This is a genomic window from Streptomyces sp. NPDC042638, from assembly GCF_040647235.1.
Lineage (GTDB): Bacteria > Actinomycetota > Actinomycetes > Streptomycetales > Streptomycetaceae > Streptomyces > Streptomyces rameus.
The window spans coordinates 1-54,539 of sequence record NZ_JBEZBT010000016.1 but is presented as its reverse complement, the minus strand read 5'-3'; the positions used below and the strand labels follow the sequence as shown (position 1 = coordinate 54,539).

Annotated in this window: 54 protein-coding genes and 4 pseudogenes (1 of these 58 running past the window's edge); 37 read left to right on the top strand and 21 right to left on the bottom strand. The window is 72.6% G+C overall.

What is annotated here, in order from left to right; all coding sequences use genetic code 11:
* Together AB0B40_RS15815 and AB0B40_RS15810 are read left to right on the top strand one after the other, a co-directional pair.
* Positions 1-1,166 carry the 3' portion of a DUF3516 domain-containing protein gene (locus AB0B40_RS15815; RefSeq protein ID WP_345054655.1) on the top strand. Its footprint begins 1,348 nt before the window's first position, so the window shows 1,166 of its 2,514 coding nt (coding positions 1,349-2,514); its start codon lies off the left edge, out of view; it ends in the stop codon at positions 1,164-1,166.
* Between the two features lie 40 nt (positions 1,167-1,206).
* Positions 1,207-2,073, top strand: a complete 867-nt coding sequence (locus AB0B40_RS15810; protein WP_345054653.1) for an acyl-CoA thioesterase II — start codon at positions 1,207-1,209, stop codon at positions 2,071-2,073.
* Between the two features lie 484 nt (positions 2,074-2,557).
* Here the strand turns inward: AB0B40_RS15810 and AB0B40_RS15805 are convergent.
* Both AB0B40_RS15805 and AB0B40_RS15800 read right to left on the bottom strand, forming a co-directional pair.
* Positions 2,558-3,343: pseudogene (locus tag AB0B40_RS15805) on the bottom strand (DUF6397 family protein); the annotation flags it as partial.
* A gap of 126 nt (positions 3,344-3,469) precedes the next feature.
* On the bottom strand, positions 3,470-3,883 hold the full coding sequence (locus AB0B40_RS15800; protein WP_345054650.1) for a roadblock/LC7 domain-containing protein: 414 nt from the start codon (positions 3,881-3,883) through the stop codon (positions 3,470-3,472).
* 90 nt (positions 3,884-3,973) lie between these two features.
* Here AB0B40_RS15800 and AB0B40_RS15795 point away from each other — a divergent pair, with 90 nt between their 5' ends.
* A complete protein-coding gene (locus AB0B40_RS15795) occupies positions 3,974-4,402 on the top strand; it encodes a PPOX class F420-dependent oxidoreductase (RefSeq protein ID WP_345054647.1) in 429 nt (142 codons plus the stop codon).
* A 9-nt stretch (positions 4,403-4,411) separates the two neighbouring features.
* On the opposite strand, the gene AB0B40_RS15790 is transcribed toward AB0B40_RS15795, so the two are convergent.
* From AB0B40_RS15790 to AB0B40_RS15770, 5 genes are all read right to left on the bottom strand, one after another.
* Complete coding sequence (locus AB0B40_RS15790) at positions 4,412-5,014, bottom strand: ATP/GTP-binding protein (RefSeq protein ID WP_345054805.1); 603 nt, start codon at positions 5,012-5,014, stop codon at positions 4,412-4,414.
* A 101-nt stretch (positions 5,015-5,115) separates the two neighbouring features.
* Entirely contained in the window at positions 5,116-5,529 is a 414-nt protein-coding gene (locus AB0B40_RS15785) for a DUF742 domain-containing protein (protein ID WP_345054644.1), read from the bottom strand.
* Positions 5,530-5,547: 18 nt separating this feature from the next.
* Positions 5,548-5,985 carry a roadblock/LC7 domain-containing protein gene (locus AB0B40_RS15780; RefSeq protein WP_362264115.1) on the bottom strand — a complete coding sequence of 146 codons (438 nt, stop codon included), beginning with the start codon at positions 5,983-5,985 and terminating at the stop codon, positions 5,548-5,550.
* Positions 5,982-8,744, bottom strand: coding sequence for a nitrate- and nitrite sensing domain-containing protein (locus tag AB0B40_RS15775; protein ID WP_362264114.1), 2,763 nt, complete (start codon positions 8,742-8,744; stop codon positions 5,982-5,984). The genes AB0B40_RS15780 and AB0B40_RS15775 overlap by 4 nt, the downstream gene beginning before the upstream one ends.
* Before the next feature lie 45 nt (positions 8,745-8,789).
* Positions 8,790-9,563 carry an MHYT domain-containing protein gene (locus AB0B40_RS15770; protein WP_362264113.1) on the bottom strand — a complete coding sequence of 258 codons (774 nt, stop codon included), beginning with the start codon at positions 9,561-9,563 and terminating at the stop codon, positions 8,790-8,792.
* A gap of 151 nt (positions 9,564-9,714) precedes the next feature.
* Between AB0B40_RS15770 and AB0B40_RS15765 the strand changes: the two genes are divergently transcribed.
* The gene (locus AB0B40_RS15765) at positions 9,715-10,314 is read left to right on the top strand and encodes a class I SAM-dependent methyltransferase (protein ID WP_345054634.1); all 600 of its coding nucleotides are present in this window, start codon (positions 9,715-9,717) and stop codon (positions 10,312-10,314) included.
* A 12-nt stretch (positions 10,315-10,326) separates the two neighbouring features.
* Here the strand turns inward: AB0B40_RS15765 and AB0B40_RS15760 are convergent, their stop codons facing one another.
* Complete coding sequence (locus tag AB0B40_RS15760; RefSeq protein ID WP_345054632.1) at positions 10,327-11,082, bottom strand: alpha/beta hydrolase; 756 nt, start codon at positions 11,080-11,082, stop codon at positions 10,327-10,329.
* 116 nt (positions 11,083-11,198) lie between these two features.
* Between AB0B40_RS15760 and AB0B40_RS15755 the strand changes: the two genes are divergently transcribed.
* Entirely contained in the window at positions 11,199-11,756 is a 558-nt protein-coding gene (locus AB0B40_RS15755; RefSeq protein WP_362264112.1) for a PadR family transcriptional regulator, read from the top strand.
* A 291-nt stretch (positions 11,757-12,047) separates the two neighbouring features.
* A complete protein-coding gene (locus AB0B40_RS15750; protein WP_345054626.1) occupies positions 12,048-12,887 on the top strand; it encodes a hypothetical protein in 840 nt (279 codons plus the stop codon).
* 230 nt (positions 12,888-13,117) lie between these two features.
* Here the strand turns inward: AB0B40_RS15750 and AB0B40_RS15745 are convergent, their stop codons facing one another.
* Positions 13,118-13,300, bottom strand: a complete 183-nt coding sequence (locus tag AB0B40_RS15745) for a hypothetical protein (protein ID WP_345054623.1) — start codon at positions 13,298-13,300, stop codon at positions 13,118-13,120.
* 257 nt (positions 13,301-13,557) lie between these two features.
* Here AB0B40_RS15745 and AB0B40_RS15740 point away from each other — a divergent pair, with 257 nt between their 5' ends.
* The 3 genes and pseudogenes from AB0B40_RS15740 to AB0B40_RS15730 all read left to right on the top strand — a co-directional run.
* Complete coding sequence (locus AB0B40_RS15740; protein WP_362264111.1) at positions 13,558-16,440, top strand: DEAD/DEAH box helicase; 2,883 nt, start codon at positions 13,558-13,560, stop codon at positions 16,438-16,440.
* The gene (locus AB0B40_RS15735) at positions 16,437-17,738 is read left to right on the top strand and encodes an SWF or SNF family helicase (RefSeq protein ID WP_362264110.1); all 1,302 of its coding nucleotides are present in this window, start codon (positions 16,437-16,439) and stop codon (positions 17,736-17,738) included. Before AB0B40_RS15740 ends, AB0B40_RS15735 begins: the two co-directional genes overlap by 4 nt.
* 131 nt (positions 17,739-17,869) lie before the next feature.
* Positions 17,870-18,028, top strand: a pseudogene (locus tag AB0B40_RS15730) (esterase-like activity of phytase family protein); the annotation flags it as partial.
* A 62-nt stretch (positions 18,029-18,090) separates the two neighbouring features.
* On the opposite strand, the gene xylA reads toward AB0B40_RS15730, so the two are convergent.
* Complete coding sequence (gene xylA / locus AB0B40_RS15725) at positions 18,091-19,257, bottom strand: xylose isomerase (protein WP_345054615.1); 1,167 nt, start codon at positions 19,255-19,257, stop codon at positions 18,091-18,093.
* Between the two features lie 155 nt (positions 19,258-19,412).
* Here xylA and xylB point away from each other — a divergent pair, with 155 nt between their 5' ends.
* From xylB to AB0B40_RS15695, 6 genes and pseudogenes are all read left to right on the top strand, one after another.
* The gene (gene xylB, locus AB0B40_RS15720; RefSeq protein ID WP_345054612.1) at positions 19,413-20,858 is read left to right on the top strand and encodes a xylulokinase; all 1,446 of its coding nucleotides are present in this window, start codon (positions 19,413-19,415) and stop codon (positions 20,856-20,858) included.
* A 51-nt stretch (positions 20,859-20,909) separates the two neighbouring features.
* The gene (locus AB0B40_RS15715; protein WP_362264109.1) at positions 20,910-22,118 is read left to right on the top strand and encodes an ROK family transcriptional regulator; all 1,209 of its coding nucleotides are present in this window, start codon (positions 20,910-20,912) and stop codon (positions 22,116-22,118) included.
* 446 nt (positions 22,119-22,564) lie between these two features.
* Positions 22,565-22,765: pseudogene (locus tag AB0B40_RS15710) on the top strand (acetamidase); the annotation flags it as partial.
* A gap of 81 nt (positions 22,766-22,846) precedes the next feature.
* The gene (locus AB0B40_RS15705; RefSeq protein ID WP_345054802.1) at positions 22,847-23,449 is read left to right on the top strand and encodes an N-acetylmuramoyl-L-alanine amidase; all 603 of its coding nucleotides are present in this window, start codon (positions 22,847-22,849) and stop codon (positions 23,447-23,449) included.
* Positions 23,450-23,627: 178 nt separating this feature from the next.
* A complete protein-coding gene (locus AB0B40_RS15700) occupies positions 23,628-24,932 on the top strand; it encodes a GAF domain-containing protein (RefSeq protein ID WP_345054607.1) in 1,305 nt (434 codons plus the stop codon).
* Between the two features lie 77 nt (positions 24,933-25,009).
* A complete protein-coding gene (locus AB0B40_RS15695) occupies positions 25,010-26,533 on the top strand; it encodes an aldehyde dehydrogenase family protein (RefSeq protein ID WP_362264108.1) in 1,524 nt (507 codons plus the stop codon).
* Between the two features lie 186 nt (positions 26,534-26,719).
* Here AB0B40_RS15695 and AB0B40_RS15690 read toward each other — a convergent pair whose 3' ends face one another.
* Positions 26,720-27,244 (bottom strand): peptidylprolyl isomerase, encoded by a 525-nt coding sequence (locus tag AB0B40_RS15690; protein WP_345054560.1) that lies wholly within the window; start codon positions 27,242-27,244, stop codon positions 26,720-26,722.
* Positions 27,245-27,648: 404 nt separating this feature from the next.
* On the opposite strand from AB0B40_RS15690, the gene AB0B40_RS15685 reads away from it, so the two are divergent.
* Together AB0B40_RS15685 and AB0B40_RS15680 are read left to right on the top strand one after the other, a co-directional pair.
* Positions 27,649-27,915 (top strand): hypothetical protein, encoded by a 267-nt coding sequence (locus tag AB0B40_RS15685; protein ID WP_362264107.1) that lies wholly within the window; start codon positions 27,649-27,651, stop codon positions 27,913-27,915.
* Positions 27,912-28,550, top strand: coding sequence for a DedA family protein (locus AB0B40_RS15680; RefSeq protein WP_362264106.1), 639 nt, complete (start codon positions 27,912-27,914; stop codon positions 28,548-28,550). Before AB0B40_RS15685 ends, AB0B40_RS15680 begins: the two co-directional genes overlap by 4 nt.
* Positions 28,551-28,686: 136 nt before the next feature.
* Here the strand turns inward: AB0B40_RS15680 and AB0B40_RS15675 are convergent.
* Positions 28,687-28,860, bottom strand: a pseudogene (locus AB0B40_RS15675) (hypothetical protein); the annotation flags it as partial.
* A 426-nt stretch (positions 28,861-29,286) separates the two neighbouring features.
* On the opposite strand from AB0B40_RS15675, the gene AB0B40_RS15670 reads away from it, so the two are divergent.
* From AB0B40_RS15670 to AB0B40_RS15660, 3 genes are all read left to right on the top strand, one after another.
* The gene (locus tag AB0B40_RS15670; protein WP_345059831.1) at positions 29,287-29,634 is read left to right on the top strand and encodes a VOC family protein; all 348 of its coding nucleotides are present in this window, start codon (positions 29,287-29,289) and stop codon (positions 29,632-29,634) included.
* A 90-nt stretch (positions 29,635-29,724) separates the two neighbouring features.
* Complete coding sequence (locus AB0B40_RS15665; RefSeq protein WP_345059829.1) at positions 29,725-30,084, top strand: DUF779 domain-containing protein; 360 nt, start codon at positions 29,725-29,727, stop codon at positions 30,082-30,084.
* A 141-nt stretch (positions 30,085-30,225) separates the two neighbouring features.
* Complete coding sequence (locus AB0B40_RS15660) at positions 30,226-31,407, top strand: phosphodiester glycosidase family protein (protein ID WP_362264105.1); 1,182 nt, start codon at positions 30,226-30,228, stop codon at positions 31,405-31,407.
* Positions 31,408-31,474: 67 nt separating this feature from the next.
* Here AB0B40_RS15660 and AB0B40_RS15655 read toward each other — a convergent pair whose 3' ends face one another.
* From AB0B40_RS15655 to AB0B40_RS15630, 6 genes are all read right to left on the bottom strand, one after another.
* Positions 31,475-31,669, bottom strand: a complete 195-nt coding sequence (locus tag AB0B40_RS15655) for a hypothetical protein (RefSeq protein ID WP_345059825.1) — start codon at positions 31,667-31,669, stop codon at positions 31,475-31,477.
* A 102-nt stretch (positions 31,670-31,771) separates the two neighbouring features.
* Positions 31,772-31,894: a hypothetical protein gene (locus AB0B40_RS15650; RefSeq protein WP_345059823.1), complete on the bottom strand. Its 123-nt coding sequence runs from the start codon at positions 31,892-31,894 to the stop codon at positions 31,772-31,774.
* Positions 31,891-32,967, bottom strand: a complete 1,077-nt coding sequence (locus tag AB0B40_RS15645; RefSeq protein WP_362264104.1) for an acyl-CoA dehydrogenase family protein — start codon at positions 32,965-32,967, stop codon at positions 31,891-31,893. Before AB0B40_RS15645 ends, AB0B40_RS15650 begins: the two co-directional genes overlap by 4 nt.
* Positions 32,964-34,145 (bottom strand): acyl-CoA dehydrogenase family protein, encoded by a 1,182-nt coding sequence (locus AB0B40_RS15640; protein ID WP_345059819.1) that lies wholly within the window; start codon positions 34,143-34,145, stop codon positions 32,964-32,966. Before AB0B40_RS15640 ends, AB0B40_RS15645 begins: the two co-directional genes overlap by 4 nt.
* On the bottom strand, positions 34,142-35,107 hold the full coding sequence (locus tag AB0B40_RS15635) for an NADPH:quinone oxidoreductase family protein (RefSeq protein ID WP_362264103.1): 966 nt from the start codon (positions 35,105-35,107) through the stop codon (positions 34,142-34,144). The genes AB0B40_RS15640 and AB0B40_RS15635 overlap by 4 nt, the downstream gene beginning before the upstream one ends.
* 106 nt (positions 35,108-35,213) lie before the next feature.
* Positions 35,214-35,789 (bottom strand): XRE family transcriptional regulator, encoded by a 576-nt coding sequence (locus AB0B40_RS15630; RefSeq protein ID WP_345059815.1) that lies wholly within the window; start codon positions 35,787-35,789, stop codon positions 35,214-35,216.
* Between the two features lie 64 nt (positions 35,790-35,853).
* Here AB0B40_RS15630 and AB0B40_RS15625 point away from each other — a divergent pair, with 64 nt between their 5' ends.
* The 5 genes from AB0B40_RS15625 (at position 35,854) to AB0B40_RS15605 (ending at position 40,636) form a co-directional block, all read left to right on the top strand.
* On the top strand, positions 35,854-36,891 hold the full coding sequence (locus AB0B40_RS15625) for an NAD(P)/FAD-dependent oxidoreductase (RefSeq protein WP_362264102.1): 1,038 nt from the start codon (positions 35,854-35,856) through the stop codon (positions 36,889-36,891).
* Positions 36,892-36,905: 14 nt separating this feature from the next.
* On the top strand, positions 36,906-38,444 hold the full coding sequence (locus tag AB0B40_RS15620; protein ID WP_362264101.1) for an ATP-dependent DNA ligase: 1,539 nt from the start codon (positions 36,906-36,908) through the stop codon (positions 38,442-38,444).
* Positions 38,441-38,914 carry an NUDIX domain-containing protein gene (locus AB0B40_RS15615; RefSeq protein ID WP_362264100.1) on the top strand — a complete coding sequence of 158 codons (474 nt, stop codon included), beginning with the start codon at positions 38,441-38,443 and terminating at the stop codon, positions 38,912-38,914. Before AB0B40_RS15620 ends, AB0B40_RS15615 begins: the two co-directional genes overlap by 4 nt.
* A 76-nt stretch (positions 38,915-38,990) precedes the next feature.
* Positions 38,991-40,376: an NADP-dependent succinic semialdehyde dehydrogenase gene (locus AB0B40_RS15610; RefSeq protein WP_362264099.1), complete on the top strand. Its 1,386-nt coding sequence runs from the start codon at positions 38,991-38,993 to the stop codon at positions 40,374-40,376.
* Between the two features lie 26 nt (positions 40,377-40,402).
* On the top strand, positions 40,403-40,636 hold the full coding sequence (locus tag AB0B40_RS15605; protein ID WP_184962473.1) for a DUF6213 family protein: 234 nt from the start codon (positions 40,403-40,405) through the stop codon (positions 40,634-40,636).
* Here the strand turns inward: AB0B40_RS15605 and AB0B40_RS15600 are convergent.
* Positions 40,633-41,343, bottom strand: coding sequence for a transcriptional regulator (locus AB0B40_RS15600; RefSeq protein ID WP_362264098.1), 711 nt, complete (start codon positions 41,341-41,343; stop codon positions 40,633-40,635). The genes AB0B40_RS15605 and AB0B40_RS15600 overlap by 4 nt on opposite strands.
* A 185-nt stretch (positions 41,344-41,528) precedes the next feature.
* On the opposite strand from AB0B40_RS15600, the gene AB0B40_RS15595 reads away from it, so the two are divergent.
* The 3 genes from AB0B40_RS15595 to AB0B40_RS15585 are packed head-to-tail and all read left to right on the top strand — an operon-like array spanning position 41,529 to position 44,333.
* Complete coding sequence (locus tag AB0B40_RS15595; protein WP_345059800.1) at positions 41,529-42,593, top strand: type III polyketide synthase; 1,065 nt, start codon at positions 41,529-41,531, stop codon at positions 42,591-42,593.
* Positions 42,590-43,807: a cytochrome P450 gene (locus tag AB0B40_RS15590; protein ID WP_362264097.1), complete on the top strand. Its 1,218-nt coding sequence runs from the start codon at positions 42,590-42,592 to the stop codon at positions 43,805-43,807. Before AB0B40_RS15595 ends, AB0B40_RS15590 begins: the two co-directional genes overlap by 4 nt.
* Positions 43,808-43,814: 7 nt before the next feature.
* Positions 43,815-44,333, top strand: a complete 519-nt coding sequence (locus tag AB0B40_RS15585) for a cupin domain-containing protein (RefSeq protein ID WP_345059796.1) — start codon at positions 43,815-43,817, stop codon at positions 44,331-44,333.
* A gap of 54 nt (positions 44,334-44,387) precedes the next feature.
* Here AB0B40_RS15585 and AB0B40_RS15580 read toward each other — a convergent pair whose 3' ends face one another.
* Positions 44,388-45,617: an acyl-CoA dehydrogenase family protein gene (locus AB0B40_RS15580; RefSeq protein WP_345059794.1), complete on the bottom strand. Its 1,230-nt coding sequence runs from the start codon at positions 45,615-45,617 to the stop codon at positions 44,388-44,390.
* A gap of 167 nt (positions 45,618-45,784) precedes the next feature.
* Here AB0B40_RS15580 and AB0B40_RS15575 point away from each other — a divergent pair, with 167 nt between their 5' ends.
* Positions 45,785-46,429: a TetR family transcriptional regulator gene (locus AB0B40_RS15575; protein WP_345059792.1), complete on the top strand. Its 645-nt coding sequence runs from the start codon at positions 45,785-45,787 to the stop codon at positions 46,427-46,429.
* 43 nt (positions 46,430-46,472) lie between these two features.
* Here AB0B40_RS15575 and def read toward each other — a convergent pair whose 3' ends face one another.
* Positions 46,473-47,039 (bottom strand): peptide deformylase, encoded by a 567-nt coding sequence (gene def / locus AB0B40_RS15570; protein ID WP_345059790.1) that lies wholly within the window; start codon positions 47,037-47,039, stop codon positions 46,473-46,475.
* 153 nt (positions 47,040-47,192) lie between these two features.
* On the opposite strand from def, the gene AB0B40_RS15565 reads away from it, so the two are divergent.
* The 8 genes from AB0B40_RS15565 (at position 47,193) to rocD (ending at position 54,479) form a co-directional block, all read left to right on the top strand.
* Positions 47,193-48,431: a MurT ligase domain-containing protein gene (locus tag AB0B40_RS15565; protein ID WP_345059788.1), complete on the top strand. Its 1,239-nt coding sequence runs from the start codon at positions 47,193-47,195 to the stop codon at positions 48,429-48,431.
* Positions 48,432-48,452: 21 nt separating this feature from the next.
* The gene (locus tag AB0B40_RS15560; protein ID WP_345059786.1) at positions 48,453-49,181 is read left to right on the top strand and encodes a glutamine amidotransferase; all 729 of its coding nucleotides are present in this window, start codon (positions 48,453-48,455) and stop codon (positions 49,179-49,181) included.
* Between the two features lie 207 nt (positions 49,182-49,388).
* Positions 49,389-50,414 (top strand): 6-phosphofructokinase, encoded by a 1,026-nt coding sequence (locus AB0B40_RS15555; RefSeq protein ID WP_345059784.1) that lies wholly within the window; start codon positions 49,389-49,391, stop codon positions 50,412-50,414.
* Between the two features lie 103 nt (positions 50,415-50,517).
* A complete protein-coding gene (locus AB0B40_RS15550) occupies positions 50,518-51,468 on the top strand; it encodes a cytochrome c oxidase assembly protein (RefSeq protein ID WP_362264096.1) in 951 nt (316 codons plus the stop codon).
* 113 nt (positions 51,469-51,581) lie between these two features.
* A complete protein-coding gene (locus tag AB0B40_RS15545) occupies positions 51,582-51,749 on the top strand; it encodes a hypothetical protein (protein WP_362264095.1) in 168 nt (55 codons plus the stop codon).
* A 66-nt stretch (positions 51,750-51,815) separates the two neighbouring features.
* Positions 51,816-52,301, top strand: a complete 486-nt coding sequence (locus AB0B40_RS15540; RefSeq protein ID WP_345059778.1) for an Lrp/AsnC family transcriptional regulator — start codon at positions 51,816-51,818, stop codon at positions 52,299-52,301.
* Between the two features lie 151 nt (positions 52,302-52,452).
* Complete coding sequence (gene ddaH / locus AB0B40_RS15535; protein ID WP_345059776.1) at positions 52,453-53,262, top strand: dimethylargininase; 810 nt, start codon at positions 52,453-52,455, stop codon at positions 53,260-53,262.
* Entirely contained in the window at positions 53,262-54,479 is a 1,218-nt protein-coding gene (rocD, locus tag AB0B40_RS15530; RefSeq protein WP_362264094.1) for an ornithine--oxo-acid transaminase, read from the top strand. The genes ddaH and rocD overlap by 1 nt, the downstream gene beginning before the upstream one ends.
* The last annotated feature ends 60 nt before the right edge of the window (positions 54,480-54,539 follow it).

Below are 54,539 nucleotides of genomic sequence, written 5' to 3'. Positions count from 1 at the left end.
CGATGCGCCATCTGCTGGAGGACAACCACGAGCCGCGCAGGCAGCAGCTGCGGCACATCCGCCGGGCCATCGCGATCTACCGCTCGCTGCTGGACGGCGGCATCGTGGAGAAGCTCGACAAGCCGGACGCGGAGGGCCGCGTCGTCCGGCTCACGGTCGACCTCCAGCAGGACTTCGCGCTGAACCAGCCGCTGTCCACGTTCGCCCTGGCCTCCTTCGAACTCCTCGACCCCGAGTCGCCGTCCTACGCCCTCGACATGGTTTCCGTCGTCGAGTCCACCCTGGACGACCCGCGGCAGATCCTCGCCGCCCAGCAGAACAAGGCGCGCGGCGAGGCCGTGGCCGCGATGAAGGCGGACGGGGTCGAGTACGAGGAGCGCATGGAGCGCCTCCAGGACATCACCTACCCGAAGCCGCTGGAAGAGCTGCTCTTCCACGCCTACGACACCTACCGCAAGAGCCACCCCTGGGTCGGCGACCACCCCCTGTCGCCGAAGTCGGTGATCCGGGACATGTACGAGCGGGCGATGTCCTTCACGGAGCTGGTGTCCTTCTACGAGCTGGCCCGCACCGAGGGCATCGTGCTGCGCTACCTCGCCGGCGCCTACAAGACCCTTGACCACACCATCCCGGACGACCTGAAGTCCGAGGACCTGCAGGATCTGATCGAGTGGCTGGGCGAGATGGTGCGCCAGGTGGACTCCAGCCTGCTGGACGAGTGGGAGCAGCTCGCGAACCCGGAGGAGATGACCGCCGAGCAGGCCCGGGAGAAGGCCGACGAGGTCAAACCGGTCACCACCAACGCCCGCGCCTTCCGCGTCCTGGTCCGCAACGCCATGTTCCGCCGTGTGGAGCTGGCCGCTCTGGACCAGGTCGAGGAGCTGGGCGACATGGACGCCGAGTCCGGCTGGGACGCCGACGCGTGGGGCGAGGCGATGGACAAGTACTGGGACGAGTACGACGACCTGGGCACCGGCCCCGACGCCCGCGGCCCGAAACTCCTCGTCATCAAGGAGGAGCCGGAGAACGGCCTCTGGCGCGTCCGCCAGATCTTCGACGACCCGGGCGGCGACCACGACTGGGGCATCAGCGCGGAGATCGACCTCGCGGCCTCCGACGCCGAAGGCCGTGCGGTCGTCCGCGTCACCGACGTCGGCCAGCTGTGAGCCATTCGCGGCCCGTGGTAACCCAAGGAGAATCCCACCGATGACGAATCCGGCCGAGAGGCTGGTCGACCTGCTCGACCTGGAACAGATCGAGGTCAACATCTTCCGTGGCCGCAGCCCGCAGGAGTCCCTGCAGCGGGTCTTCGGCGGCCAGGTGGCGGGCCAGGCACTGGTCGCCGCCGGCCGCACCACGGACGGCGACCGCCCGGTGCACTCGCTGCACGCGTACTTCCTGCGGCCGGGCCTGCCGGGCGTGCCGATCGTGTACCAGGTGGAGCGGGTCCGGGACGGACGCTCCTTCACGACGCGCCGGGTCACGGCCGTGCAGCAGGGCCGCACGATCTTCAATCTGACCGCCTCCTTTCACAAGCCTGAGGAAGGACCGTTCGAGCACCAGCTGCCGCCGACCCGCGAGGTGCCCGATCCCGAGACACTGCCGACGGTCGCCGAGGAGATCCGCAAGCAGTTGGGGACGCTGCCGGAGCAGTTGGAGCGGATGGCGCGCCGCCAGCCCTTCGACATCCGCTACGTCGACCGGTTGCGCTGGAACGCCGAGGAGATAAAGGGGGCCGAGCCGCGCAGCGCCGTGTGGATGCGCGCGGTGGGACCGCTCGGTGACGACCCCCTGGTCCACACCTGCGCGCTCACCTACGCCAGCGACATGACCCTGCTGGACGCGGTCCGCATCCCGGTGGAGTCCCTGTGGGGTCCGCGGAACTTCGACATGGCCTCACTGGACCACGCCATGTGGTTCCACCGGCCGTTCCGCGCCGACGAGTGGTTCCTCTACGACCAGGAGTCCCCCATCATCACGGGTGGGCGCGGACTGGCCCGCGGACGCATCTACGACCTGCAGGGACGGCTCCTTGTCTCGGTCGTTCAGGAAGGGCTGTTCCGGGCCCTGTAGCACCTCGGCGTCAGGGGCGGCGACCGGTCGCTCCGGCCCGACCGTGCGCTCAGGCCGGGCCAGGCCCTCAGGCCCGCGCGGGCTCTGCGGGCTGTGGGCTTCTCCGCCGCAGCCAGGCCCGCAGACCGCGGGACGACCTCGGCGGTGCGGGTTGTGTCCGTCCGCGGTCCCGGCGGGCCGGTGGCACCGCCGGTCGCTCCAGCCTCCCCACCGGCGGCACACACAGGCTGGGAGGGCGGACCGACAGCTCGGGGTGCCACTGCTCCGGGATTCCTGCTGCCGACTCCGGGAGCCGGGCCGCAGCCTCCGGCAGCAGGGCCGCCGCCTCCGGAGGCCGGGCCGCCGCCTCCGGAGGCCTCGTCGCTTCTTCCAGGGGTGCGGTGACCGGCGGGGGTGCGGTGACCTGCCGAGATGCGGTGACCGTCCGGGTCATGGGCGGGATGGGGCGTACGGCGGTTCGGATCGGCGGCGTGACGCGGCGGGCGGCCGGGCGCGGGGCAGGTGAGACGTCGCGGGCCTCCCTGACCGAGCGCGCCAGGTCGCTGCGCAGCCAGCCGGTCTCGTCCGCATCCTGCGCCGTCATGATCCGCTCGGCGGTCTGCGCGGACGGCGACCCGGGCACTCCGTGGCCCGGAGGGGCGGGCCGGAACCGGTTCAGGTGAGCACGCTCGTACGGGTCCTTGACGACGTCGGCGACGTCGACGGGCGCGAGGAAGGCGGCCACGGCCCCGGCGCGGGCCCAGGGACCGTCCGCCTGCCGCAGCAGGAATCCCAGATGCCGTCCGCGCCAGTTGCGTGCCCGCAGGTCCACTCCCGCCGCCAGCTGGCCCCGCAGGGTCTCGGGCGTACGCCCCTTGAGCAGGTGGGCGTTGTCCGCGCCCGACGCGAACTGGCTGAGTTCTTCCGCCAGATAGAGCCAGACCACGGTTCGATAGCGATTGAGGTAGTACGTGACGGGCACGAGCAGGCCCAGGCGGGCGAGCCGGGTGAACCGGCCCGCCGGGATGCCCATGAGGGCGGCTCCTTCCGCCGTGCCCATCACCTGGACCCGCTCGCGGAGGGATTCGGGGAAGCCGTTCTGGGCGCGGAGGCGGTCGATCTCCGCGCATTCCACCCGCCGGGCCCCTCCCCCGCCCTCGTCCGGCACGGTCCGGATGCGGCCCAGCTGCACGGCGAGGTCGAACTCGCTTCGCTTGAGCCCCAGTTCTCGAGCGGCACGGCTCGGCGTGCAGGTGGTCGGGCGGGACGGGTCGAAGGTGCTTGCCGACATGGTCGTTCTCCCCCGTGGAGTGGTGGGCTCACGCCTTGTGCGTTCGCCGTGCACCCACCGTATCCGCTCCGTGACAAGTGGTGGCGGGCCTGTGGATAACTCCACGAAGGAGGGCAAAACAGCAGGTCAGGCGTCGGCTATGCGAGTTCGCTCGGGTTGCCTAGGATCGACACCGAGGTGTTCGCCGACCCGGTTGACGAGCAGGGTCATCTCGTAGGCGATCTGACCGATATCCGCTTCCGCCCCGCTGAGCACGCACAGACAGCTTCCGGTGCCGGCCGCGGTCACGAACAGCACGGCGTCGTCGTACTCGATCATCGTCTGGCGCACGCTGCCCGCGCCGAAGTGACGTCCCGAGCCCTTGGCCAGGCTGTGCAGCCCGGATGCCACGGCGGCGAGGTGGTCGGAGTCCTCGCGTCGTAGGCCCGTGCTCGCTGCGGTGACCAGCCCGTCGTTCGACAGGACCAGCGCGTGGCGGACGTGGTCCACCCGCTCGGTCAGATCGTCCAGGAGCCAGCCGAGGCCCTGGTTCTGCGCCATGTCCATCTCCCCGTGTGATGTCTCCCATTGCTGCAGGAACTGCCCGCCAGCCTTCCCCACGACCGGCGTACGAGCAAGCAGGATGGGCCCATGGCAGAGAAGATGACCGATGCGGAATGGCGGGCGTTCGTCTCGGACGGTACCCGCACCGGCAAGCTGTCCACCGTCCGCGCCGACGGCAGCCCGCACGTGGCTCCGATCTGGTTTCTCCTGGACGAGAACGAGGTGGTGTTCAACACCGGCAAGGACACCGTGAAGGGCCGCAATCTGGCCCGTGACGGCCGGATCGCCCTGTGCGTGGACGACGATCGTCCGCCGTTCCACTTCGTGGTGCTGAACGGTCGCGCCCGACTGTCGGAGGACCCGGCCGAGCTGCGCCTGTGGGCCACCCGGATCGCCGCCCGGTACATGGGCGCTGAGCACGCCGAGGAGTACGGCGCCCGCAACGGCGTGCCGGGCGAACTCCTCGTCCGCGTCTCCATCGACAATGTGCTGGCCATGCGCGACGTGGCGGCCTGAGCGGGGGTCTCAGCCGACCGAGTCCAGGAGCCGGGCGGTGTGCATCCGCCCGGCGTACTCGACGAGCCGGATCAGCACTTCCTTGCCGGAGTCGCGGTCGCGCGCGTCGCACAGCACCACGGGCGTGCCGCTGTCGAGGTCGAGCGCCCGGCAGACGTCGTGGGCGCCGAAGGTACGGGCTCCCGCGAAGCAGTTGACGGCGACCACGAACGGGATGCGCCGGTGCTCGAAGTAGTCGACGGCCGGGAAACAGTCCTCCAGGCGCCTGGTGTCCGCGAGGACCACCGCGCCGAGGGCTCCCTGGGCCAGTTCGTCCCAGAGGAACCAGAAGCGGTCCTGGCCCGGTGTGCCGAAGAGATAGAGCGACAGTCCGGAGCGGATCGTGATGCGGCCGAAGTCCATGGCCACGGTCGTGGTGACCTTCTGGTCCACACCGTCGGTGTCGTCCACCAGCCGGCCTGCCTGGCTCAGCAGTTCCTCGGTGCGCAGGGGCCGGATCTCGCTGACGGCCCCGACGAGGGTCGTCTTGCCGACGCCGAAGCCACCGGCGACCAGTATCTTCAGGGCCAGGGCGGAGGTGTCACCGACGGTTTCGGAGTGATCGGACACCATCATCACTTCTCTCGGGAGGGCCGGCCCGGGCCGGCCATGACGTGCTCCGGCGCGAAGCCGGCATCCTGACGACAGGGGTACGGCGGTGTCGGCGTGTTCATCTACAGCGCCCTCAATCCCTCGATGACCTCGCGCAGAATCCGTTCATCCGGCAGGTGTGCCGGAGGCACCGGGCGGCTGACGCTCACGCAGCCGAGTTCCAGGAGGTCTCCGAGGAGCACCCTGACCACGCCGACCGGAAGGTCCGCGTCCGCGGCGAGTTCCGCGACGGACTGCGTCTCCGCGCGGCACAGGTCGACCAGGGTCCGGTGCTCGGGACCGAGGGTGTTGTCGTCGCCGAGCGCCGATGCGGCGAGGTCGAGGGTGACGAGCGCGATCAGATCGAAGCGGACGCCGGTGGGCCCGGGCTGCGTGCGGCCACCGGTCATGGCGTACGGGCGGACCAGCGGCCCGGCTTCGCCGTCGTACCACTGGCTGCCCGGCTCCCGGGGTCCGCCGGTCGGGTTCTCGGTCATCGGTGGTGCCTCTCCGGCTCATCCGGCGGCGGGCGGCTGTGCCGTGACGCGCGGCGGCGTGTGGAGGTGCTCGCCGACGCGTTTGACCAGGCGGGCCATCTCGTAGGCGACCAGCCCGATGTCGGCCGTGACCGCGGTCAGCAGGGCGAGGCAGGAGCCGTCACCGGCGGCGGCCACGAAGAGGAACGCGTCGTCCATCTCGACCATGGTCTGGCGCACTCCGCCCGCTCCGAAGTGGCGTCCGGCGCCCTTGGCGAGGCTGTTGAAGCCGGAGGCCACGGCGGCGAGATGCTCAGCGTCCTCCCGCGCGAGGCCGGTGGAGGCGCCGACCGCCAGGCCGTCGTTGGACAGCACGACGGCATGCCGCACCTCGCTCACGCGCATCACCAGGTCGTCGAGCAGCCAGTCCAGCTCGCCGGACCCCCGGCCGGCCATCGGGTTCGGGTCCTGGATCATGCCGGATCTCCTTCGCTGCTGGGACTGTCCGTCTCCGGTTCCGGGGCGCTGCCGTGGCCCGGGTGCCTGCCGCCGCCGCGTACCCAGCCGTCGCGGTACGCCGTCATGCGGTCCCGTACGAGTTCGGGGGTGCGCCTGTCGTCGCCGAGCCGGTCGGGCCGCGCGGCCGGCTCCTCGGTGCGCTGGTGGCGCAGTTGGGGGGCGAGGCTCGCCTGGCGCACGCGGCGCGGCAGGCCGTCGGAGGGCTCCGAGGAGTCGCCCGGCGGGCGGTGCAGCCTCAAGGCGGTCACTCCGGGGGGTGCGGGTTCGTGGGGGGTGCGGTGGGAGCCGGACGCCGGGCCGGCGGGGTGGGCGGCGGATGCCGTTCCGCCGACGTGGGAACCGGATGCGGGTCCGAGGGCATCGACGTCGTGCGCCGGTCCTGCGGCGTCGGTGCCGGACGCCGGTCCGATGCCGTCGGTGCGGGACGCCGGTCCGGTGGTGCAGGGGTCCGGCGCCGGCGCGGTTGCGCCTGGAGCGGGCGCCGGCCGGACCGTGCGGGGACCGGGTGTCCGCGCCGTGCCGTGTGCTCCCGGCGCGGTGGCCGCCAGGGCCGGCCGGCCCGGGCGCGCGATGACGGCGGCCTCCCGGGGCGTGGCCGCGCCGGGTACGCGCGCGTAGGCACGTTCCCTGTCGGGGCGCCCGTGTCCGTCGTCCCGGGCGGAACGGTCCGCCAAGCCGTTGTGCAGCAGGGCGGTCGGCAGCAGGACCACGGCGGTGGTGCCGCCGTACGGGGAGGTCCGCAGGTGCACCTTGATCTCGTGCCGGGAGGCGAGCCTGCTGACCACGAAGAGCCCCAGCCGGTCGCTGTCGAAGAGGTCGAGCGCCTCGGACTGTTCGATGCGCCGGTTGGCCTCCGCGAGGGTGTCCGCGCCCATGCCGAGTCCCCGGTCCTCTATCTCCAGGGCGTAGCCGTTGCCGACGGGCTCGCCGGCGACCCGCACGCGCGTGTGCGGCGGGGAGAACTGGGCGGCGTTCTCCACTAGCTCGGCGAGGAGGTGCGTCAGGTCGGCGACCGCCGCGCCGACGATCTTCGCCTCGGGGAACTGGCACACCTCCACGCGCGCGTAGTCCTCGACTTCCGACACCGCGGCGCGCACGACGTTGGTCAGGGACACCGGCATCCGCCAGGCCCGGCCCGGCGCGGCACCGGAGAGGATGATCAGGCTCTCCGCGTGGCGCCGCATCCGGGTCGTGAGGTGGTCCAGACGGAACAGGTCGCTGAGCTCGTCGGGGTCGTCGGAGCGTCGCTCCATGCTGTCCAGCAGGCTGAGCTGACGGTGCACCAGGACCTGGCTGCGGCGGGCCAGGTTGACGAAGACTCCGGAGATGCCGCTGGCGAGTTCGGCGCGCTCGACGGCGGCGCTGAGCGCCGCGCGGTGGACGGTGGTCAGGGCTTCGGAGACCTGCCCGGTCTCGTCGTCGGCGGCAGGTCCGGCGGGCGCCTCGGCCTCGAGGTCGATCTCTTCACCCGCGCGGAGTCTCCGCATCGCCTGAGGGAGTTTGCGGCGGGCGATCTCCAGCGCGTCGTTACGCAGGCTCACGAGTTCGATCACGAGTGCCCGCCCGATGCGGACGGAGATGACGAGGGAGGCGGCGACGGCGGCGAGCCCGAGGAACACGACGGCGCCGGCGGAGCTGAACAGGCCGCGGGCGACGGGGTCGGCACGGCCGGCGACGACACGTCCCGTGGCGGCCGCGATGCTCCGCATACCGTCCTGCACGCGCGCGTGGTTGGCGCTCCAGGCCGCTTGCGGTGCCGCCCCGGACGGCTTGGCCCCCTGTCCGGCGGCCAGCAGCTTGTCCTCCGCCGCGCCGAGGGCCGCGTACGACCCGCTGCCCGCCAGGTCCCGCCAGGCGGCACGCTGCGCGGAGGGCAGGTCGGTGACGGCGGTCTCCGTGAGGGCACGGCGCGTGGCGACGGCGGCACCGAAGAGCCGCAGGCGCTCCGCCCGCAGGGTGCCGGCGGTTCGTGCACTGCCCAGCAGGGTGTCCTCCTGGGCCAGTGCCTCGGCGGCGCGCGAGAACTCCAGCAGCACGCGCGCGTCCGAGGCGACGTCCGCCTGCTGGACGGCGGTGAGGGCGCCGTCCACGGCGAAGGCCGCGTCGATGGTCTTCGTGTAGCGCGTGTACGACTCGTCCCAGGCTGCCGTGCGGGCCAGTACGGCCGTGCGCAGCGTGCGGAGGTGCTCGGCACCGGTGACGAAGGCTTCGAGGCGTCTGGAGATACCGGCGGGCAGTTCCTGGCTGTCGGCGACCGTGCTGTCACGCCCGAGCCGCAGCCTGGCCACGGCCCGGTCGGTGCGGGCCGCCAGGTCTTCGAGGTCACCGCCGTTCCCGGCGCCGGGGGCAGTGGCGTAGCGCACGGCGGCGGTGCGCTCGGCCTGCAGCGCTGTGACGGCCGCCGCCACCGGGGTGCGCAGTTCGGCGTCGATCCGCTGGGACTGGCGCAGCCGTGCGATGTCCTGGGCGGTGGTGACGGCGGCGTACGCCCAGAGGGCGAGCAGGGAGACGACGGGCACCATCAGGAGGCTGACCACCTTGGCCCGCACGGTCCGGGGCCGCGCGTACAGGCGGCTCCCGCGCGCGCGTGCCGGGGCGGGCGGAGTGCCGAGCGGGCGGCCGGTGCCTTCGTCGGCGGGTGGTCCGGCGTGTGCGCGGCGTCCGCGGGGACGGTGGGCCTGGGCGGCGGCGTTCTCGGGGGTACGGGGTGGGCGCATGGCCTCCTCGCTCGGGACGTGGTCGGTTCGCTCGGCCGGAGTGCGCTAGTGGGCGGCGCTCTCGACGGGGCGCTGGGCGGAGGCGGACGCCTCGCGCTCGTCGGCCGTGGGCGAGAGGGCGACGAAGGCCGAGGTGATGAACAGATAGGACCCGAGGCCCACGGCGAGGGGGAAGATGAACTGCATCGCCGTGGCCCCGGGAAGGGCGTCGCCGGAAGGACTCACCCGCACGCTCACCGCGAACATCCCGGTGTAGTGCATGCTGCTGACAGCCGCGCCCATGACGAGGGAGGCGACGGTGACCGCCAGCGGCGAGGTGATGTGGAGCGCGGCCCACAGCGCCGCGGTGGCCGCGAGCACGGCGATCAGTACGGACACGCCGACGAGGACGGGGTCGTACCCGACGTGGCCGTGCAGCCGTACCGCGGCCATGCCCAGGTAGTGCATGCTGGCGACGCCCAGTCCGGTGGTGAGCCCGCCGAGGAGGAGCGCGCGGGTGCGGTCGCGGCTGTGGCCGACGGCGAAGACGCCCGCGCAGACGACGGCCATGGCGACGAGAAGGCTGAGGAAGGTCAGCGGCACATCATAGCGGATGTCGGTGCCGCTGACGCGGAAGCCGAGCATGGCCACGAAGTGCATGGTCCAGATGCCCGTCCCGATCGCGGAGGCGGCGGTGACGAGCCAGTTGCGGCGTGAGCGGCCGGTGGTGGCGAGCGCGCGCACGGTGCAGCGGAGTCCGAGTGCGGCGCCTATGCAGGCCATCACGTACGACAGTACGGGGGTCAGCCAGCCGAAGGCGGCGTGGTCCAGGTGTCCCATGGCCCCGGGACGCTAGCGGGGGCAGGGGCGCACCATGGGGGCGCATTTCGAAAGGTGCCGGAATATGCGCACAGTTGTGGCAGAACGATCGCGTCCCGCTCGAACATGCGCACAGAGACATCCCTCGTGACGGTGAGAGATCATGCCGAGCATGAGCGACGACCACACACATGTCCAAGAGTTCTTCACCGCCCGGGCCGCCGACTGGGACAGCCGGTTCCCGGATGACGGCCCGGCCTACGCGGCCGCCGTGGCCGGCCTCGGATTGCGCGAGGGGGACCGCGTGCTCGACGCGGGCTGCGGCACCGGGCGGGCCCTGGCGCCTCTGCGGGCGGCCGTGGGGCCCTCCGGGGTGGTGCTGGGGGCCGATCTGACCCCGGCGATGCTCCAGGCCGCCGTACGGGCCGGCCGGGGCCGCGACGGACGGCTGCTGCTCGCGGACGTCGCCGCGCTGCCACTGCGCACGGGCAGTCTGGACGCCGTGTTCGCGGCCGGCCTGATCGCCCACCTTCCGCACCCGGTGACCGATCTCCGTGAACTGGCCCGTACCGTGCGGAGAGGCGGCACCCTCGCACTCTTCCACCCCATCGGACGGGCGGCCCTGGCGGCACGCCAGGGCCGCCGGATCACCGCCGACGACCTGCGGGCCGAGGACAACCTCCGGCCGCTGCTGGCCCGTTCGGGCTGGCGCATGACGTCGTACGTGGACGAGGACGCCCGGTTCCTCGCGCTCGCGGTGCGCGAGGACTGAACGCCCGCGCGGTCAGCCCGTGCCGGCGACGGCGGCCGCGAAGGCGTCGGGAGCGTCGAACATGATGTTGTGCCCGGCGCCGGTCACTGTCACCACGCTCACGCCGGCGGCTTCCAGGCGCTGACGGCCCGCGAGTTCACCGCTGAGCTCTCCCTGGAGGAAGACACGGTCGACGGACAGCCCCTCCAGGATCGTGCGCATCACAGGATCCGAACCCTGACGCAGTCCGACGGCGCTGCGGTGCAGGGCACACGGGTCGGTCAGCCGCATCGTGGCCGCCCACAGCGGTCCGACGGCGTCGAGCATGCGCGCGTACTCCTTCTCGACGAACTCGTCCTCCCCGTAGGAGGCGATAGCGCTGCTCGCGGCGGTCGACGGCGGAAAGGCGTCCAGGTTGGCCTCCGTCAGGACCAGCCGGGAGACGAGGTCGGGCCGGCGGTGGGCGAGGACGACGGCCACGGCACCGCCCATGCTGTGCCCGATCAGTTCGGCGCCGAGAAGACCGGCCGTGTCCAGCGCCACCGCGACCGCGTCGGCGTGGTCCTCCAGCGTGTAGCCGAACTCCCGGGGCCGGTCGCTGGTGCCGTGGCCGGGCAGATCGACGAACAGGCTGCGCCGGCCGGCGAGTGCGGGGCGGGCCGCGATGTGCGCGTGGTAGACGGCGGACATCGATCCGAGCCCGTGCAGGTACACCCGGGCGGGCTCCGCGCCCGGCACCTCGGTCCACCGGATGCTGCTTCCCCTGCTGTCGAACGTGGCCTGTTGCACGTACCCCTCCCCGCCTTGCCGTGACACCGCACAATACCTCGCAGACGAGGTATTCAGCCATGGCGGTACCGGTGTCGCGAGGTACTACGGTGGAGGGCCTGCGGCAGAATGCGGCCATGCTCGAACTCGCCATCCTCGGCTTCCTCCACGACGCCCCGCTCCACGGTTACGTCCTGCGCCGTCACATCGCGGCGCTCACGGGCCACGTGCGTCCGGTCGCCGAGAGCACGCTGTATCCGGCGATCAAGCGGCTGGAGAAGGCGGGCCTGCTGGTACGGGCCACCGAGCCGGGCGCGGTGGCCGCACCGCGCCATGTGCTGAGGCTGACCGAGGAGGGCGGCCGCGAGCTGAAGCGCCGGCTCGCGGAGCCGGCCCAGCGGGAGATCACCGACGAGAACCACTGGTTCACGCTGCTCGCGTTCATGCGGCACTTGGCGGACCCCACCGCCCAAGCGGCCGTGCTGCGGCGTCGGCTGGCCTTCCTGGAGGAGCCGACGAGCTTCTTCTACGACGGCGAGCGGCCCCTGCGCGCCGAGGAACTGGACGACCCGTTCCGGCGCGGCGTCCTCACCATCGCGCGGGCCACGAGCCGGGCCGAGCTGGCCTGGCTGCGCGACACCCTGGCGTCACTGGAGGGGGCCGGCCGCCGAGTCAGCCGTTCGGAAACCTCTTGACCCTTCGGCTCCGGAGCGACTCCTGCCCGTCTCCGGCGCGCGGGGCGAGCGAGCTGGCCTGCCGGGCGGTCCTCGCACTGGCCAGGGACCGTGACCAGTCGCCTGACGCCGTGTCCCGCGACCTCCTCGGACTGCCTGCAGTCTGAGCGGAACTTCCCTCTCCAGATGTGGTCGTTTCACCCCGTCCAGGTGGAAACCTGCAGCTCTGCCTGGTGCGCGGAGTCGTGACAAGCGGCTTCCGCTCGCACTAGGGTGCGCGCCGATGGACGAACCACTGGGGAGGCAGCAGGGATGGCCGGGACGAACGATGAGGCCGTCGCCGCCGCGGACGATGCGCTGTACGTACTGACGGCGGTGCTGCTGACGCCGGCACAGTTTCCGAGCGTGCTGGGCGACGACTACCCGCAGGCATGCGCGGCACTGGATCTCCCGCCGCTCGCCGACGGGTACGGCCTGGTGCTGGGCCAGGACGGGGACGGCTCCCGCTGGACGGTCGTCATCGACGACGTCTCGTTGGTCGCCGTGGCGATCGCGTCCTGGGACTGCGGCATGGAGTACGACCTCTCGCCGGACGAGCGCGCCGTCGTGAGCGCCCTGCCCGGGTGGCCCCTGGCCGTCGCCGTCGCCGCACCGGGCGTGCCGGCACCGCACGACCCGCCCGCGGAGACGGCGGGCCGGCCGGCGCTGAGCCCGCCGGACACCGACTCCTGGGGCCCCGCCCAGCGCCGTCTGGGCGCGGACGAGATCGCGCTGCAGTGGGCGTCCTGGCGGGAGCAGATCGACAACGCCTTCTTCTCCGCCGAGGGGCGGGGGAAGGACACGGGGTCCGCACCCGAAGGGCGCGACGGCACCGAGAGCGGCGGCCTTTCCAGTGTCCGCCGGGTGCTCGCCGAGGCGCGCGCCTACGTCGACAGCCCGCCGCCACTCGGTCGGGTGCGCTCGTCGTTCGCCCCTGGGGATGCCCGTACGCTGCGCGCCGACGGCCCCGGCTGGTCGATCGTGGCCCGCACCGACGACATCGCGTTCGTCCTGCTCGACGACAAGCCCGGCCAAGTCCTGCCGGTGGGCCGGGGCCCCGAGCTGCCGGGCCTGCTGGAGGCACTCGACAAGATGGCCGTACGCCCCCTGTGAAACGGGGCGGCCGCCCGACACCTCCCGGCGTCCTCCGGGGGCCGCGGCCTACGCACGACGACGCGACTCCTGGCGGCTCGGCCGGCCCCCGCAGCCACCTCGGCGCCCGACCCTTTGCCGGGCACCTGCTTTTCATGAGCGGCGCCCGGCATGCGCCGCCCCCCCCTCAGCCCCCGCCCCCTGGCATGCGCCGGCCTCTCGGCGAGCGGCCCCTGGCGCCCGCGGGTGCCTCAGCGGCCGAGCTCTTTGCGGGTGACCCGGCGGAGCCTGCGCCGCTGCGAGGGGTCCAGAGCGAGGTACGCGGCCACCGGCACCCCCACCACGATCAGGAACGCCACCCACCAGGGCAGCCATATCAACAGGATCAGTCCGATCGCCACGCCCCCTGCGGCGATCTTCGCTTTCTTGGACATGAGCGTCGCCTCCTTCGCGGCCACTGCCGCTTCCTGATCTGAGAACGGCCTCCCGCTCCCCGCGGTTCCGGGTCCCGACCCTGAGACATCCCCGAACCCACCCCCTACTGGCTGCGCAGCCGTGCGGACGGTCGGACGGTCGGACAGATCGTCAAGCGGTCCAGGTCATGGCGTCGGCATGACCCGGACCGCCGTCGCCGTGCTGTACCCTCGACGACTCCAGCCCAGTAGTCAAATTTGAGGAGCCCGGGAGAGCTGTGCAGACCATCCCCACGGCACCACCCTCCGGCCCGTCCGAACTGGCCTGCTGCTGCGTCGTGTTCCTGCCGTCCGATCCCGCCCGCGCCGGCCGGCTCGGGTTCTGGCGGCCGGACGGAGAGGCTCCGCCCGGACTCGCCGGGGGCTCCCCGTCTCACCTGGAACTGGCGATACCCTCGGCGGACGGCGGTGTCGCGCGTGTCCCGAGGCCCGTCCTGCTGCTACCGGTCCGCAACGCCCTTCCATCGCTCACGCGTGCGCGTGGGCTGCCGGGCGAACACCGTGCCGCCGCCTTCTGGCGCACCGCGTACGAACTGGCCCTGGGCTTCCTGGCGCGCGGTCTGCTCCTGCCGGGGCTGTCCCCCGGCGACCACGACGAGTGGCGGGTGGGCCCGCTGTCCGCGCGCGACACGGAACTCGTCCGCGAACTCGCCGCGGCGATGCCTCCGGAGGCGCATGCCGTGCCGCTCGCGCCGGACGGACCGCTGCTGCTGCCCGACCCCGAGCGGCTGCTGCACGCCTTCCTCGACGCGGTCGCCGACGTCCTCCCGCGCTCCCCTGCCGCCCCGCTCCTGACCGGCGGGCCGGCCTACACGGCGCCCGAGCCGCGGCATCTGCCCGGGCTGCGGGCATGGGCCGACGACATCGCCGCCGGCCATGACGCGGGGGTGCGGCTGTCGCTGCGTGTGGAGGCGTCGGGACTCGAGGACGCCGTAGCGCCGGACGTAGCACCGGACGCCCCCGCGGTCCGCTTCCGCGCGGTGCTCCAGGTGCACGGCCACCGCGGTTCGGCGGACGTCCTGGATGCCGCGAGCCTGTGGAGCACTGCCGACACCCGGCACGCGGCATCCGCTCCACGCGCGCGTGCGGACGCCCTGCTGGCACTGCGCCGCGCGGCCCGCGCCTGGCCGCCGCTGACGCCGCTGCTCTCCGCAGCCGTCCCCGACGCCGTGGACCTGGCCGACGACGAGATCGCCGAGTTGCTGGGCGAGGGAGCACGGGCGCTGTCCGCGGTGGGAGTCGACGTGCACTGGCCGAAACAGCCGGCGCGCGGCCTCACCCCGCACGCGGCCATCGGCCCGCCGGAGGACGCCACCGTCCCGCCCGGGGCCGCCTCCGCCCTGTCATCGTTCCTGTCGGCGGACTCCGGGGTCGCGCTCAGCTGGCGCTTCGACCTGGGCGGACGGGAGTTGTCCCGGGAAGAACTGGACCGGCTCGCGGAGGCCAGGCGTCCCTTGGTCCGGCTGCGTGACGGATGGGTCCTGGTCGATCCGCGGGAGGCGGAGCGGGCCCGGGCCGAGCAGAACCGTTCCCTCGCTCCTGTCGAGGCGCTGGCCGCGGCACTGACGGGTTCGGCCGAGATCGACGGCCGACGGGTCGACGTGCGGCCCACAGGATGGCTGGAGGCGCTGCGGGAGCGGCTCACGGCCACCGGGCGGCCCCGCACCACCGGGCAGCCGCCGGGCCTCGCCGCGACCCTGCGGGACTACCAGCTGCGCGGCCTCGACTGGCTGGCCCGCACGACGTCCTTCGGCCTGGGCTGCTGCCTGGCCGACGACATGGGTCTCGGCAAGACCGTCACCCTGATCGCCCTGCATCTGCACCGCCGGACGGACCCCTCGGCCGCCGGACCCGCACTCGTCGTCTGCCCGGCCTCGCTGCTGGGCAACTGGCAGCGCGAGATCGAACGGTTCGCCCCCGGCGTGCCGGTACGGCGCTTCCACGGCCCCGGACGCGATCTCGACTCGGTGGCGGACGGTGAGTTCGTCCTGACCACCTACGGCACGATGCGCCTGGACGCCGGCCGGCTGGCGGAGGTGCCCTGGGGGATGATCGTGGCCGATGAGGCCCAGCACGTGAAGAACCCGTACTCCACGACCGCGCGGGCGCTGCGCACGATCGGCGCACGCGCGCGCGTGGCGCTCACCGGTACTCCCGTGGAGAACAACCTCACGGAGCTGTGGGCGATCCTCGACTGGACGACACCCGGACTGCTCGGCCGCCTCAGCACCTTCCGCGCGCGGTACGCACAGCCCGTCGAGGGCGGCCGGGACCCCGCCGCCGCGCAGCGGCTCGCTCGGCTCGTCGGACCCTTCCTGCTGCGACGGCGCAAGTCCGACCCCGGTGTCGCGCCCGAACTTCCCCCGAAGACGGAAACAGATCATCCGGTGGCCCTCACCGCGGAACAGGCGGGGCTGTACGAGGCGTTGACCCGCGAGACCCTGCAGCGCATCGCGACCGCCGACGACATGGCCCGCCGGGGCCTGATCATGCGGCTGCTGACCGGCCTGAAGCAGATCTGCAACCACCCCGCGCAGTTCCTCAAGGAGGACGACCCGCGGCTGGCCGGGCGCTCAGGAAAGCTGGAGCTGCTCGACGAACTGCTCGGCACCATCCTCGCGGAGGGCTCGGGCGTCCTCGTCTTCACCCAGTACGTGCGGATGGCGCGGCTGCTGGAACGTCACCTGGCGGCCCGCGGCGTACCTTCGCTGCTCCTGCACGGCGGGACGCCGGTCACCGCGCGCGAGGCCCTGGTACAGCGCTTCCAGGCCGGCGAGGCCCCGGTCTTCCTGCTGTCGCTCAAGGCCGCGGGAACGGGACTGAACCTCACCCGGGCGGAGCATGTCGTGCACTACGACCGCTGGTGGAACCCGGCGGTGGAGGCGCAGGCCACCGACCGCGCCCACCGTATCGGGCAGACCCGTCCCGTACAGGTGCACCGGCTGATCGCCGAGGGGACGCTGGAGGACCGTATCGCGGAGATGCTGGGCCGCAAGCGGGAGCTGGCCGACGCCGTGCTCGGTACCGGCGAGGCGGCCCTGACGGAACTGTCGGACGAGGAACTGGCCGCACTGGTCGAACTGCGCGGGGAGCCACGATGAGCCGTTACGACGACCTGCACGGGCGGGACGAGGGACGCACGTTCGCCGCGCTGCCGCCCGCGCGCGGGCGCGGCTTCGCCCAGAGCTGGTGGGGGCGCGCCTGGTTGCGGGCCCTGGAGGACGCGGCCCTGGAAGCGGGGGCGGTCAAAGCGGGGCGCCGGCTCGCGCGCGCGGGCGGTGTGGGCGCGGTGACCGTGCGGCCGGGCCGGGTCACCGCCGTCGTACGCGGCCCGGGGGACGCGGCGCACCGGGCCGACATCCTGCTGCCGGTGCTGTCCGACGAGGAGTGGGGGCGGTTCCAGGATCTCGCCGTGGAGCAGGCCGGGCACATGGCCGCGCTGCTCGACCGGGAGCTTCCGCCCCATCTGGTCGAGGATGCGGCGGCCGCGGGGATCGACCTCCTGCCGGGCCTCGGCGACCTCGATCCCGAGTGCGACTGCGGCGCCTGGGACCACTGCGGACACACCGCCGCCCTCTGCCACCAGGTGGCGCTCCTGCTGGACGAGGATCCGTTCCTGCTCCTGCTGCTGCGCGGGCGGGAGAGGGACGCCTTCCTGGCGCAGTTGCACGTCCGCGGCACCGCGCACCGGACGGAACCGTCCGCCACACCGGCCCTGCACAGGGGGGTGGACGCGGCCGAGGCGTGGGCTGCCGCGAAGATCCTTCCTCCCCTGCCCGAGTTGCCGGGACTTCCCTCGGCACCCGGTGTGGCGCCGTCCCTCGCCGGTGGGTCGGCGGCCGCGCCGCAGGTCGATGCCACGGCTCTGGAACACCTGGCCGGCCGTACCGCGGTGGAGGCCTGCCGACTCCTGGCGGCGGCCCTGAACGGCGACACGCCCGGTGCTGAACTCACGGCCGCCCAGGACGCCGTACGGCTGGCGTGCGGGCCGGCTCCCGCCGCCGTCGCCGAGCGGCTGGCGGTGGCGTCCGGGCGTGGTGGTGACGGGCTGGCGACGGCTGTCCGCGCCTGGCGGGCCGGCGGCGCGGCGGGACTGGCCGTGTTCGACGAGGAGCGGCGGGTGGAGGACGTGGCGCTCGCACGCGCGCGTGCGGCCCTGGAAGGGGCCTGGGAGCCGGACGAGCGTCCCGCGTTCCACCGGAGCGGCAACCGGTGGACCGTCCAGGACGAGGGTGTTCAGCTGCGGCTCGGACAGGAGGACCGTTGGTGGCCGTATCGCGACGAGGGTGGCCGCTGGGTTCCGGCAGGCGGCGCGGACCCCGATCCCGCGACGGCACTGGCCTCGGCACGGCTCGAACCGGGAGAGGACCCCGGAGAGGTTGCGGGGGCAGCCTTCTGACGCTCCATCACCACGCCATCGGCGCGATCCGACGAACGGCGGACCCCCGCCGTTCACCCCGCGGCCGTGCGACGTTCCGGTGGGGCCCAATCGTGTCCGCAGCCGACGCACTTGTTCCCAGGAGGCCCGACCTCGGCGGTCGATGGGACGACGACACGACGTCTCCGTCACTGGTGCGGCTGGACGATGCGACGACCTCGGGTGTGCCGGTGCTGTCCAAGCAGCTCGTGGTGGACCTGGGCAGAGTCGCCGGGGCGCCCGGGCAGATCCAGGGCATCGCCCGACGTGACCGGCCGGCAGGCCGCGTGAGGGCCGGGGTGGGCTGCTGCCGCTCGTCCCGGCCCTCGCGTGTTCAGCCCCGCGCCCCCAGCAGGTGGTCCATCGCCAGCTGGTCAAGGTGCTCGAAGGCCATGCCGCGCGCGGCGACCGCCTCCACGTCGAAGTCCTCGAAGGCCGTGCGGTCGGCGAGCAGGGCCTGCAGGCCCTCGGCCGCGGTCGGCCGGGCCAGCTGGTCCAGTCGCGACGCGCGCAGCGCCTCCCGCACCTCCGGGTCGGCACGGAACGCGGCCGCCCTCTCCTTCAGGATCAGGTAGTTGCGCATGCAGCCGGCCGCCGACGCCCACACGCCGTCGAGATCCTCGGTCCGCGGCGGCTTGAAGTCGAAGTGGCGGGGACCTTCGTAGCCGGCGCTCTCCAGCAGGTCGACCAGCCAGAAGGCGGCCCGCAGGTCGCCGGCGCCGAACCGCAGGTCCTGGTCGTACTTGATGCCGGACTGGCCGTTGAGGTCGATGTGGAAGAGCTTGCCCGCCCACAGGGCCTGCGCGATGCCGTGCGGGAAGTTCAGGCCGGCCATCTGCTCATGGCCGACCTCCGGGTTGACGCCGTACAGCTCAGGCCGCTCAAGGCGCTCGATGAAGGCCAGCGCGTGGCCGACCGTGGGCAGCAGGATGTCGCCGCGGGGCTCGTTCGGCTTGGGCTCGATCGCGAAGCGCAGGTCGTAGCCCTGGGAGGTGACGTACTCGCCGAGGAGGTCGAACGCCTCTTTCATGCGGTCCAGTGCGGCGCGTACGTCCTTCGCGGCCCCGGACTCGGCGCCCTCACGCCCACCCCAGGCGACGTAGGTCCGCGCTCCCAGTTCCGCCGCCAGGTCGATGTTGCGGATCGTCTTGCGGAGGGCGTAACGGCGCACGTCGCGGTCGTTCGCGGTGAACGCGCCGTCCTTGAAGACGGGGTGCGTGAAGAGGTTCGTGGTGGCCATCGGGACGGTCATGCCGGTGGCGTCCAGGGCCTGGCGGAACCGCTTGACGTGCGACTCACGCTCGGTGTCCGAGGAGCCGAAGGGGATCAGGTCGTCGTCGTGGAAGGTCACTCCGTAGGCACCGAGTTCGGACAGGCGCCGCACCGTCTCGACCGGGTCGAGGGCGCGGCGGGTGGCGTCGCCGAACGGGTCCCTTCCCTGCCAGCCGACGGTCCACAGGCCGAAGGTGAACCTGTCCTCGGGGGTGGGCTGGTAGTTCATGCCGCGGCTCCTTGCTGCGTACGACTATTTCGTCATGGCCGTTTACAAATTAGTATGCGGGCGCACCGCTGGGAAGAGACAAGATGTCCTCGACAGCAAGGTGTCTTCGACAGCCCACCGCACGTCCCGCGGAGCCGCGGAAGAGGGAGAGCCCGATGTCAGCAGCCGAGGGTCCGCTCGTCGTCGGGGTGGACACGTCCACCCAGTCCACGAAGGCACTGGTCGTGGACGCGGCCACCGGGCGTGTCGTGGCCGCCGGCCAGGCCCCGCACACGGTGACCACCGGGGTGGGCCGGGAGAGTGATCCGCGACAGTGGTGGGACGCGCTGTGCGGGGCCCTGCGCCAGTGCGGGGATGCGGCGCACGAGGCGGCGGCCGTGTCGATCGGCGGCCAGCAGCACGGCCTGGTCACCCTGGACGAGAACGGGGATCCGGTGCGTCCGGCGCTGCTGTGGAACGACGTCCGCTCCGCGCCCCAGGCCCGCCGTCTCGTGGAGGAACTGGGCGGACCGAAGGCCTGGGCGGAGCGCACCGGCAGCGTGCCCGGCGCGTCCTTCACGGCCGCCAAGTGGGCGTGGCTCGCCGAGCACGAGCCCGACGCGGTCCGCGCCACCAGGGCGGTCCGGCTCCCCCACGACTACCTCACCGAGCGCCTGACCGGGCAGGGCACCACCGACCGCGGTGATGCCTCCGGCACCGGCTGGTGGGCGTCCGGCACGGAGGCGTACGACGAGGAGACCCTCGCGCACATCGGTCTCGACCCCGCGCTGCTGCCCCGGGTGGCACGGCCGGGCGAGGTGGTGGGCACCGTGCGCGACAGCCACGAGCTTCCGTTCTCCAAGGGCACGCTGGTGGCCCCCGGCACCGGCGACAACGCGGCGGCGGCACTGGGTCTCGGTCTGCGGCCCGGCACCCCGGTGCTGAGCCTCGGCACCTCCGGCACGGTCTACGCCGTCTCCGAGCGGCGCCCCGCCGACCCGACCGGCACGGTGGCGGGCTTCGCCGACGCGCGCGGGGACTGGCTGCCCCTGGCCTGCACCCTGAACTGCACCCTCGCGGTGGACCGAGTGGCGGCCCTGCTCGGCCTGGACCGCGAGGCGGTGGAACCCGGCGGCTCCGCGACACTGCTGCCGTACCTGGACGGTGAGCGCACCCCGAACCTGCCGCACGCCTCCGGGGTGCTGCACGGGCTGCGCCATGACACGACCGCGGGCCAGTTGTTGCAGGCCGCCTACGACGGGGCGGTGCACGCGCTGCTCGGGGCCCTCGACCTGGTCCTCGACGAGGACGCGGACCGCGGCGCCCCGCTGCTCCTGATCGGCGGCGGAGCCCGCGGGACGGCCTGGCAGCAGACCGTGCGCCGGCTCTCCGGGCGGCCCGTCCGGATCCCGGAGGCGGGGGAACTGGTCGCTCTGGGGGCGGCGGCGCAAGCGGCCGGGCTCCTGACCGGCGAGGACCCCGCGGCGGTGGCCCGTCGCTGGAACACGGCCGCGGGGCCGGTGCTGGAGGCCGTGGAGCGGGACGGGGCGACGCTGGACCGGATCACCGGGGTACTCTCCGACGCGGCCCCGCTGCTGGAGCGGCGGGCCGGGGCCCAGTGAGCAAACCGCCCACGCACAGCCGGGCGGCAGAGACCGAGGATTGACGGAGGCATGACCGCACCGCTGCACGACGCGCGCCCGCCGGGCACCGGACGCGTCCTGCCGGACACCCAGCAGGGCATGCGCCGACGCAACCTCGCCCGAGTGCTGCACGCCGTGAGCGCGGAGGGTCCGCTGTCGCGGGCGGCGGTCGCCACGCGGATCGGTCTGACCCGTGCGGCGGTGTCGACGCTGGTGGACGAGCTGATCCGCTGGGGGCTGCTGGAGGAACTGGGCCCGGAGCGGCCCGGCCGGGTCGGCCGGCCGGGGTCGGCGCTCGCGGTGAGCGGGCGGGGGCCGGCGGGAATCGGTGCGGAGATCGGCGTCGACCACCTCGCGGTCTGCGCGGTCGACCTGCGCGGCGAGGTCCGGGCGCGGGCCGTACGGCGCGGCGCCAACCGGGGCCGGGCACCGCAGGCCGTCATCGAGGATCTGACGGCACTGGTCCGCCGGGTCGTCGCGGAGGCGGAGCGGGCGGACCTCTGGCCCGCGGGGCTCGCGGTCGCCGTGCCCGGGCTGGTGGCCAGGGACGGCCGGACGGTCGTACGGGCCCCGAACCTCGACTGGCACGACACCGACCTCGGCGCGCTGCTGCCCGGCGACTGGCCCCTGACCGTGGACAACGAGGCCAACTTCGGCGCCGTGGCCGAGCTGTGGCTCGGCGCCGGCGCCCTCGGTGACTTCCTGCACGTGTCGGCCGAGATCGGCATCGGTGCCGCCGTGGTCGTGGACGGCCGGCTGCTGCGCGGCACCCGCGGCTACGCGGGGGAGCTGGGCCATGTGCCCGTGTGGCCGGACGGTCCTGCCTGCCCGTGCGGCGGCCGGGGATGTCTGGAACAGTACGCGGGCGAGGAGGCGGTGCTGCGCGCGGCAGGGCTGGAACGGCGGGAGGATCCGGTCGGCCTGCTCACGGAGCGTGCCGAGGCGGGCGACGAGAGGGTACGGGGAGCCCTGCGGGATGCCGGTACGGCCCTGGGTATCGCGCTGACCGGAGCGGTGAATCTGCTGGATCCCGAGACGGTGGTCCTGGGTGGAGCCCTGGCCGGCCTGGCGCCGTGGCTGCTGCCGGCGCTCGAGAGCGAGCTGGCGGCCCGTACGGCGGACACGGCGTGCCCGGTGACGGTGTCCCGGCTGGGTTCGCAGGGCCCGCTGCTGGGTGCCGCGCGCTCGGTGATCAGGGCGGTCCTGGACGACCCGGCCGTGGTGGCGGAACGACCCTGAAGCACCCCGGGCCGCCTGCGGAGCTTGACGGCCGATGCGCTCGCCGGACCGTCGGACACGGCCGGGGACATACGCCTCTGCGGCCCGCAGCCCTCCCCACCCCTCGCCCGGTCGGGTGAGCGAGTTGTCCACAAGCCGCGACCTGTCCACGGAACCGCGTGATGCCCTTCTGCCCAACGGGGCTGCGCCGTACCGTGATTCACGTGACCACAGGCCGACGGGCCGTCATCTACAGGCGTTCACCCGCGAAATGAGCGACCCCGAGAGCACCAGCGGGTGGCAGCCGACTAACACGCCCCGGGGAGACTCATGTAGACCACCCGTCACGCAGGTGACAGCGATGCGCGCCCGCCCCGAATTCCCCTTCCGCCCTCGCCCGACCACCCGAAGGGAGCCATGCCCGCGATGACCGACCCCCGGATCCTCACCGTGCGCCCGGAACCTGGTGGCTGGTGCGCGACTACGGGTCCAGTGAGCTGGACACGTACCAATTCGCAACCCAGGCGGTCGAATCACCGTTGGCCAACGTATGCGACACGAACTACACGTGCGTGGCCAAGCTCCGCAAGAAGTGGCTGCCCGCCGGGGAGACGTACCGCGGCGTGCACGCACGGCTGAGGGAGACCGCGCGGGCCCTGCGCGGATGACCTCTCCCCCGCGCCCCTGACCGCGACCCTGACTCCCGAACGGCCTCCCTGAGGCCTCCCGAAAGGCATCCCGTCATGGACATGGACCGAGCCAAGCCGCGGCTCAGCCGACGGCGACTGCTGCTGAAGGGCGCGGCACTCGCCGCCGCCCCCTACGCTCTGCTTCCCGACCCGCGTGCCGGAGCACAGAGCGGAGCCGTCGACTACCCGCCCGCGGAGTGGCATCCGGCGAGCGCTTCCAACTACACGGTGTCCGACCGCCCCGGCGACTACGCCATCGACCGTGTGATCATCCACGTCACCCAGGAGACGTACACCAACGCGCTGGCGATCTTCGCCAATCCGCAGAAGAAGGTCTCCGCGCACTACCTGGTCCGTTCGGTGGACGGGCACGTCGCCCAGTGCGTGCGCGAGGCAGACATCGCCTGGCACGCGGGCAACTGGACCTACAACACCCGCAGCATCGGCATCGAGCACGAGGGCTGGGTGGATCAGCCCGCCTACTTCACCGACGCGCTCTACGAGCAGTCGGCGAGACTCACAGCGGCCATCTGCGCCACGTACGGCCTTCCCCGGGACAGGGAGCACATCATCGGCCACTACCAGGTGCCGGGCACCGATCACACCGACCCCGGTCCGTACTGGGACTGGGTGCGCTACATCAGAATGGTCAACTTCTCCTAGCCGCAGGCGGTCAGCCGACGCCGCGGTTGTCCGGACGCATCCCCGGGGTGACGATGGTCCCGGTCGTCGTGGCACCACCGAGCCGCCCGCGTCGCCGCCCGGTCCGCCGGACCCGACATCACCACCCTTCGTGTACCGCACCGCAGACGCCGACGATTCACCGTCCAGGGAGGCCGAGTTGACCGATCCGTGGGTTGCCCTGGAGCCAGGGGCCGACCCCGCCGAGCGTGTCCGGGCGCTGCGCCGGGCGCACGAGACGTTCACCGCGGTGGGCACGGTGCCACGTCCGGTGCGGTCGGTGGTGGCGGAGTCGTGGCGGCGCAGCGCGCGGGCCGGTGTCGGGCCGGACGGCACCGCCAGCGTGGAGTTGACCGACGGCGACCTCGGCACCTACCGCGCGGAGCACCCGCTGGCCCGGGTGATGCCCCTGTTCCGCGAGCTGATGGGGACGTTCGCGGCCGACGGGGAGCATCTGCTGGCGGTGTGTGACGCACACGGCAGGCTGTTGTGGGTGGAAGGGCACACGGCGACCCGGCGCCGCGCGGACCGGATGAACTTCGTCCCCGGGGCCCGCTGGTCGGAGAGCGCGGTCGGCACCAACGCGCCGGGCACCGCGGTCGCCCTGGACCGGCCGGTGCAGGTGTTCGCCGCGGAGCACTTCATACGGCGGGTGCAGCCATGGACGTGCGCCGCCGCTCCCGTGCACGATCCACGCACCGGACGTGTCCTGGGAGCCGTGGACATCACCGGCGGGGACGGGCTCGCCCACCCCCACAGCCTCGGCTTCGTGCAGGCGGTCGCGCGCGCCGCGGAGGCACAGCTCGCCCTGCTCGTCCCGCCGCACCCCGAGACGGCTCCCTCGCTGAGCGCACTCGGCCGGGACGAGGCCGAGCTGACCCTTGACGGACGACGGATGAGACTCAGCCGTCGGCACAGCGAGATCCTCGTGCTGCTGTCCCGGCATCCCGAGGGTCTGAGCGGTGACCAGCTGCTGTGCGCGCTGTACGCGGACGAGTCGGTGCCCCCGGTGACGCTCCGGGCCGAACTGGCGCGGCTGCGAAGGCTGTTGGGCCCGGGACTGCTCGCTTCACGGCCGTACCGGCTGACGGCCGCGGTCGAGTCGGACGCCACCGTGGTGGAGCGGCGTCTGGAGACGGGTTCGCTCATCGCGGCGGCGGAGGCGTACACCGGCCCGCTGCTGCCCGGATCGCAGGCCCCGGCCGTCGTCCGGCTCCGGGAGCGGCTCTCCGGCGGACTGCGTGCGGCGTTGGTCGCGCACGGCGACCCCGACCTGCTGGCGGACTGGGCGCACGCGCCGTGGGGGGAGGACGACGTGGAGGTGTGGCGGGCGCTCGCCGCGGTGCGCCCGACGGCCCCGGTCCGCGCGCGGCTCGCCGCGCTGGAGGCCGAGTTGGCGGCGCCGGCGGGCCGGCCACAGTGGCGGCACCGCGGTGGGCAGCGGCCGTGGTCCTGCGCAACGTAACTGCAACGTCCGCCTGTCTAGCCTCACGCCGAGAGCTGTCCAACGGCGGGCAGCGCCGGACCGGGAGGCAGACCAGGATGACTCGTTACGCGGCGCCGGGGACCGAGGGCGCGATCGTCTCCTACCAGCCCCGCTACGACCACTTCATCGGCGGCGCCTATGTGCCGCCGACGCGGGGGCAGTACTTCGAGAACCCGTCGCCGGTCAACGGGCAGCCCTTCACGGAGGTCGCGCGCGGTACCGCGGAGGACGTCGAGCGGGCGCTGGACGCGGCGCACGAGGCGGCACCCGGGTGGGGCCGTACGCCGGTGGCGGAGCGCTCCGACATCCTGTTGAAGATCGCCGAGCGGATGGAGGCGAACCTGGAGCGGCTGGCGGTGGCCGAGAGCTGGGAGAACGGCAAGCCGGTGCGGGAGACGCTGGCGGCCGACATCCCGCTCGCCATCGACCACTTCCGCTATTTCGCGGGAGCGATCCGGGCCCAGGAGGGTTCGCTGGGTGAGATCGACGACGACACGGTGGCGTACCACTTCCACGAGCCGCTCGGGGTCGTCGCGCAGATCATCCCGTGGAACTTCCCCATTCTCATGGCGACCTGGAAGCTCGCGCCGGCGCTGGCCGCGGGGAACGCGGTCGTGCTCAAGCCGGCCGAGCAGACCCCGGCCTCCATCCACTACTGGCTGAGCCTGGTCGCCGACCTGCTGCCGCCGGGTGTCCTGAACGTCGTCAACGGTTTCGGCGTGGAGGCGGGCAAGCCGCTGGCGTCCAGTGCGCGGGTGGCGAAGGTCGCGTTCACCGGGGAGACCACGACGGGCCGGCTGATCATGCAGTACGCCTCGGAGAACATCAAGCCGGTCACCCTGGAACTGGGCGGGAAGTCACCGAACATCTTCTTCGACGACGTGTGGGCGCACGACGACGACTTCCGCGACAAGGCGCTCGAAGGCTTCACGATGTTCGCCCTCAACCAGGGCGAGGTCTGCACCTGCCCGTCCCGCGCGCTGGTCCAGCGCGGTCACTACGGGGAGTTCCTGGAGGCGGCCGTCGAGCGCACCCGCCGCATCAAGCCGGGTCACCCGCTGGACACCGACACCATGATCGGCGCTCAGGCCTCCAACGACCAGCTGGAGAAGATCCTCTCCTACCTGGACATCGGCCGGCAGGAGGGCGCGAGGATCCTCACGGGTGGTGAACGCATCGAGCATGAGGGGGAGCTGAAGGGCGGGTACTACGTCCAGCCGACCATCTTCGAGGGCGACAACCGTATGCGGATCTTCCAGGAGGAGATCTTCGGCCCGGTCGTCTCGGTGGCCTCCTTCGACGACTTCGACGACGCGATCAAGATCGCCAACGACACGCTGTACGGGCTGGGCGCGGGCGTGTGGACCCGGGACATCAACACCGCGTACCGCGCGGGCCGCGCGATTCAGGCGGGCCGGGTGTGGACCAACTGTTACCACGCCTACCCCGCGCACGCGGCGTTCGGCGGTTACAAGCAGTCCGGGATCGGCCGCGAGACCCACAAGATGATGCTGGAGCACTACCAGCAGACGAAGAATCTGCTGGTGTCGTACTCGCCGAAGAGGCTGGGCTTCTTCTAGACGCCCTCGAAAAGGCGCCTGACCTGGGTCTTCACCCGTCAGGCGCCTTTCGCTCAGCTCGCTCTCGACCAGGCGTAGCGTTCGAGGCAACGGACGACTAGACGCCGGGTCTTGCCGTCCTTGATGCGACGCTCACCGTGAGACCAGGCAGGTAGCTGGACCCACGGTGACCGCACCGCAAGTTCATCAGGGCCGGCAGGACGGCCGGACGCTGAGCAGCTCGGTCCGCAGCACGGGCGTGCCGTCGACAGGCGCCGGGTCCTGCGCAGTTGGCTCGATACCGCCAGCAGCGATCTTGTCGAGCGTCTCCAGACCGGCGGCACCGACAGTGCCGAACACCGTGTAGTTGGGTCGCAGCGCGGAGTCGCCGTAGACGACGAAGAACTGCGAACCGTTCGTGTTCGGACCGGCGTTGGCCATCGCCAGCAGACCGCGCCCGTAAAGGCGACGGACGCCGGTGGGATCGCTCGGTGCCGGCGGCAGGTCCACCGGCAGCTCGTCCTTGTACTCGTACCCCGGCCCACCCTCACCAGTGCCGGTCGGGTCGCCACACTGCAGGACCTTCAGCGTCGGATACGCCGTCAGCCGATGGCACACCGTACGGTCGTAGAACCGGTGCCGCGCCAGGTGCACGAAGCTCTGGACCGTGCACGGCGCCTTCACCCGGTCCAGACGCAGCGGGAGCGGGCCCTGGCTGGTCCGGACAGCCATACCGACCGTGCCGTGGCTGGGGGTGTGCCGCGGGTCGGGCGGCAGGGGAACCCGCCGCGCCGCCGGCTCGTCCGGGGTCTGGGTGTACTGGCAAGGACCGTGCGTCGTTCGCGGCGGGGCAGCGGAAGCGGAGGCGGTGGTGCTACCCCCGGACACGACCAACGCTGCTGCCGTCAATGCGGTCATGAGAGCTCGGTTCATCCTGCACACCCTCCAAAAGATCGCCAGGCTTCGGAGCCGTCGCAGTCTAAGGCGCGGCCCCGCGGGCGAGAACCCGCCCACAAGCCACATCCGCCTCCTAGGTGTATTGATCACGAGGGGACCGCCCCGACAGCCCACCGGAGCCCGGGCACCGGCCTGCATCGTCGACGCCGACTACGCCGTACGGGTCCAAGCCGGGCGGCATGGTCTCCGTGCAGCTGTTCGACGTGAGGGGCGTCCCCGGTCCGCAGGCCGCACCGGACAGGGCCGGCATCCCCGCGAGGGTCATCGTGCCCTCGGCCTCCAGGCCGGTGCACAGCATGCCCCGCTGCATCCCGGCCGACCAGCTCGGCCGGTCCGGCACGGGCATCGGTTCCAGTACGTTCCCGACCGGCGCGCACGGCGGCGCCGGTCGGGCCATGCTGGGGAGCGGACAGGTCCGCGAGGGGGCCAGGAGGCTCGGCCGGTGATAGCCGTCAATCCGATGGACAGCGCCTCGGTGCTGGCCGCCTTCGGCGCGCTGGGTGTCCTGGTGGTGACCTTCGCCGAGTCGGGCCTGCTGGTCGTCGGCTTCTTCCTGCCCGGTGACACGCTGCTGTTCCCGGCCGGGGTGCTGTGCGCGGGCAGCGCCCAGCAACCGGCGCGGATGGCGCTGTGGGAGGTGCTGCTGTGCGCAGCCGTCGGGGCGGTGGCGGGCGCTCAGCTGGGGTACCTGATCGGACGGCACGGCGGACGGGCGCTGCTGGCGCGTACGTCCAGCCGGCGGGTGAAGGACGCGGCGCGGCGCGCGGAGGGGCTGCTGGCCCGCTACGGCCACGGCAAGGCACTGGTGATCGGCCGGTTCGTGCCGCTGCTGCGGTCGGTCCTGCACCCGGTGGCCGGGGCCCTGGGCGTGCCCGCGCGGGCCTTCACGCTCTGGCAGGCCGTCGGCGGTGTGCTGTGGTCGCAGACGCTGGTCCTCGCCGGGTACACCCTGGGCGCCTCCGTCCCGCACATCGACGACTATCTGCTGCCGCTGGTGGCCGTGGTCGTCGTCCTGTCGCTGCTGCCGCTGCTGCCGGAGGCCCGCCGCGCCCGCCGGGAGCGGCGTGACTCCTCGGAGTGACCCCCTCGACGGGCGCTACAGCCGCGCCGCCCGGTGCGTGCTCCCCCCGCCGGCACCGCACCACCGGCAGCCCGGCCAGTCCGGTGTCGGGCAGCCGCAGCGGCTCGTCGGCCGGCGCCGTGAGGTCGGCGCGGTGGCCGGGGGCGAGCCGTCCGGCCCGGTCCTCCTCCCCCGCGACCCGGGCGGCGGCGACGGTCATGCCCTGGCGCGCCTGGAGCGGGGTGAGCGCCTGGAGCGGGGTGAGCGCCTGGCCGGGGCCGTGCGGGGGCAGGGAGAGGCCGGCGGGCCTGCGGTGCCGGGCCACGGCCATGACCGCGGCGGCGGGTACGGCGCGATGGGCCGGCCGGAGCCGGGGACGGCCCGCGCCCCGGCCTCCCACAGATCGCAGCGGCGAAACGCCCGCCCCACCCGTCCCCGCCCGTTCCTCGCCGAGCCGTCGCGCCCGGGACCCGGTGCCGTACGACGCCCGGGCCGTCCGCCCGGCCCGTCTCCGCCTGCACCTTCTCCACCGAGTCCAGCACGTGGCGCACGGCCGCGTCGCCGACGGCGTGGGTGGCCTCTTCACGCCCGCCGCCCGCCACGGCGCGCCGCCGGTGCCCCCCCCTCGCCGGCCCCTTCTGTCGGCCGGGCTGGTGGTGGCCTCGGCGAGGACGCGCTGCCGCACTCTCGCGTACGGCGTACACCGGGCTACCCTGGCTCCTCGCTCGTCACAGCCGACTACCAGCGGAGCCGTCTCATGCCCGTACGCCGTGTCGTGCCCAACATCCGGTCGACAGCCGTGCCCGAGAACGCGGAGTTCTACGGCGTGCTGGGCCTGGAGGAGGTCATGGACCACGGCTGGATCAGGACGCTCGCCGCCCCCGGGAACCCGGCCGTCCAACTGAGCCTCATGGGCGAGGATCCGACCGCCCCGGTGGCCCCGGACCTGAGCATCGAGGTCGAGGACGTCGACGCGGCGTACGCGGCGATGCGGGCGCGCGGCGCCGAGATCGTGCACCCGCTGACCGACGAGGAGTGGGGCGTACGGCGGTTCTTCGTCCGCGACCCGGACGGCCGGGTCGTCAACGTGCTCGGCCACCGCTGAACGACGCTGTGAAACACGCCTTCTGGACGCGCTCCCGACCAACGGTGAGACTGGGGCGGACCGAAGCCCCCGGCCGTCCAGGAGGGTGACATGGACCAGGAGATCCCGCGCGTCGAACTCACCCCACGGGCCGCGGATCTGGTGCGCCGCCTGCGCACCGAACACGGCCCGCTGATGTTCCACCAGTCCGGCGGCTGCTGCGACGGCAGCGCCCCCATGTGCTACCCCGACGGCGAGTTCCGCACCGGCGGCTCGGACGTGCTGCTGGCGGAGCTGGCGGTGGAGGGCGTGCCGGAGCCCGTCACGTTCTGGATGTCGCGGAGCCAGTACCGGGCGTGGAGCCACACCCGGCTGATCGTCGACGTCGTGCCGGGACGGGGCAGCGGCTTCTCTCTGGAGGCACCCGACGGGGTGCGTTTTCTCACCCGTTCTCGCGTCGTCGACGCCTAGTCGGCGTTCCGGACCCCTGAGTCTGCTGCACTGCCCCTGACGACAGGGACGGTTGACGAGACGTCAGGGGACACAGTGACCAGACGCGGCAGACGTTCGACGACGGGCAGAGCGGTACTCACGGTTGTCACGGCGTTCGGTGTGCTGTCCGGTGCGGCCCTGGCCGGTGCGGCACCGGCCGCCGCGCGCGGCGCCGCACCGGCGGGCAAGCGGATCGCGCCGGGCGTCACCTACCGGCAGTTCGACATCGACACGGCGGCCGGGACGGCCCGGGCCCACCTGCTCACGGTGGACCTGGCCGACCCGCACGTCCGCGTCGACCTCCTCCACCCGGGCGTGGTGGCGGCCCGGGCGACGGTCTCCCGGCTGGCGGACGCGGCCGGGGCGCTCGCGGGGGTGAACGGTGACTTCTTCGACATCACCGAGACGCAGCACCCGGGCGTGGAGGCCACCGGCGCGGCCGTCGGACCGGCCGTGGCGGCCGGGCAGGCGCTGAAGGCGGCGGTGCCGAAGGGCCAGCGGTTCGGACCCGCGCTGCCCCCGGGCACGAACACCCTGGACGTGTTCGGCGTCGGCACCGACCGGCGGGCCCGCCTGGACCGCCTCTCCCTCTCCGGCGCGGTGGGCACGCCGGAGGGGCGGCTGCCCCTCAAGGGCCTCAACCAGTACGCCCTGCCGGTGAACTCGGTCGGCGCCTTCACGGCGCGCTGGGGCAGCGCCTCGCGGGTGCGTGCCGTCTGCGGCACCGACACCCAGCGGTCGGCGCCGTGCAGCGACGACACCTACGAGGTGAAGGTGCGCGGCGGCCGGGTGGTCTCCGCCTCCGACGCACCGGGCAGCGGCACGATCCCCGCCGACACCACGGTCCTCCTGGGCCGCGAGGACGGCGCGCGGCAGCTGCGCGAGCTGTCGGTCGGCGACCCGGTGGACGTCACGCACTCGCTGGTGGCGGCCTCGTCCGGGGTGCCGTACACCTTCGCGATCGGCGGCTTCCCGGTGCTGCGCGGCGGCACCCCGCTGTCCGGCCTGGACGACGTGACCTCGGCCGTGCGCACGGTCGTGGGCGCCAAGGACGACGGCCGCAAGCTGCTGCTCCTGGCGCTGGACGGCGCTCCGGCCTACCGCACCGGCCTGACCGTCGCGGAGGAGGCGGACACCATGCGGTCGCTGGGCGCCTCCGACGCCTTCAACCTCGACGGCGGCGGCTCGTCGGAGATGGTCACCCGCGACACGGACGCCACCGGCGTGAGCGTGCGCAACCACCCCAGCGGCGGCGCCGAGCGTCCCGTGCCCAACGGCATCGGCGTCTTCTCGGCCGGGTGAGCGCCGGATCCGCGCCGGAACGACGCCGGACGGACGCCGGACGGACGCCGGGCGGCCGCCCCGCGGGTCAGGGCCGCAGACCGCTCACCAGGTCGGCGGTCTCGCTGAGCCCGCTGTGGATGGTGGGCGCCATGCTCGTGCTGGCCAGGTAGAAGCCGAGCAACAGACAGACCAGGGCATGGGAGATCTTCAGCGAGCAGTTGCGAATGAAGATCACGGCCAGGATCAGAAGCAACAGCACCACAGAGATGGAAATCGCCATCGGGAACCTCCTCCGCCACGCCCCATGTGCGGCGTTCGGCCGCAAGTGTGGCGTAGCGGAGGCTTCGTCCGGGCGGCTGACATGTCCTCCGATCGTGTGGTCTTACGCGGAGGGACGGCCGTCGAGGAAGGTCTCCAGGCCGGCGCGGTCGTCGGTGTCGAGGTGGTCGACCCCGCCCGCGCGGAGGCCGCACCGGCGTCCGTCGTCAGTGCCGCTGGTGATCACGGTCCCTGGAGATCGGCCAGTTCGGCCAGCGCCGAGCGGTGCGCGCCCGCCGTGCCGTAGGCGATCGAGTCGGCCTTGGCCCGCTTCAGATACAGGTGGACCGGGTGCTCCCAGGTCATGCCGAGACCGCCGTGCAGCTGCAGCGCCTCCTCGGTGACGTGGACGGCGACGGGAGCCGCATAGGCCTGGGCGACGGCGACCGAGATGTCGGTGTCCTGGCCGGAGGCCAGCGCGTCGGCGGCGGCACGGGCGGCGGCACGGAGGTGGACGACCTCCAGCCACAGCTGGGCGAGCCGGTGCTTGAGCGCCTGGAAGCCGCCGACGGGCCGGTTGAACTGCTTGCGTTCCTTCAGGTACCGGACCGTCTCGGTCAGCGCCCAGTCGGCCACGCCGAGCTGCTCGGAGGCGAGCAGACCCGCGGCGGCACGCAGGGCGCGGCGTACGGCGGGACCGGCGTCGCCCAGCCGGCGGGCGCCGCGCACTCCGTCGAGGGTGACGCGGGCCAGCGGCCGGGTCAGGTCCAGGGACACCTGCGGGGTGACCGTCGCCGCGGAGGCCGCTACGGCGTACAGACCGCCGTCGTCGGCGGGCACCAGCAGCACGTCGGCGACGGCCGCGTCGGCGACGCCGGTCAGCTCGCCGTACAGCGCGCCGTTCTCGACGCGTACGGCCGCACAGCCGGCCCCGGGGGCGGTGTGCAGTCCGACGGCGAGGACACCGATCACCGTCGCCGACGCCAGTTCGGCGAGCAGGTCGTCCGCCGCGCACTCCAGCAGGGCCTCGGTGGCGACGACGGCGCTCGACAGGTAGGGCACGGGCGCCACCGCGCGGCCCAGCTCCTCCAGGACGACGGCGGCCTCCCGGTGCGTGGCGCCCTGGCCGCCCAGGTCCTCGGGCACCAGCAGACCGGCCAGGCCCATGCCGCCGGCGAGCGACTTCCACAGCGGCACGTCGTGCGGCGCGTCCGACTCGGTGCGGACGATGACGTCGGCCGGGGCGCAGTGGTCCATGAGCAGGTCACGGACGGCGGCCCGCAGCGCCTCTTCCTCCTCGGAGTACAGGAGATCGGTCATCGGGCGAGGTCCTTCCAGGCGACGTCCTTGTCGGTGCGCGGCTCGGCGGGCAGGCCCAGTACGCGCTCGGCGACGATGTTCAGCAGCACCTCGCTGGTACCGCCCTCGATGCTGTTGCCCTTGGACCGCAGGTAGCGGTAACCCGCGTCGCGGCCGGTGAAGTCGACGAGTTCGGGGCGGCGCATGGTCCAGTCGTCGTACGAAAGGCCCTCCTCGCCGCGGAGTTCCACCTCCAGGCCGCTGATCTCCTGGTTGAGGCGGGCGAAGGCGAGCTTCATGCCGGAGCCCTCGGGGCCGGGCTGTCCGGCGACGAGCTGCTGGCGCAGCCGCTCGCCGGTGAACCGGGCCACCTCCGCCTCGACCCACAGCTTCAGCAGCCGCTGGTGCAGTTCGTGGGTGCGCAGTTCGGGGCGTTCGCGCCAGGTCTTCGCGACCGGGCCGATCATGCCGCCCTCGCGGGGCAGCGCCATGCCGCCGATGGAGACGCGCTCGTTCATGAGGGTGGTCTGGGCGACCCGCCAGCCGTCGCCGACCTCGCCGAGGCGGTGGCTGTCGGGGATGCGGACGTCGGTGAGGAAGACCTCGTTGAACTCGGCCTCGCCGGTGATCTGGCGCAGCGGCCGGACCTCGACGCCCGGATCGGTCATGTCGCAGACGAAGTAGGTGATGCCCTGGTGCTTGGGCACGCCGGGGTCGGTGCGGGCGATGAGGATGGCCCAGCGGGCGAGGTGGGCGCTGGAGGTCCACACCTTCTGCCCGTTCACGACCCAGTCCGTACCCTCGCGGACGGCCCGGGTGCCGAGCGCGGCCAGGTCGGAGCCGGCGCCGGGCTCGCTGAAGAGCTGGCACCAGACCTCCTCACCGGTCCACAGGGGCCGCAGGAAGCGCCGCTTCTGTTCCTCGGTGCCGTAGGTGAGGATCGTCGGCGCGGCCATGCCGAGGCCGATGCCGATGCGCCGGGGGTCGTTGCCGGGGGCGCCGGCGGCCTCCAGTTCGGCGTCCACGACACCCTGGAGGGAGCGCGGGGCGTCCAGTCCGCCGAGGCCCTGCGGGTAGTGCACCCAGGCGAGGCCGGCGTCGAAGCGGGCGCGCAGGAAGTCCAGGCGGCCGGTGCTCGCCGGCGGGTGTGCGGCCAGCAACTCCCTGACGCGGCCGGTCAGTTCCGCTGCATCGGTCATGCCGACTCCTTCCCCACCACGACGATCCGGCCGGTGGACCGGCCGTCCGCGACCCGCTGCACGGCCCGCGCGGCCTCGCTCAGCGGGACCCGCTCGCTGATCAGCGGCTTGATGGCTCCCCGGGCGGCCAGCTCGGTGAGCTGCTCGTGGCAGTGCTGGACCAGCTTCGGGTTCTTGGTGTTGTACAGGCCCCAGTGCAGGCCGAGGATCGAGTAGTTCTTCACCAGGGCGTGGTTGAGGGCGGGGCTCGGAACGGTGCCGCCGGCGAAGCCGACGACCACGATCCGTCCCTCGAAGGCGGCCAGTTTGGCCGACTGCGTGTAGGCCTCGCCGCCGACCGGGTCGTAGATCACGTCCGCGCCCCGGCCGCCGGTGGCCTCCTTCACGGCGGCGACGACGTCCTCGGCACGCCGGTCGACGACCACGTCACAGCCCAGCCGCCGGGCGACGGCGGCCTTGTCCGCACCGCCCACGACACCGATCACGGTGGCGCCGGCGGCCTTGCCGAGCTGTACGGCGGCGCTGCCCACGCCGCCCGCGGCGGCGTGCACGAGCAGGGTCTCCCCCGCCTCCAGGCGGGCGCGGCGGTGCAGGCCGAACCAGCCGGTCTGGTAGCCGATGTGCAGTGCGGCGGCCTCGGCGTCGTCCAGCGAGTCGGGAGCGGGGAGCAGCGCGCGGGCGTCGGCGAGGACGTAGTCGGCGAAACCGCCGTACGGCAGTGCGGGGTTGGCGATCACCCGGCGGCCGTCCCCGGTCTCGCCGCAGATCTCCACGCCGGGTGTGAAGGGCAGCGGCGGGCGCACCTGGTACTGCCCCCGGCACAGCAGGGCGTCCGGGAAGTTGACGTTGGCGGCGCGCACCCGCAGCAGCACCTGGCCGTCACCGGGGGCGGGACGCTCCACCTCGGCCAGGCGCATCACCTCGCTCGGCTCGCCGTTCTCGTGCACTTGCCATGCCTGCATGCGGGCCTCCACGGGACTGCTTCGTCTGACCGGGTCCGACCGCATACTAAGCGGTCGCTTGCCGATCAGGGAACAGTCGGCGCCGCATCGGTGCGCGTCGCGTGGGTCACTTGCGGGCCGTCGGCCGTGCCCGTACGTGCATCCGCTCCCCCTGCGGCCCGAACAGGCTGAGGAACTCCACCGGCCCCTCCCCCGTCGACCCGAACCAGTGCGGCACCCGCGTGTCGAACTCGGCGGCCTCCCCCGCCGACAGCACCACGTCGTGCTCGCCGAGGACCAGGCGCAGCCGGCCCGCGAGGACGTAGAGCCACTCGTAGCCCTCGTGGGTACGCGGATCGGGGTCCTGCCGGCGCTGCGGTTCGAGGACCTTGTACGCCTGGAGGCCGCCGGGCTGACGGGTCAGCGGCCAGTGGGTGCGCCCGCCGCGCACGATCGGCTCGGACCGCACCCGCGGATCCCCCACCGGGGGCGCTCCGACCAGCTCGTCCAGCGGCACCTGGTGGGCCTGGGCGATCGGCAGCAGCAGTTCGAGGCTGGGCCTGCGCAGGCCGGACTCCAGCCGGGAGAGCGTGCTCACGGAGATACCGGTGGCCTCGGACAGCGCGGCCAGGGTCACCTCCCGCTCCTTGCGGATGCGGCGCAGCCTGGGACCGACTTCGTTCAGTACGTCGTCTGTGCTCACGTCCCCATTGCAGGAACGGCAAACGAGTTTGTCAATACCGCGACCCGCGAGCGACCGTCGGGTCATGACCGACAACAACAGGTACGAAGCAGTCGTCGTCGGCGGCGGAGCCGCCGGCCTGTCCGCCGCGCTGGTGCTGGGCCGGGCCCGGCGCCGCACCCTGGTCGTCGACGCGGGCGAGCCGCGCAACGCGCGGTCCGCGCACATGCAGGGCTACCTGTCCCGGGACGGCATGTCCCCGGCCGAGTTCCTTGCCGCGGGTCGCGAGGAGATCGCCCGGTACGGGGTGGAACTCCTCCGGGACCGGGTGGTGGACGCCACCCGGGGCGCGGACTTCACCGTCGTCCTCGCCGGCGGCCGGACCGTACGGGCCCGGCAGCTGGTGATCGCCACCGGTCTGCGGGACGAGCTGCCGCCGGTCCCGGGGCTCGCCGAGCGGTTCGGCCGGGACGTGGTCCACTGCCCGTACTGCCACGGCTGGGAGATGCGCGACCTGCCGACCGGCGTCCTCGCCACCTCCGCGCTCAGCGTGCACCAGGCGCTCATGGTCACCCAGTGGTCGAAGGACGTACGCCTCTTCCTGCACGAGGTGAGCGAGTCGGAGCTGACCGGTCAGGACCTGCGCCGGCTGGCCGCCGCCGGGGTCGGGATCGTGCCCGGCCGGGTCGCCGGGCTCGTCGTCACCGACGACCGGCTCACCGGCCTCCGGCTCGCCGGGGGTGCCTCCGCCGAGGGCGGCACGGTCCACGACCGCGAGGTGCTGTACGTCGCGCCGCGCGCCCTGCCGAACAACGACCTGCTCGTGCGACTGGGCGCCGAGCTGCGCGAGACGCCGTTCGGCGCCTACCCGGTGATCGACGAGCGGGGCCTGACGACCGTGCCGGGCCTGTGGGCGGCGGGCAACGTGACCGGCTTCGCGGAACAGGTGGTCGACGCGGCCGCCCGGGGCCACCGGGCCGCCGCGGCGATCAACGGAGAGCTTGTCATGGCGGACCTGGACGAGAGCGCCCCCGGGGGGCGCGGGGAACCGCGCGACCAGCCCGGCGTACCCGCGGGCCGCATGGCACCCGGGGAGGATCCCGCGCACCCGGCGGAGCGCTGAGGCACCATGACTGCATGCTGCTGACCCGGTTGGCCGAGGTGTCCCGGGAGGTCGCCGCGACGGCGGCCCGGTCCCGCAAGACCGCGCTGCTCGCGGACCTGTTCCGGGAGGCCGAGGCGGAGGACGTCCCGATCGTCATCCCCTACCTGGCCGGCCGGCTGCCGCAGGGCCGGCTCGGGGTCGGCTGGAAGGTGCTCGGCCGCCGGGTGCCGCCCGCCGCCGAGCCCGCTCTCACGGTCCGGGAGGTCGACGCCCGGCTCACCGAGCTGGGCAAGGTGTCCGGGCCCGGCTCCCAGGCGGAGCGCACCCGGATCGTCGGCGAGCTGATGGGCGCGGCCACCGAGGACGAGCAGCGCTTCCTGCTCGGCCTGCTCACCGGGGAGGTGCGCCAGGGCGCCCTGGACGCGGTCGCGGTGGAGGGCCTCGCCCGGGCGACCGGTGCGGACCCGGCGGACGTGCGGCGGGCCGTGATGCTCGCCGGGTCGCTCCAGACGGTGGCTCAGGCCCTGCTCGGCGAGGGGCCCGCGGCGCTGGAGCGGTTCCGGCTCACCGTGGGCCGGCCGGTGCTGCCGATGCTGGCGCACAGCGCGTCCTCGGTCGCCGAGGCGGTGGAGAAGCTGGGCGCCTGCGTGGTGGAGGAGAAGCTGGACGGCATCCGGGTCCAGGTGCACCGGGAGGGCGACACGGTCCGGGTGCACACCCGCACCCTGGACGACATCACCGACCGGCTGCCCGAAGTGACCGCGGCCGCGCTGGAGTTGCCGGGCGAGCGGTTCATCCTGGACGGCGAGGTGATCTCCTTCGACGCGGACGGCCGGCCCCGGTCCTTCCAGGAGACGGCGGGCCGGGTCGGCTCGCGCACGGACGTGGCGAAGGCCGCCGAGGGCACCCCGGTCTCCCCCGTCTTCTTCGACGCCCTCTCGGTCGACGGCCGTGACCTGCTCGACCTGCCGTTCGCCGAGCGGCACGCGGAGCTGGCCCGGCTGGTGCCCGAGCCGATGCGGGTGCGGCGCACGGTGGCCTCGGGGCCGGAGGACGTCCCGGAGGCGGAACGGTTCCTCGCCGACACCCTGGCCCGCGGCCACGAGGGCGTGGTGGTCAAGGCGCTGGACGCGGCCTACAGCGCCGGGCGGCGGGGCGCCTCCTGGCTGAAGGTGAAGCCCGTCCACACCCTCGACCTGGTGGTGCTGGCCGCCGAGTGGGGCCACGGCCGGCGCGCCGGCAAGCTGTCCAACCTCCACCTCGGCGCCCGCAACCCGGACGGCACCTTCGCCATGCTCGGCAAGACCTTCAAGGGCATGACGGACGCGATGCTCGCCTGGCAGACCGAGAGGCTGCGGGAGCTGGCGGCCGAGGACCACGGCTGGGGCGTCCGGGTGCGCCCCGGACTCGTCGTCGAGATCGCCTACGACGGACTCCAGCGCTCCTCGCGCTACCCGGCCGGCGTCACCCTCCGCTTCGCCCGCGTGGTCCGCTACCGCGAGGACAAGCGGCCCGAGGAGGCCGATACCGTGGAGGCTCTGCTGGCAGCCCATCCGGAGGTCAGGCCGTGACGGCGCGGACGACGAGGCGCAGCGCGGGACTGTTGTTGTTCCGGCACACCGATGAGGGGCTGGAGGTATTGCTCGGCCATATGGGCGGCCCGTTCTTCGCGAAGAAGGACGCGGGGGCCTGGACCCTCCCGAAGGGCGAGTACGAGGACGGCGAGCCGGCCTGGGAGGCGGCCCGGCGGGAGTTCCGGGAGGAGCTGGGGCTGGCGCCGCCCGACGGGGAGGCCGTACCGCTCGGCGAGGTCACGCAGACCAACGGCAAGATCGTCACGGCCTGGGCGGTGCGGGCGGACCTCGATCCGGAGTCGATCGACCCGGGCACCTTCACCATGGAGTGGCCGCCGCGGTCCGGCCGGACGCAGGAGTTCCCGGAGCTGGACCGGGTGGCGTGGTTCGGTCTGGACCGGGCCCGTGCGGTGATCATCACGGCGCAGGCCGCGTTTCTCGACCGGCTGGCGGAGCACTCGGGCTGAACAGGGACCTTTCGCGTTGCGACGGGCACGCTCGCGCGCGAAGGTCGAGACAAGCCCGCTCCCAGGGAGGTCAGCCATGCCCATCGCGACGGTGAACCCGGCGAACGGCGAGACGCTCAAGACGTACGAGCCCATGGATGAGGAGGAGCTGGAACGCCGGCTCCAGCTCGCCGAGGCCACGTTCCGCACGTACCGGACGACCTCGCTCGCCGACCGCGCCCAGCTGCTGAACAGGGCCGCAGACCTGCTGGAGGAGGACCAGGGGGAGATCGGCCGGGTCATGACCACCGAGATGGGCAAGCCGGTCGAGCAGGCCCGCGCGGAGGCCGCCAAGTGCGCCAAGGCGATGCGCTGGTACGCCGAGAACGCCGAGCGGCTGCTGGCCGACGAGGAACCCGCCGAGTCGGACGTACGGGACTCCGGCGCCTCCCGGGTGCGGGTGCGCTACCGCCCCCTCGGCCCGGTCCTCGCGGTGATGCCCTGGAACTTCCCCCTCTGGCAGGTGATCCGGTTCGCCGCGCCCGCCCTGATGGCCGGCAACGTCGGCCTGCTCAAGCACGCGTCCAACGTCCCCCAGACCGCCCTCTACCTGGAGGATCTCTTCCACCGGGCGGGCTTCCCGGAGGGCTGCTTCCAGACGCTGCTGATCGGCTCCGGCGCGGTGGACGACATCCTGCGCGACGAACGCGTGAAGGCCGCCACCCTGACCGGCAGCGAGCCCGCGGGCCGGGCGGTCGCCGCCACCGCCGGGGAGATGATCAAGAAGACGGTCCTGGAGCTGGGCGGCAGCGACCCCTACGTGGTCATGCCCTCCGCCGACCTGGACCGCGCGGCCGAGGTCGCGGTGACCGCTCGCGTGCAGAACAACGGCCAGTCCTGCATCGCCGCCAAGCGGTTCATCGTGCACACGGACGTGTACGACGCCTTCGCCGAGAAGTTCGTCGCGGGCATGGAGGCCCTGAAGGTCGGCGACCCGCTGGCCGAGGACACCCAGGTCGGGCCGCTCGCCAGCGAGCAGGGCAGGCAGGACCTGGAGGAGCTGGTCGACGACGCCAGGCGCGGCGGGGCCCAGGTGCTGTGCGGCGGCCGGCGGCCGGACGGTCCCGGCTGGTACTACCCGCCGACCGTCCTCGCCGGCATCACCCGGGAGATGCGCATCCACCGCGAGGAGGCGTTCGGTCCGGTCGCCACGCTGTACCGGGCGGACGACCTGGACGAAGCGGTGCTGATCGCCAACGACTCGCCCTTCGGGCTGAGTTCGAACGTGTGGACGCGGGACGAGAACGAGGTGGAGCGCTTCGCCCGGGATCTGGAGGCCGGTGCGGTGTACGTCAACGGCATGACCGCCTCGCATCCGGCGTTCCCGTTCGGCGGGGTGAAGCGGTCGGGATACGGGCGTGAGCTGTCCGGGCACGGAATCCGGGAGTTCTGCAACATCACCACGGTTTGGCAGGGTGCGTGAGCGCCGCGCGGCTACCATCCCGTTTTGTGAACCGCGAAGTGACTCTGCCTCTGATCGTCGACGACCGCGGTGCCTTGCAGGTGGCGGCGGCCGACGTGAGTAAGTTGTTGCGGACCGTGGGCGCGCGGTGGCTGCATCTTGTCGAGGCCGGGGAGCAGGGGCTGGACGAGGACACGGTCGCCGCCCTGACCATCGAGCTGGCGAAGCTGGCGGACCGCATCGACGTGGCGTGCATCGCGCACAGCAGCGGGGCGCCCTAGGTGTTCTGTGCCCCCGCACGGATCGCCGGTCCGCTGCGGCTGGTGCCCTCGACCGTGCAGCGCAGCGCGTCCCAGAACATCGCCTCGTAGGTCTGGAGCAGGCTTCCGTACGTGCGGGCCAGGTCCATGTCCAGCGCACCGGCGTCCAGGGCCCCTTGCACCGCCGCCGTCGCCAGGGCGTCCAGCTCCGGTGCCGGCTCCGCGAAGAGGTCGAAGAAGGCGCAGGAGTCGTCGCCGAAGCCGTAGTGCGTGCGCAGACCGGTGGCGATGCGGGCGCAATAGCCGCCCCACGCCGAGAAGTTGGCCGTGAGGGCCACGACGGCGTCCGGCGGGGACGCGTTGAGGGAGAGCCAGGCCACGTACGCCGGGTAGGCCTGGCAGCCCGGCCGGGGGACGTACGTCCCGGACCGCTCCCCGTGGACACCGCACGCCTGGGCGAACGCGCTCAGACGGCCCTGCGCCAGCTCCTCGCCTGCCGCCAGGGCGGCGAAAAAGGCGGCGGACGCGGGATCGGCGCGGGCGGCCAGGTGCTGGAAGGCCGTGCGGTCGGCCGGGATCACCCACCGCTGCTCCAGGGCCAGCGCGGCCAGGGTCTCCGCAGGCGCCTCCCCGCGCTCGATCAGCGGTACCAGGGGGTTGGCCGCGGGGTCCGGGGCGAGTGCCCGGACGGCGTTCCCCAGCAGGTCTTCGGCCCTAACAGCGGTCATGGCGTTTTCCCTCGTCCGGCGGCGGAAATCCGCATCCGAGCCTGGCACGGGGTCCCCGGTTCGGAGTAACCCAACGCGAGATCATCGCCCTCCCGGGTGACGGTAGGTGGAGCACCCACAGAGGTGGACCCACCTTCTGACCGGTGGGCGGAGGTCTTCCGGAACACGGAAAGCAGGGACGGTTCATGGCGACTTTGTGCAGGCCCACGGTGTCGGTCCCGGAGTACGTGATCACCATGGAGGAGACGCTGGAGCTTGCGCGCTCCCACCACGCGGACCACCCCCAGCTGCCACTCGCGCTCAGGCTGATCGAGAACACCGGCGTCAGGACGAGACACATCGTCCAGCCCATCGAGGAAACCCTCAAGCACCCGGGCTTCCAGGAGCGCAACAAGCTCTACGAGGCCGAGGCCAAGGCCCGGGTACCCGCGGTGATCCAGTGCGCGCTGGACGACGCGGAGCTGCTCACCAGCGACATCGACGTGATCATCTACGTGTCGTGCACGGGCTTCATGATGCCCTCGCTCACGGCCTGGCTGATCAACGAGATGGACTTCGACAGCACCACCCGCCAGCTCCCCATCGCGCAGCTGGGCTGCGCGGCCGGCGGTGCGGCGATCAACCGGGCGCACGACTTCTGCTCGGCCTACCCGAACGCCAACGCCCTGATCGTGGCCTGCGAGTTCTGCTCGCTGTGCTACCAGCCCACCGACCTCGGCGTCGGCTCGCTGCTCTCCAACGGTCTCTTCGGCGACGGCATCGCCGCCGCCGTGGTGCGCGGGCAGGGCGGCAGGGGCGTCCGCCTGGAGCGCAACGGCTCGTACCTCATCCCGAAGACCGAGGACTGGATCGCGTACGACGTGCGGGCGACCGGCTTCCACTTCCTGCTGGACAAGCGGGTGCCCGCGACCATGGAGCCGCTCGCCCCGGCGCTGAAGGACCTGGCGGGCACGCACGGCTGGGACGCCTCCGACCTGGACTTCTACATCATCCACGCGGGCGGTCCCCGAATACTCGACGACCTCAGCAAGTTCCTGCAGGTGGACCCGCACGCGTTCCGGTTCAGCCGGGCCACGCTGACCGAGTACGGCAACATCGCCAGCGCCGTCGTCCTGGACGCGCTGCGCCGGCTGTTCGACGAGGGCGGTGCCGAGGAACGGGCGCGCGGGCTGCTCGCCGGGTTCGGCCCCGGCATCACCGCCGAGATGACGGTGGGACGCTGGGTCAACGGGGACGGAGCCGCTGGATGACCGGCGAGTCGACGCTCACCGAGGTGCGGCCCCCGGTGCGGCACTGGCCGGCGCTCGACCTGCCCGGGTCGCAGTTCGACCCGGTGCTGGCCGAGCTGATGGCCGAGGGCCCGGTGACCCGCATCCAGCTGCCCAACGGCGAGGGCTGGGCCTGGCTGGTCACCCGGTACGACGACGTGCGCAGGGTGGCCAACGACCCCCGCTTCAGCCGTGAGGCGGTCATGGAGAAGCAGGTCACCCGGCTGGCCCCGCACTTCATCCCGGACCGGGGCGCGGTCGGTTTCCTCGATCCGCCCGACCACACCCGGCTACGCCGCTCGGTGGCCCCCGCGTTCACCGCGAAAGGGGTCGAGCGGGTCCGGCAGAAGGCGCGCGCCATGCTGGACGAGCTGGTCGACGACCTGCTGCGGGGCGGCCCGCCCGCGGATCTCACCAGTGCGGTGCTCACCCCGTTCCCGATCGCGGTGATCTGCGAGGTGATGGGCGTCCCGTCCGGTGACCGGCACAGCATGCACCTGTGGACCCAGCTGATCCTGTCCTCCGCGCACGGCAAGGAGGTCAGCGAGCGGGCGAAGCGGGAGATGGCCGCCTACTTCTCCGACCTCATCGGGCTGCGCGAGAACAGCACCGGTGAGGACGTCACCTCGCTGCTCGGGGCGGCGCTGGGCCGGGGCGAGCTCACGAAGGAGCAGGCCGTCGGCCTGGCCGTGCTCCTCCAGATCGGCGGCGAGGCGGTCACCGCCAACAGCGGGCAGCTGTTCTACCTGCTGCTGACCCGCCCCGGTCTGGCGGAGCGGCTGCGCGCGGAGCCGGAGATCCGGCCCCGGGCGATCGACGAACTCCTGCGCTACATCCCGCACCGCAACGCGGTCGGGCTGTCCCGCATCGCCCTGGAGGACGTCGAGATCGGCGGGGTCCGCATCCGCGCGGGCGACGCGGTCTACATCTCCTACCTGGCCGCCAACCGGGACCCGGACGTCTTCCCCGACCCGGACACCATCGACGTCTCCCGCAGCCCGAACCCGCACGTGGCGTTCGGCTTCGGTCCGCACTACTGCCCCGGCGGCATACTGGCCCGGCTGGAGGAGGAACTCCTCGCGGACGCCCTGCTGGACCGGGTGCCGGGTATGCGACTCGCCGTACCTCCGGATCAGGTCTTCTTCAGGAAGGGCGCCTTGATCCGGGGCCCCGAGGCCCTTCCGGTGACGTGGTGAGCGGGCGATGACGACCGAGGGACTTTATGTGCCGCCGGGCCACGGCCGTGTGGTCGAGACGCCGGCCCAGCGGGTGACGTTCAAGGTCACCGGCACCCACTCGCGGATGGCCTCGACCTTCGAGGTGGAGGTCCCGCCGGGCTTCGACGTGGGCGCCCATGTGCACACGCGCAGCGAGGAGCTGTTCTACGTCCTCGACGGCGAGCTGGACGTGCTCGCCTTCGAGCCGCGCATCCGCACGCCTGACAACTGGCAGCGGTGGGAGTCGAGTTCGGGCAGCCGGGTGGTCCGGGCGACACCGGGCACGGTCATCGTCGTACCACCGGGCTGCCCCCACGCCTTCTCGAACCCCACGGACACCCCGGCGAAGATGTTCTTCCAGGCGAGTCCGCCGCCGGACCACGAGCTGTACTTCGAGGAGCTGCTGGCGATCCTGGGCTCCGGGGGCCCGCCGGACCAGGAGGCGATCGAGGCGCTGCGGGCCAAGTACGACATCGAGCAACTCACGCCGCTGAGACACCGGTGAGTGTCCCGGCCGCGGGGGCGCGGGGCCGTGTCCCGCACCCGCGCCCCCACGGTGCTACCGGATCGGCATGCCGGCCAGCGTGCGTGCGATGACCAGCCGCTGGATCTCGCTCGTGCCCTCGAAGATCGTGTAGATCGCGCTGTCCCGGTGCATCCGCTCGACCGGGTACTCCCGCGTGTAGCCGTTGCCGCCCAGGATCTGGATCGCCTGCGCGGTCACCTTCTTCGCGGTCTCACTCGCGAAGAGCTTCGACATCGACCCCTCGGCCGCGGTGAACGGCTTGCCGTTGACCGCCATCCACGACGCACGCCAGACGAGGAGCCGGGCGGCGTCGATCTGGGTGCGCATGTCCGCGAGCTGGAAGGCCACACCCTGGTTGTCGATGATGGGCCGCCCGAACTGCTCGCGGGTCATGGCGTAGTCGAGGGCGACCTCGTAGGCGGCCCGGGCGGTGCCGACCGCCATGGCTCCGACGGCGGGCCGGCTCGCCTCGAAGGTGGCCATCGCGGCGTTCTTCACCCTCTCTCCGCCGGACGCCTTCGCCCTCTCCCTGGCCCGGGCGAGGCGCTCGTCCAGCTTCTCCTTGCCGCCGAGCAGGCAGGAGCCGGGCACCCGGACGTCGTCGAGGACGACCTCGGCGGTGTGCGAGGCGCGGATGCCGTGCTTCTTGAACTTCTGGCCCTGGGCCAGACCGGGCGTACCCGCCGGCACGATGAAGGAGGCGTGGCCCTTGGAGCCCAGCTCCGGGTCGACGACGGCGACGACGACGTGGACATTGGCTATGCCGCCGTTGGTCGCCCAGGTCTTCGTGCCGTTGATCACCCACTCGTCCTTGGCCTCGTCGTACACGGCACGCGTGCGCATGGAGGCGACGTCGGAGCCGGCGTCGGGCTCGGAGGAGCAGAACGCGGCGACCTTGACGTCGTGCTGGTCGCCGTACATCTGCGGGATCCAGGTGCCGATCTGCTCCTCGGTCCCGTTGGCGAGGACGCCCACGGCCGCGAGACCGGTGCCCACGATGGACAGGGCGATGCCCGCGTCACCCCAGAACAGCTCCTCCATGGCCATCGGGATGCCGAGGCCGGTGGGGTCGAAGTACTGCTGCGCGTAGAAGTCCAGGGAGTAGATGCCGACCTTCGCGGCTTCCTGGATGACCGGCCAGGGGGTCTCCTCGCGTTCGTCCCACTCGGCCGCCGCGGGGCGGATCACGTCTTGGGCGAAGCCATGGAGCCAGTCCCGGACTTCCTTCTGTTCGTCGTTCAGCTCCATGGTGAACTCGGCCATGTCCCCTCCAGCGGCGGTACGGTGTTACTAGCGGTAACGGAAGTGTGTTACTCACCGGTAGGAAAAGTCAACCGCTGATGACGCCTCGGCATCCCGTTCGATGTCCGGGGCCCGGTCAGTGTTACTTTGCGCAGGCGTCACCGAATCAGCACGGGTGGGGAGAGCACATGGACACCACACAGCGGACCGATCAGCAGCGGTCCGCCGACCGCCGACGGCGCGAGCTGCTGGAGGCCGCCGACCGGGTGGTGCTGCGCGACGGCCCGCAGGCGTCGATGAACGCGATCGCGGCGGAGGCGGGCATCACGAAGCCGATCCTGTACCGGCACTTCGGCGACAAGGGCGGCCTTTACGCGGCCTTGGCCACACGGCACACCGATGCCCTGCTGGCCTCGCTGCGGGCCGCGCTGGACGCTCCGGCCGGCCGGCGGGAGCGGGTCGAGTCCACCCTGGACACCTATCTCGCCGCGATCGAGGCCCGGCCCCAGGTGTACCGGTTCCTCATGCACCCGGCGGAGGGGAGCCAGGGCGGCGACCAGGGCTTCGACGTCGGCAAGCACAGCGCCCCGCTGCTGCGCCGGATGGGCGAGGAGCTGGCCCAGGTCATCGAGGAGCGGGTGGACCTCGGCCCGGGCAGTCAGCGGCTCGCCCGGGTGTGGGGGCACGGGATCGTCGGGATGATGCACGCCGCCGGCGACTGGTGGCTCGGCGAACGCCCCTGCTCCCGCGCCGAGTTGGTGCGGTCTCTCGCCGATCTGCTGTGGGGCCGGCTGGCGGCCGCGGGCGACCGGGTCGGCGGTCCGGGGTTCTGACGGCCGCGTTCGCGCCGCGGGCGGGTGCCGGCCGGCCGCACGGTCAGCCGCGTTCCGGGGCCGGACCACTCGCCCGGTGCCACGGCGCCCGCTCGACCTGCCGGAGCAGTCTGCGCCCGCGCAGGCCCGTCACACGGTCCGCGTACACCCGGCCCTCCAGGTGGTCGCACTCGTGCTGCAGGCATCTGGCGAAGAACCCCGTGCCGTGCACGGTGACCGGCTCCCCCGTCACCGTGCGGCCCTCGACGACCGCATGGTCGTAGCGCTCGGTGCCCGCCTCCAGGCCCGGCAGGGACAGGCAGCCCTCCGGACCCCGGACCACCACGCCGTCCGCCGCCACCAGTCGCGGGTTCACCACGTGCCCGAGGTGGCGCACCTCGTCGTCGTCGGGACAGTCGTAGACGAACACCCGCAAACCGACCCCGATCTGGTTCGCGGCCAGGCCCACCCCCTGTGCCGCGTACATCGTGGCGAACAAGTCCTCCACGAGGGCCGCCAGGTCGGGGCCGAAGTCGGTGACGTCCCGGCACGGCTCGCGCAGTACCGCGTCGCCGAGCAGGGTGAGAGGCCGAACGCGCCCGCGGGCGCCCGGAATGGAACCGTGTCGCATGGCGGCAAGGGTACGGTTCGTTCAGGCCATGCCCACCGCTCAAGGCGTGGGCCGGGATTCGGGTGTGCGAATGGATCTCGATAGGCTGAGGTTCACACCACGCTGCCGGATGGCCCCCAGGCGCGGCGCGTACGCAAGGAGGATCGAGAACTGATGGCAGGCAACTCGGACCCGCTCTCGCCGCGGGCCAAGCTGGCCGTGACCGCGGGCAAGGCGGTCGCTGCGGCATCGCGCGCCGCGGGACGCGGCAGCGGGTCGGTGATCGGTGGCCGGGTCGCACTGAGGCTCGACCCCGACCTGCTCGGGCGGCTCGCCCAGAACCTGGACGTCACGCTGGTCTCCGCGACCAACGGCAAGACCACGACCACCCGGCTCATCGCGGAGGCGCTGCGCGCCGCGGGTCCGGTCGTGTCCAACGCGCTCGGCGCCAACATGCCGGCCGGCATCACGTCGGCGCTCGCGGGCAGCTCGGAGGCGAAGTTCGGCGTCATCGAGGTCGACGAGAAGTACCTGGCCGGAGTGGCCCGGGACACCGACCCCAAGTGCATCGCCCTGCTGAACCTCTCCCGCGACCAGCTGGACCGCGCCGCCGAGACCCGGATGCTCGCCGAGAACTGGCGCGAGGGTCTGGCCGGCACCAAGGCCGTCATCGTCGCCAACTGCGACGACCCGCTGGTGGTCTGGGCCGCTTCCTCCTCCCCGAATGTGATCTGGGTCGCGGCCGGCCAGATGTGGAAGGACGACGCCTGGTCCTGCCCGTCGTGCGGCGGCGTCATGCAGCGCCCCGGCGACGACTGGTTCTGCGGTGAGTGCGGCTTCCGCCGGCCCACGCCGACCTGGGCGCTGTCCGGCGACCACGTGCTCGACCCGCACGGGTCGGCCTGGCCCATCCACCTCCAGCTGCCCGGCCGCGCCAACAAGGCGAACGCGGCCAGCTCGGCGGCCGTCGCCGCCGTCTTCGGGGTGCCGCCGCAGGTCGCCCTGGAGCGGATGTACCAGGTGCAGGCGGTGGCCGGGCGGTACGACGTCGTCCAGTTCCAGAACCGCGACCTCAGGCTGCTGCTGGCCAAGAACCCGGCCGGCTGGCTGGAGACGTTCTCCCTGATCGACCCGCCGCCCACCCCGGTCGTGCTGTCCGTGAACGCGCGCGGAGCCGACGGCACCGACACCTCCTGGCTGTGGGACGTCGACTACACGCGGCTCACCGGCCACCCGATCTTCGTCATCGGTGACCGCAAGCTGGACCTGGCCGTCCGTCTGGAGGTCGCGAACCAGCACTTCCAGGTCTGCGAGAACCTCGACCAGGCCGTGCAGATGTGCCCGCCGGGCCGGATCGAGGTCATCGCGAACTACACCGCGTTCCAGGACCTGCGCCGCCGCGTCGGCAACTGATCTTCGAAGGGCGATCACCTCATGAGCGACAACCAACTGCGGCTGGTGTGGATCTACCCGGACCTGCTGAGCACCTACGGCGACCAGGGCAACGCCCTCGTCGTGGAGCGGCGGGCCCGGCAGCGGGGCCTGGACGTGGCCCGGCTCGACGTGCGCAGCGACCAGCCGATCCCGACGTCCGGCGACATCTACCTGATCGGCGGCGGCGAGGACCGTCCGCAGCGGCTCGCGGCCGAGCGGCTGCGCCGTGACGGGCATCTGCAGCGGGCGGTGGAGAACGGCGCGATCGTCTTCTCCGTCTGCGCCGGTTACCAGATCCTCGGCCACGAGTTCATCAACGACCTGGGCCAGCGCGAGCCGGGTCTCGGCCTGCTGGACGTGGTCTCGGTGCGCGGCGAGGGCGAGCGGTGCGTCGGTGACGTCCTCGGTGACATCGACCCGCAGCTCGGCCTGCCGCAGCTGACCGGTTTCGAGAACCACCAGGGCGTCACCCACCTCGGCCCCACCGCCCGCCCGTTCGCCCGGACGCAGATCGGCAAGGGCAACGGCACCGGGGACGGCACGGAGGGCGCGTACAACGGCACCGTCTTCGGTACGTACATGCACGGGCCCGTCCTCGCCCGCAACCCGCTGATCGCCGACCTGCTGCTGAAGCTGGCGCTCGACGTCAACGCGCTGCCGCCGATCGACGACCGCTGGTACGAGGCACTCCGCAACGAGCGCATCGCGGCTGCGCAGCAGCCTGCGTGAGCACAGTTGCGCAGCAGCCTGCGTAACCGGCGCTTCGGCTGGATTCCGGCGGGCCCGCCTGACGGACCGTCCGCTCACATGTGCGGACGCGTCCAGCAGGCGGACGCCCGCTACGGAGCCACCCCCTGACGCCGGTAGGGTGGCCGGGAATCCGCCGGACAGCGTGGTCCGGTCTACCCGGCCCACGTTGAGAAGGTATTTCGGGCTATGCGCATTGGTGTCCTCACGTCCGGTGGCGACTGCCCCGGCCTGAACGCCGTCATCCGGTCCGTCGTGCACCGTGCCGTCGCCGACCACGGCGACGAGGTCATCGGGTTCCGGGACGGCTGGAAGGGCCTGCTGGAGTGCGACTATCTGAAGCTCGACCTCGACGCCGTGGGCGGCATCCTGGCCCGCGGCGGCACCATCCTCGGCTCCTCACGGGTCCGCCCGGAGCATCTGCGGGACGGCGTGGAGCGGGCCAGGGGCCATGTCGCGGAGCTGGGCCTCGACGCGATCATCCCGATCGGCGGTGAGGGCACGCTGAAGGCGGCCCGGCTGCTGTCGGACAACGGGCTGCCCATCGTGGGCGTGCCCAAGACGATCGACAACGACATCGCCGTCACGGACGTCACCTTCGGCTTCGACACCGCCGTGACCGTGGCGACCGAGGCCCTGGACCGGCTGAAGACCACCGCCGAGTCGCACCAGCGCGTGCTGATCGTGGAGGTCATGGGCCGGCACACCGGCTGGATCGCGCTGCACTCCGGCATGGCGGCCGGCGCCCACGCCGTCGTCGTGCCCGAGCGGCCCTTCGACATCGAGGAGTTGGCGAGGAAGGTCGGCGAGCGGTTCGAGGCGGGCAAGCGGTTCGCGATCGTGGTCGCCGCGGAGGGGGCCAAGCCGCGCCCCGGCTCCATGGAGTTCGACGAGGGCGGCAAGGACGTCTACGGCCACGAGCGCTTCGCGGGCATCGCCCGGCAGCTGTCCATCGAGCTGGAGCAGCGGCTCGGCAAGGAGGCCCGGCCGGTGATCCTCGGGCATGTGCAGCGGGGCGGCACGCCGACGGCGTACGACCGGGTGCTGGCGACCCGCTTCGGGTGGCACGCGGTGGAGGCCGTGCACCGGGGTGAGTTCGGCATGATGACGGCCCTGCGCGGGACGGACATCGTGATGGTGTCGCTGGCGGAGGCGGTGGAGACGCTGAAGACGGTGCCCGTGGAGCGGTACGACGAGGCGGAGTGCGTTCTGTAGTTCACCCGGGAACAACCCGCCCCCGGTCACGGCTGTGACCGGGGGCGGTTCTACTCTTGGGGGCGGACAACTCGCACAACCCCCACGAAACAGGAGCCGTCGGATGGATCACAGCGGGCACGGCATGATGATGGATCTGCCGCCGTTCACGCTGGGGCGGGGTCTCCAGTGGTCGGCGGATCCGTTCTTCCTCGTGGCCTGCCTCGCCGGGCTCGCCCTGTACGGCTGGGGTGTCGTACGGCTGCGGCGCCGCGGTGACACCTGGCCGGTGAGCCGTACCGTGGTGTACGTCGTCGGCGTGCTCACCATCGCGCTGGTGATGTGCACGAAACTGAACGACTACGGCATGGTCATGTTCAGTGTGCACATGGTGCAGCACATGGTGATCAGCATGCTGTCGCCGATCCTGATCCTGCTCGGCGCCCCGGTCACGCTGGCGCTGCGCGCGCTGCCGACGGCGGGCAAGGGCCGCCGGGGTCCCCGTGAACTGCTGCTGATGCTGCTGCACAGCCGGTACATGCGGATCGTCACCCACCCGGCGTTCACCATCCCGCTGTTCATCGCGAGCCTGTACGCCCTGTACTTCACGCCGCTGTTCGACTTCCTGATGGGCTCCAGGGCCGGGCACATCGCGATGATGGTGCACTTCCTGGCCGTCGGTGTGGTGTTCTTCTGGCCGATCATCGGGGTCGACCCGGGACCGCACCGGCCGGGTTATCTGATGCGGATGCTGGAGCTGTTCGCGGGCATGCCGTTCCACGCGTTCTTCGGGATCGCGCTGATGATGGCGTCGACGCCCATGGTGAAGACGTTCGAGAACCCGGCCGCCTCGCTCGGCATCGACGCGCTGTCGGACCAGAACGCGGCCGGCGGCATCGCCTGGGCGTTCAGCGAGATCCCCTCCGTGCTGGTGCTGATCGCGCTGCTCTTCCAGTGGCACGGTTCCGAGCAGCGGCAGGCCAGGCGCAAGGACCGGGCCGCCGACCGGGACGGTGACAAGGAGCTGGCGGCCTACAACGCCTATCTGGCCTCGCTGAACACGCGCGAGGGCTGAGCCGCCCCGTCCCGCGGGCCGGAAGCCGTATCGGCTCCGGCCCGCAGCACTGTCCCGTCCGGGCCGGATCCGGGGCACCATGGTCCTGGACGGACCATGAGGAGGGTGTCGCGATGCCCGGTTCCACGAACGGTTCCATGAAGGCGATGGGGGCTCTCACGGTCGGCGGCCTGGTCGTCGTGACCGCCTACACGGTCGCGCTCGGCAGCAACGGCTGGCTGTGGTTCGGCTGGGTGGTGCTGGGGCTGCTGACACTCGGGCTGGTCGTCACCCAGGCGTGAGCCCGGCGCGGACGTCGTCACCCGGGCGTCCCCGGCGCGCGGACGGGGCTGGCTTACAGTGCCCGCATGAACAGCAGGACGCCCTCGTTCGACGAGCTGGACCGCCAGATCATCACCGCGCTGATGGGGAACGCCCGGACCAGCTTCGCCGAGATCGGGGCGGCGATCGGGCTGTCCGCCACCGCGGTCAAGCGGCGCGTGGACCGGCTGCGGGAGACCGGGGTGATCACGGGGTTCACCGCGACGGTGAAGCCCGCGGCGCTCGGCTGGCGCACCGAGGCGTACGTCGAGGTGTACTGCGAGGGTGCGGCGCCGCCCCGGCGCCTGGCAGAGGTCGTCCGCAACCATCCGGAGATCGCGGCGGCCATGACGGTGACCGGGGGTGCCGACGCGCTGCTGCACGTGCGGGCCCGGGACGTGGAGCACTTCGAGGAGGTGCTGGAGCGGATCCGCGCCGAGCCGTTCATCCGGAAGACGATCAGCGTGATGGTGCTGTCCCACCTGCTCCCGGAAAGCCCGGAAGCGGGAGCCGTCCACGCGGCGCCGCAATGACCCGGGTCACGCAGGAGTCATGCGCCTGGCCTGGGAAAGACGCAGGGATGCTGCGCATCCGCGCAGCTCTTCTCGCTTGTCGCCCGTCGGTCTCCCTTCCTACCGTGGTGTCATCCCTCAGTGACACACAGGAAACCGGAGGAAACCCTCTGTGTCCGAACGTCGTGTGCCGCGTTCCCGGCGCTTTCTCGTCTGCGAACCCAGACACTTCGCCGTCCAGTACGCGATCAATCCGTGGATGCATCCCGACCGGCCCGTCGACGTGGACCTGGCCCAGGACCAGTGGCAGGCGCTGATCCGCGCCTACCGGGCCCACGGCCACACGGTCGACACCCTCGAGCCGGTCCCCGGCCTGCCGGACATGGTGTTCGCCGCCAACGCGGCGTTCGTCGTCGGCGGCCGGGTCTTCGGCTCCCTGTTCCACGCTCCGGAGCGGCGCCCGGAGTCGGAGCACTACGACACCTGGTTCAAGGCGGCGGGCTACGACGTCCATCGCCCCGAGTCGGTGACCGAGGGCGAGGGCGACCTGGTGTGGACGGGCCGTTACGTGCTCGCCGGCACCGGGTTCCGCACCACCCGCGAGGCGCACCGCGAGGCGCAGGAGTTCCTCGGCCATCCGGTGATCGGCCTGACCCTGGTGGACCCGTACTTCTACCACCTGGACACGGCGCTGTTCGTCCTCGACGACGACAACATCTGCTACTTCCCGCAGGCGTTCTCGGCGGGCAGCCGGGAGGTCCTCCGGCGCCTGTACCCGGACGCGGTCCTCGCCACCCGCGAGGACGCGCTGGCGTTCGGCCTGAACTCCGTCTCCGACGGCCGCAACGTCTTCATCGCGCCCAGGGCCGAGGCGCTGGCCGAACGCCTCGCCGACCACGGTTACGTCCCCGTCCCCGTCGACCTGTCCGAGTTCCACAAGGCCGGCGGCGGCATCAAGTGCTGCACCCAGGAGATCCGCTGATGACCGCACCCACGCGCACCCGTACGTCCGGCGACCTGATCCGCGCGGAGGAGCCGGTTCTCGCGCACAACTACCACCCGTTGCCCGTGGTGGTGGCCCGGGCCGAGGGCACCTGGGTGGAGGACGTCGAGGGCAACCGCTACCTCGACATGCTGGCCGGCTACTCGGCCCTCAACTTCGGCCACCGGCACCCGGCGCTGATCGAGGCCGCCCACCGTCAGCTCGACCGGCTGACGCTCACCTCCCGCGCCTTCCACAACGACCGGCTCGCGGAGTTCGCCGAGCGGCTCACGGAGCTGACCGGCCTGGACATGGTGCTGCCGATGAACACCGGCGCCGAGGCGGTGGAGAGCGGCATCAAGGTGGCCCGCAAGTGGGCCTACGACGTGAAGGGCGTCCCGGCCGGACAGGCGACCATCGTGGTCGCGGCGGACAACTTCCACGGCCGTACGACGACCATCGTCAGCTTCTCCACGGACGAGACGGCCCGGGCCGGTTTCGGCCCCTTCACGCCCGGTTTCCGGATCGTGCCGTACAACGACCTGGCCGCGCTGGAGGCGGCGGTCGACGACACGACGGCGGCGGTGCTGATCGAGCCCATCCAGGGCGAGGCCGGGGTGCTGATCCCCGACGACGGCTATCTGCCGGGTGTGCGCGAGCTGACCCGCCGCAAGGGGTGCCTGTTCATCGCGGACGAGATCCAGTCGGGCCTCGGCCGCACGGGCCGTACCCTCGCCGTCGAGCACGAGGAGGTCGTCCCGGACGTGCTGCTGCTCGGCAAGGCGCTGGGCGGCGGCATCGTGCCGGTGTCGGCGGTGGTGGCCCGGCGCGAGGTGCTGGGGGTGCTGCATCCGGGCGAGCACGGCTCGACGTTCGGCGGCAACCCGCTCGCCGCGGCGGTCGGCACGGCCGTGGTCGAGCTGCTGGAGACCGGTGAGTTCCAGCGCCGGGCGGCCGAGCTGGGGGTGATCCTGCGGGACGGGCTGACCGAGCTGGTCGGCAGGGGCGTGACCGGTTTCCGCGCGCGCGGGCTGTGGGCCGGTGTGGACGTCGACCCGGCCCTCGGCACCGGCCGCGAGATCAGCGAGCGCCTCATGCGCGAGGGGGTCCTGGTCAAGGACACCCACGGCTCCACGATCCGGCTGGCGCCGCCGCTGACCGTCACGGCGGAGGAGCTGCGGTCGGCGCTGGCGGCCCTGGAGAAGGTGCTGGCCTGAGGGAGCCGCGTCCGTGCTCCGCGCCCAGCTGAGCCGCCTCGACGCCCAGCTCACGCTGCG

Excerpts from the sequence above, each read along its gene's own strand:
- AB0B40_RS15600 (WP_362264098.1), bottom strand. The coding sequence starts at position 41,343 with ATGACCGCTGTTAGGGCCGAAGACCTGCTGGGGAACGCCGTCCGGGCA.
- AB0B40_RS15665 (WP_345059829.1), top strand. The coding sequence starts at position 29,725 with ATGGACCAGGAGATCCCGCGCGTCGAACTCACCCCACGGGCCGCGGAT.
- AB0B40_RS15620 (WP_362264101.1), top strand. The coding sequence starts at position 36,906 with ATGCTGCTGACCCGGTTGGCCGAGGTGTCCCGGGAGGTCGCCGCGACG.
- AB0B40_RS15610 (WP_362264099.1), top strand. The coding sequence starts at position 38,991 with ATGCCCATCGCGACGGTGAACCCGGCGAACGGCGAGACGCTCAAGACG.
- AB0B40_RS15640 (WP_345059819.1), bottom strand. The coding sequence starts at position 34,145 with ATGACCGATGCAGCGGAACTGACCGGCCGCGTCAGGGAGTTGCTGGCC.
- AB0B40_RS15800 (WP_345054650.1), bottom strand. The coding sequence starts at position 3,883 with ATGGCGCAGAACCAGGGCCTCGGCTGGCTCCTGGACGATCTGACCGAG.
- AB0B40_RS15690 (WP_345054560.1), bottom strand. The coding sequence starts at position 27,244 with ATGGCTGTCCGGACCAGCCAGGGCCCGCTCCCGCTGCGTCTGGACCGG.
- AB0B40_RS15555 (WP_345059784.1), top strand. The coding sequence starts at position 49,389 with ATGCGCATTGGTGTCCTCACGTCCGGTGGCGACTGCCCCGGCCTGAAC.
- AB0B40_RS15580 (WP_345059794.1), bottom strand. The coding sequence starts at position 45,617 with ATGGCCGAGTTCACCATGGAGCTGAACGACGAACAGAAGGAAGTCCGG.
- AB0B40_RS15755 (WP_362264112.1), top strand. The coding sequence starts at position 11,199 with ATGCTCGAACTCGCCATCCTCGGCTTCCTCCACGACGCCCCGCTCCAC.
- AB0B40_RS15670 (WP_345059831.1), top strand. The coding sequence starts at position 29,287 with ATGCCCGTACGCCGTGTCGTGCCCAACATCCGGTCGACAGCCGTGCCC.
- AB0B40_RS15540 (WP_345059778.1), top strand. The coding sequence starts at position 51,816 with ATGAACAGCAGGACGCCCTCGTTCGACGAGCTGGACCGCCAGATCATC.
- AB0B40_RS15635 (WP_362264103.1), bottom strand. The coding sequence starts at position 35,107 with ATGCAGGCATGGCAAGTGCACGAGAACGGCGAGCCGAGCGAGGTGATG.
- AB0B40_RS15695 (WP_362264108.1), top strand. The coding sequence starts at position 25,010 with ATGACTCGTTACGCGGCGCCGGGGACCGAGGGCGCGATCGTCTCCTAC.
- AB0B40_RS15685 (WP_362264107.1), top strand. The coding sequence starts at position 27,649 with ATGGTCTCCGTGCAGCTGTTCGACGTGAGGGGCGTCCCCGGTCCGCAG.
- AB0B40_RS15750 (WP_345054626.1), top strand. The coding sequence starts at position 12,048 with ATGGCCGGGACGAACGATGAGGCCGTCGCCGCCGCGGACGATGCGCTG.
- AB0B40_RS15765 (WP_345054634.1), top strand. The coding sequence starts at position 9,715 with ATGAGCGACGACCACACACATGTCCAAGAGTTCTTCACCGCCCGGGCC.
- AB0B40_RS15715 (WP_362264109.1), top strand. The coding sequence starts at position 20,910 with ATGACCGCACCGCTGCACGACGCGCGCCCGCCGGGCACCGGACGCGTC.
- AB0B40_RS15705 (WP_345054802.1), top strand. The coding sequence starts at position 22,847 with ATGGACCGAGCCAAGCCGCGGCTCAGCCGACGGCGACTGCTGCTGAAG.
- AB0B40_RS15545 (WP_362264095.1), top strand. The coding sequence starts at position 51,582 with ATGCCCGGTTCCACGAACGGTTCCATGAAGGCGATGGGGGCTCTCACG.
- AB0B40_RS15785 (WP_345054644.1), bottom strand. The coding sequence starts at position 5,529 with ATGACCGAGAACCCGACCGGCGGACCCCGGGAGCCGGGCAGCCAGTGG.
- AB0B40_RS15560 (WP_345059786.1), top strand. The coding sequence starts at position 48,453 with ATGAGCGACAACCAACTGCGGCTGGTGTGGATCTACCCGGACCTGCTG.
- AB0B40_RS15645 (WP_362264104.1), bottom strand. The coding sequence starts at position 32,967 with ATGACCGATCTCCTGTACTCCGAGGAGGAAGAGGCGCTGCGGGCCGCC.
- AB0B40_RS15585 (WP_345059796.1), top strand. The coding sequence starts at position 43,815 with ATGACGACCGAGGGACTTTATGTGCCGCCGGGCCACGGCCGTGTGGTC.
- AB0B40_RS15795 (WP_345054647.1), top strand. The coding sequence starts at position 3,974 with ATGGCAGAGAAGATGACCGATGCGGAATGGCGGGCGTTCGTCTCGGAC.
- rocD (WP_362264094.1), top strand. The coding sequence starts at position 53,262 with ATGACCGCACCCACGCGCACCCGTACGTCCGGCGACCTGATCCGCGCG.
- AB0B40_RS15790 (WP_345054805.1), bottom strand. The coding sequence starts at position 5,014 with ATGGTGTCCGATCACTCCGAAACCGTCGGTGACACCTCCGCCCTGGCC.
- AB0B40_RS15655 (WP_345059825.1), bottom strand. The coding sequence starts at position 31,669 with ATGGCGATTTCCATCTCTGTGGTGCTGTTGCTTCTGATCCTGGCCGTG.
- AB0B40_RS15550 (WP_362264096.1), top strand. The coding sequence starts at position 50,518 with ATGGATCACAGCGGGCACGGCATGATGATGGATCTGCCGCCGTTCACG.
- AB0B40_RS15625 (WP_362264102.1), top strand. The coding sequence starts at position 35,854 with ATGACCGACAACAACAGGTACGAAGCAGTCGTCGTCGGCGGCGGAGCC.
- AB0B40_RS15810 (WP_345054653.1), top strand. The coding sequence starts at position 1,207 with ATGACGAATCCGGCCGAGAGGCTGGTCGACCTGCTCGACCTGGAACAG.
- AB0B40_RS15595 (WP_345059800.1), top strand. The coding sequence starts at position 41,529 with ATGGCGACTTTGTGCAGGCCCACGGTGTCGGTCCCGGAGTACGTGATC.
- AB0B40_RS15780 (WP_362264115.1), bottom strand. The coding sequence starts at position 5,985 with ATGATCCAGGACCCGAACCCGATGGCCGGCCGGGGGTCCGGCGAGCTG.
- AB0B40_RS15590 (WP_362264097.1), top strand. The coding sequence starts at position 42,590 with ATGACCGGCGAGTCGACGCTCACCGAGGTGCGGCCCCCGGTGCGGCAC.
- xylA (WP_345054615.1), bottom strand. The coding sequence starts at position 19,257 with ATGAACTACCAGCCCACCCCCGAGGACAGGTTCACCTTCGGCCTGTGG.
- xylB (WP_345054612.1), top strand. The coding sequence starts at position 19,413 with ATGTCAGCAGCCGAGGGTCCGCTCGTCGTCGGGGTGGACACGTCCACC.
- AB0B40_RS15735 (WP_362264110.1), top strand. The coding sequence starts at position 16,437 with ATGAGCCGTTACGACGACCTGCACGGGCGGGACGAGGGACGCACGTTC.
- def (WP_345059790.1), bottom strand. The coding sequence starts at position 47,039 with ATGCGACACGGTTCCATTCCGGGCGCCCGCGGGCGCGTTCGGCCTCTC.
- AB0B40_RS15775 (WP_362264114.1), bottom strand. The coding sequence starts at position 8,744 with ATGCGCCCACCCCGTACCCCCGAGAACGCCGCCGCCCAGGCCCACCGT.
- AB0B40_RS15575 (WP_345059792.1), top strand. The coding sequence starts at position 45,785 with ATGGACACCACACAGCGGACCGATCAGCAGCGGTCCGCCGACCGCCGA.
- AB0B40_RS15565 (WP_345059788.1), top strand. The coding sequence starts at position 47,193 with ATGGCAGGCAACTCGGACCCGCTCTCGCCGCGGGCCAAGCTGGCCGTG.
- AB0B40_RS15745 (WP_345054623.1), bottom strand. The coding sequence starts at position 13,300 with ATGTCCAAGAAAGCGAAGATCGCCGCAGGGGGCGTGGCGATCGGACTG.
- AB0B40_RS15770 (WP_362264113.1), bottom strand. The coding sequence starts at position 9,563 with ATGGGACACCTGGACCACGCCGCCTTCGGCTGGCTGACCCCCGTACTG.